Genomic DNA, 57,671 nt, shown 5'->3' with positions numbered 1-57,671 from the left:
AGCAAGTTGTAGGGAATTTACTCTCAAATGCAGTCAAGTTTACTCCCTCTCGTGGTTCAGTGGAAATCAGTTTATCATTGAGTCGTGAATTAACTTTCCACTCTGCACTAATTCAAGTTAAAGATACAGGTCAAGGTATTTCCCCTGAGTTTCTACCCCACGTATTTGAATATTTTCGTCAAGCCGATAGCAGCACAACCAGGACATTCGGCGGACTGGGACTGGGATTAGCAATAGTTCGTCACTTAGTAGAGTTGCATGGTGGGACTGTAAAAGCAGCTAGCCCAGGAATTGGACAGGGAGCAGTTTTTACTGTCAGACTGCCCGTGATGAAGGAGAGTGACGGTGCAGAGAAAGCAGGAGGAGCAGGGGAGAAATTTAACTCTTCAGTTCTGCGTGGACTACGGGTATTAATTGTCGATGATGATGTTGACACACGGGAGTTTCTGCACTTCTTGCTACAACAGAATGGGGCGTTGATAACTGCCGCAGCATCGGTAAAAGAGGCGCTTAAATTTATTGCACAGGCTGTACCTAATTTATTAATCAGTGATTTAGGAATGCCAGAAATAGATGGCTATAGCTTGATTAAGATGCTTAGAGCTATGCCCAAAGAGGAGGGCGGGGAAATTCCGGCGATCGCTCTTACCGCCTATGCTGGAGAAAGCGATCGCGATCGAGTTTTAGCGGCTGGTTTTCAGAAACACATTGCCAAACCAGTACAACCAACTGAATTACTCACCTCAATTGCAGATTTACTAGGGCAAAATCATGGCTAAAACTTAACCAGCAAAATCAACAAAATTTAATCTAACTCTCGGCGTCCTTCCAACGCCCTCGCCAAAGTCACTTCATCTGCGTACTCCAAATCGCCACCTACAGGTAAACCAAAAGCAATCCGCGTCACCTTGGTAAATGGTTTCAATAGCTGACCGATATACAGGGTTGTTGTCTCCCCTTCTACACTCGGACTAATTGCGAGAATTACTTCTTGAGGTTTTTGCTGACTCACTCGGCGCTGTAAAGCTAGTATATTCAACTGATCTGGGCCAATTCCATCAATTGGCGAAATCACCCCGCCCAAAACGTGATACTTACCTTTGTATTCGCGGGTTTTTTCTAATGCAATCACATCACGAGGATCTGCAACAACACAGATAGTGTTATTGTCACGGTTGGCATTGCGGCAAATTTCACAAACAGGTTCAGCAGATAAGTGAAAGCAAACAGAACACAAGCCTATCTGTTTTTTTGCCTCAACTAAAGCTTGCGCCAAAGCTTCTACTTCTGCTTCTGGTCGCTTCAAAATATGCAAAGCCAGTCGTTGGGCACTTTTGGGGCCAACTCCCGGTAGGCGTTGCAATTGTTCAATTAACCGTGCTAAAGGGCGTGCGTAAACCGTTGTCTTGTCTCCAGAATGTTTTCACTTTAACTATGATGACATTTTTTGAGTACTTCCATCAGGCGCAACACTTCCAACTTGCGATCGCTCAATTCTGGACTTTGCAGCAACTCTACCAGTTTTGTGCCCTTTACTATGAACTGCCCAAATCGCTTTCATCCTTAGTTTTCAAACACGCCCTAGCTAAAACTTATCCTAACCACTCAGGATTTTTAGCTGTACTATCAAATTGGTTAGTAGTTTTAAACAACTCATACTGACCTTTGAGAGCAGCTTGGCGAGTCCGATTCAGTAAGGCTTTAACTTGTTCCTGGCTCATGGGTGTAAAAGTACGTATTGCCTCGAAAGCCTGGTTTAAGATGGGCATACTTTCAATGCCTGTAATCACCGTTGAAGTTGGCAGATTCATCGCGTAATGCAGACATTCGATCGGTTTGACCACATTGCTTTTGAGAATGTTTTGGTCGCCCATTGATTTCATCCCCAGTACAGCAATTCCGTCTTGAACCAGTCTGGGTAAAACTTGCCTCTCAAAACTGCGGAAATGGGCATCCATAACATTTAACGGCATCTGCACCGCATCAAAACGGAAGTTGTTTTGATTGGCAACTTCCAACATTCTCAGGTGTACTAATGGGTCTTTGTGTCCAGTAAAGCCTATGTAGCGAATCTTGCCAGCTTTTTGTGCTTCCACAACTGCTTCCATCGCACCACCAGGGGCAAAAATCCGGTCTGGGTCTTCCATGCGAATGACTTCATGATGCTGCAACAAATCAATGTGGTCTGTTTGCAAACGTTTTAAAGATTCATCAATTTGTTGAACCGCCGCTGCCTTTGTACGACCGTCGATTTTAGTCATCAGAAAAGCTTTTTGACGATAACCATTTTGCAAAGCTTTACCCATGCGAATTTCGCTACCGCCATTATGGTAATCCCAACAATTGTCCATAAAATTGATCCCGCGATCGAGAGCAGTACGGATCAGATTAATACCCTCTTGTTCATCTTTTGGTCTACCAATATGATGACCACCTAGACCAATTACAGATATTTGTTCTTTGGTGCGTCCTAGTTGCCTGTAGAGCATTTCACCTTTTTTAATCTGGAGTGGGGTAGACTGATTTTGCGCTAAAACTTGTTTGGTCAAACCTTGTAAAGCAAATACCCCGGCTCCACCTAAACCAGAAGCAGAAACTACCTTCAGTAAATTTCGTCTGCTAATATCCACAAATTTATCCTTTTGCCACAGCCTTCATAGCTTTGCATGGAGCAAAATTCGTTGCTTCTAACTGTTGAAGGATAAAAGCAGTGAGATAGAGATAGATTTTTGGAGTTGCATATTTGCGGGATGATTTTACTATTTTTGTGGGATGGGCAACATGAGCGTCCCTTGTATTTCCGGGCGGGCAGGATGCCCACCCCACAAGAATCATCCCTTAATTCAGCAACGCCAGATTTTTGATAGAGGAAGGTAATAGAAAAATATTCCATCGCTGCGTAAGCAGAGGAAGCATTGGAGACATCGGCCGCAGAGGAAGAATCCCGGATTTCTCACCACACCTCTTAAAGCCTGCGCAAGTGCCGGGGAGAAGTAATGAGTAAGAAGTTTTTACTCATTACTCATTACTTGTCCTTTGCTCCATCAAACGCCTTGAACTTGTGAGAAATGCGGGGAATCTGATAGTCGCATTCCTAATATTGTTTCAGTGCTTCAAATGTCAACTCAAATACAATACCTGAGTCCGAAAGTTTTCTTTGAGAATTGTTTCTAAATCGTGGCAAATACTATTTGTATTGCTAAATATTAGTTGCAAGATTTATAAATATTTTGTGCGTGGTTCAAGAGTTGATAAAATCCAGAAAATTCCTTTAGAAAAATCGTAATTTTAAACTTGATTGCGATAATACGTTTAGGTAAATCAAACCTGTTTATCCTAAACTATTAAAGTTCCCCGTACTAAACATGAGTAGAGTCAATGACTGCTTCATCACCAGAAAATTCAATTAGCTCATCAAGTACTCATACTTTAGATATAGCTAGGCAAGAGTATCAATATAACTACATCCATATTCCATCTATTGCGATGCTAGATCGGCTTTCTATTGCCGAAGAGTTCGCTACTAACTGGTATTTTTTATTAGCCCAGCAGTTACGAGTTGTGTTTATCAATACCTTGATTGTCAACAGAGGTAATCAAGGTTCTAAATCGATTCGTGACGATGTTGAAAGGTTTATTTTAGAAGCCTTGCTCAAGGGAGCAGTACCAGTAAAAATCACTATTCTGGCAAGAATCCTGCAAATTATCCCTCAGTTTTTGCTCAATGGCATCTCTAAGGATGTTAGAGAACTCGACGATCTTTTTTATTCTATTTTGAAAGAAAACGGACTTGTGATTCTCAGAGATGCTCTAAATAGGATAATTAACCTTTTATACGAAGGACAGCCGACAGGACATGCAACTAGTATCAAGGACTACGAAAATTTGTTTCAAGTGATTGGTGTGCCACCAATCGCAACAACTTACCAAGAAGATGAAGTATTTGCCTACATGCGAGTGGCTGGCTACAATCCCGTCACGATCGCGCGAGTAACGACTCCAGGCGATCGCTTCCCAGTCACAGACGAACATTACCAAGGAGTAATGGGAACTGACGATTCATTAGCAGCAGCCGGACTTGAAGGCAGACTCTACTTAGCTGACTATAAAATTTTAGATGGTGCGGTCAACGGTACATTCCCACACGAGCAAAAATATCTCTATGCTCCCCTAGCACTGTTTGCCTTACCCAAAGGCTCAGACCCCACCCGTTTATTGCGTCCGATAGCCATTCAATGCGGTCAAACCCCAGGCCCAGATTATCCAATTGTTACCCCTAACTCCGGTAAATACTCTTGGCTTTTTGCCAAAACAATAGTCCAAATAGCAGATGCCAACTACCACGAAGCTGTTACTCATCTAGCAAGAACTCACTTGTTAATTGGTGTTTTTGCGATCGCCACCGCTCGACAACTACCACTCACCCATCCTCTAAGAATTCTCCTACACCCGCATTTTGACAGCACTTTAGCAATTAACGATGCCGCCCAACGTATTCTCATTGCTCCAGGCGGTGGTGTCGATAGATTACTCTCATCATCAATCGATAACTCTCGCGTTTTAGCAGTGCTAGGCTTGCAAAGCTATGGTTTTAACAGCGCTATCTTACCTAAGCAATTTCAACAGCGCGGTGTAGACGATCCCAACCTCTTGCCCGTTTATCCTTACCGAGATGATGCACTATTAGTCTGGGATGCCATTCATCAATGGGTTTCAGACTACCTGAGCCTTTACTACACCACCGATGAAGACATTCAAAAAGACAGAGCATTGCAAGCGTGGGCAGCCGAAATCCCAGCTTACGATGGTGGTCGCATCCCCGATTTTGGCGAAGATGGGGGCATCAAAACGCGCAATTACTTAATTGATGCCACTACGCTGATTATTTTCACTGCCAGCGCCCAACACGCTGCGGTTAACTTTCCGCAAAAAGATTTTATGGGCTACGCCGCAGCCATACCATTGGCAGGTTATTTACCAGCCTCAACTCTCAAAAGAGAAGTTACTGAGCAAGACTACCTTAATTTGCTCCCTCCCTTAGATCAGGCGCAACGGCAATACAACCTACTCAGCTTATTGGGATCTGTGTACTACAACAAGCTGGGCGATTATCAGCAAGGATACTTTACAGACCAAAAAGTAAAACCATTGTTACAAGCATTCCAAAGTAATCTTCAGCAGGTAGAAGATACCATCAAGCAACGTAATTTGCACCGTCCACCCTATGAATATCTACTTCCTTCTAAAATTCCTCAGAGCATCAATATCTGAATTAGAAACCAATGACAAATGACCAATGACTCAAAATAAATACTATGACACTTAAAGATAAAGTCCTCAAAGGTCACGATCGCCAGGTTTGGCTTGCACCTATACTAGCTAAAGTAGGTTACGACACTGCGCTCGGCAAGTTTCTCCGCTTGATTTTTTATTACATGGATGCATCAATCATGCTCAACGCATGGCGAGACTTTCTCTACATCCGTAAAGATAATATTGGAGATAAGTATTTTGCAGTAGACCAAGCAATTATGCATTCCTCTCACTCGCAGGTGAGAGAATTAATGCAAACCCAACCACAACTCCGAGGAAATGATTTAGGCATTATCAGAATATTAGCTCCTAGCTACCTGTTAGATAATCCTCTGAGCTTAGGAACAAACGGTAACGAACATACAGGACTACGTACTGTAATCTTACAAGCCTTACCAGAACCGTCTGAAAAAATAGATTTTTTGGGGAATCTAGTTGAGCAAAGCTTGTTAGAAGCTGCTAAACAAGGCAAATTACACATTGGCAACGATTTGCCAAAGATCATGCTGTCGAGTTTGCATCAACTGGTTTTTCAAATATCTTTATCTGAGGAAGAAATCACAGCATCCGATAGTTACATTAAAGGTTTGGCTCTTGCATCCTTGCCTAATTTTATCAGCAAGTATCTGCTGGCAATATTAACAGCGCCAAAAATTCGGCATCGTCAATATTTAATTAAGCGATATAAACAATCAGCTAAATGGGCATCTTACTTTGAAACAGGCGCTCAGTATCAGTTGAACGAACACCAAATCGCTAATACCCTTTTCGATATGATTCATATCGCCGGTACTGCCGGCACAAGTGCGCTTTTAGGATCAGTTATTGGGGTTCTTTGCTTAGATAATACTCTCAGAAATAATGTAGTGTCAGAGGTTAATGCAGTCTGGAATGGCAAGAAAACTTTAGACTCAGACGCTCTAGAAAAGTTAACACTTCTCAATCAAGTGATTTTAGAAACGGCTCGTCTCTATCCACCTGTGCGATTTGTTAGCCAACTCACTACTGAAGCGGGTGAAGTTGAGATTGGAGAACAAAAATGTCCATTTCAAAAAGGTACTCGCTTGCTTGGCTCTATTCTTACAGCTAATCGGGATGCCAATAGATACCAAAATCCAGATGATTTTGACCTCACACGAAATTTTTCAGATATCTTATCTTGGAACGGCGAAGGGCATGAGCGAGCCTGTCCTGGTACATCCTTATCAATTGGCTTTATCAAAATTTTCTGTTTACATCTGTTCCACAACTATCAATGGGAATCAATTACAGAAGTCAAGTGGGATTTTGAAAAAGTGACTGCCGTTACTCCTAATAATTTAGTACTACAAGGTTTTGCTCAAAGACTGTGAGTCAGGAAATTCCAGTAGGGGCGCACAGATGCGCCCCTACTTATCGTGCTGAATTAGGAGTTGGTAATTATTCTGGTTTTTTGAGTTGATTCTACTCTTTTTCTAGTGCAATATTACTCATCTTTTCTCTGATTCGATTCGTTACAAATTTAGGTATTCTTTTAGCTGAAAGGAAGTAATTACAAATTATATGGCTGAATTAGTTGAAAAAAAGCAACTTAATAATATTGCAATCTGGATGATTCCAATCAAAGAAACAAACTTGCCATCTGTCCTTAAAGGTGTATTTTTTATGGATGGCAATCCACTGCCAGATACTTGTATTACTATGTACAATTTAGAATGGGATATAGAGAATAGAACTTTGCTTTTACCGATCTTTGCCCCATTACAGTGGACTTTTCATGACTCGATTGCTGGCTGGATATTACTACGTTCAATTCAATGGTTAAAAGTAAGTTACAAAATTCAGTTTGAAGATGAAACTTTGCAACAAGCTCAAATCACACCTATTCTGCTAGGAATACCAATTTCAAAATCGATTGTTAGTTTCACAATGTCCCAAGACAAAAATTCTCTCAATGGAGATATTTGGCACAGAAAGAACGTTTGGTTGGGCGGACTTTCTCGTGCTGGTGAATATACTCTCCGTAGAGTTGTTGATAAAGATGGTTGTTATACTCCTGCTTTTAACGATATGCTTACCAGGGTACAAAATGAATGTTTAGTAATTGCAGATTACAGATGTTCTTCTCAACATTGTTAATACTAATTGACCATCTTTACGGGCTACAACGCTTGGCATTTGAGAGATAGTCATCATCACAGCCTCTGGCTCAAGATGACCTAACAACATACCACCATGTTCTGCGTCATTGGCTTGGGCCAACTTAACGATTCCAGTAACATCATTGAGGCTGGCACGGTCAATCACTACATCATTGAGACACATACCTAGTTAATATAAATAGGAGAAAGACTTGGAGCAAAAGAATTTTCGGCGTTGCTGAATTAAGGGATGATTCTTGTGGGGTGGGCATCCTGCCCGCCCGGAAATATAAGGGACGCTCATGTTGCCCATCCCACAAAAATCGTTGTCTTTTCTACTAGTAAGAATGCCCTTCTCATGGGAATACTTTATATATAGTAATTGCAATATAGTATGAGCTACTGTACCAATATTGATTGCCTACGTCCACAAAATTCTGACAGTTCTCGTTTTTGCAATAGTTGTGGTCAGGAATTATTACTCAAACAGCGATATCGTCCACTCGCCATCATTGGACGCGGTGGCTTTGGGAGAACGTTTTTAGCTATTGATGAACATCTTCCAGATCAACCCAAATGTGCAATTAAACAACTATGTTTTCAAAAGGAAAATACTGAGATTTGGCATAAGGCAGTCAATTTATTTCATCAAGAAGCCCTTCGTCTCAATGAACTAGAACACTCTCAAATACCCAAATTACTAGCGCACTTTGAACAAAATCAAAAGTTTTATATTGTTGAGGAATTAGTAGATGGACAAACACTCGCCCAGGAATTACAAAAACAAGGCGTTTTTCAAGAACCACAAATTTGGGAGATATTAAAAAGTTTATTGATCATATTGCAATTTATCCATTCCCGACAAGTAATCCACCGAGATATTAAACCGGAAAATATTATGCGCCGTTCGGGTCGAGGAGACCTGGTTTTAATCGATTTTGGAGTTGCTAAATTCGCCAATAATATGAAGCAACTTCGTACAGGCACTATAGTAGGTAGCCCAGAATATATCGCTCCCGAACAAATGCGAGGAAAGGCATTACCAGCCAGCGATCTTTACAGCTTGGGTGTAACATGTATTTACTTACTTACCGATGTTTCTCCCTTTGATTTGTTCGATATTGCTAGCGATCGCTGGGTATGGCAAGAACATTTACCAGCAAAGAATACTGTTAGCGTTCACCTTTGTGAAATCTTAGATAAACTTTTACAAAATGCCGTTTCACAACGCTTCCAATCTGCAACAGAAGTTTTACAGATACTGGAGCAACAACCAAAGAAATTGCTAAATATGTCTAATTATCGTACAGTAAATACTATTGATTATACGCATTTGCGTGATTTATTAGCAAAAGGAAAATGGGAATTAGCAGATAAAGAAACTTGGGAACTAATATGTCAAGCACTAGCAAAGCCTAGAGGTAGCTATATATTTAGTAGCGATTTTGAGAAACTTCCCTGTCAAGATTTGCAAACCATTGACCTTTTATGGGTGAATTACAGTCATAAACGCTTTGGTTTTAGCATACAGACACTTATTTACAAAAACGTGAATGGCGACTATGTAATTTTTTGTCATCAAGTTGGTTGGCATATATACAATTCTAGTTATGCAAATTCAAAATTCAATTTTAGTCTCAAAGCACCAATCGGTCATTTACCCTCACGTATTTGGATTGGTGGTTCTCAACCGTGGCGCTACCCCGATGCTTTAGCTGTAAAATTAGCAGCTTGTGGTATTAATTAGTTTTGATAATAAGATTACTAATAAACTCCTAGTTTGTAGTGAGTGATTCATCGCTCAAAGCAACGATAATTAGGACTAAAGTCCTCTCTATGAGACGCTATGCGTAGCTTGCTTCCCCGAAGGGGTACACTACAAACTTTAATTGATTTACGTCTAGCTATTTATAACTTAACAGTGAGCTTTGTCGATCGCTCTTCGTCTTTATGCCCCAGGTATCGCTCCCCCAATCGTTCTATCCACACCTACCTCTCACCGCTCTTGCGCCCATGCAGGATGTGACAAACCTCTGGTTTATGAAGGTGATTGCTCACTATGGCAGCCCTGACTACTTTTTCACCGAATATTTCCGCGTCAATGATACCTCACGGCTCAATCGTGGCATTCTAGCAGCCATCACCGAAAACGACACAGGTCGTCCCGTTTTTGCGCAAATGATTGGCGAAAGTATTCCAGATTTAGTCAGAACAGCAAAGGAACTTTGCAACTATAATATCGCTGGAGTTGACTTGAACATGGGCTGTCCAGCACCTAGAATCTATCGCAAAAATGTTGGGGGTGGATTGCTGCTCTTACCAGAAAAAGTGGATCGGATTTTGGGAGAATTACGGCAAGCAGTTAGCGATCGCCCTTTAACCGTCAAGATGCGCGTAGGCTTTGAAAATACAGATAATTTTGACAAAATTCTAGATATAATCAATCGCCACAGCATTGATTTGCTTTCTTTGCATGGTCGCACCGTCAAAGATATGTACCACGGGGCAGTGAAATATGATTTAATTGCTGAAGCAGTTAGACGAGTCGATTGTCCAGTGCTGGCCAATGGCAATATCAACTCGGCGACAACTGCTGTTGAAGTGCTTTCTCAAACGGGCGCGGCTGGTGTGATGGTGGGACGCTGGGCGATCGGGAATCCTTGGATTTTTAATCAAATTCGGCAAGCTTTGCGAAAAGAACCGATCGCGCCCGTTCCTTTAGCGGAGGTACGCAACTATATCGATCGTTTATGGCAAACCCCCACAGCAGCAACTATGCCAGAGCGATCGCGCATAGGCTACCTAAAAATGTTCCTCAACTACATTGCCCTGAGTGTTGATACTGAAGGTCATTTTTTACGGTTGATGCGACATACTTCTACTGAGGCAGAATTGTTTAACCTCTGCGATCGCGTTCTCCTGACTGATTTGACAAAAACTTTAGCTCTAGCACCCTCTTTGAGTGTGTAATATCAGTATAGGTTTTTACATCAATTTCGCCAGTAATATCATGTCCGGCTGATTAGGGACTTCCAAATAAAAAATATCCAACTATTTCTTGGAAATCCCTTAGTTGTCATTGTGAGCGAAGCGAAGCAATCCCCGAACCCTTGCGATTGCTTCACTTCACTTCGTTGCGTTCGCAATGACATATCGTAAGCGATTAGGCAAAGATGATATAATTACCAAAATAAAAAGATCCCCGACTTTTTAAAGAAGTCGGGGATCTCAAGCTCTCAATTAGAATTACCAAAGCTATTTAATCGCACATAATATCACTCAAATTGCACAAGCGATCGCCCCGATACCACAATAAAACCCACAGAGTCAAGCCTTAGAAGCGGCTGGCGAATTCCCTCTAGAATGGCTGCATTTAAAGCAGTTTCTATCTTCAATTCTTCAGCTAATGCATTATCCCAACTTTGCTGGTTTAAACGTAGTCGTAATTGTTCTACTCTATTGGCTAATTTCTTTTCGGCGACCTTAGCACAACTTTGACATAAGTCAATAAAATCGGGACGATTTGAAAGTAATTCCGCAGAAGCGTTACGCACTTCATAGCAAAAATTTTGCCATTTACTAGGGTCAACAAAATCGTCAATAATTCCTAAGCGCTCTTTTGCTAGATTGTAATCTCGTCCTTGATTATTGTTTTTATCTTTATATGGACGTTGTAAAATACTTAAGAGCGCTTTATCCTCAACAGCACAGATTGGCTGCTTGCGACCATCAACATAGATAGTTTCTATAATTGGTGGAAATAGAGCATCAACACGTCGCTGCAAGTTTTTGAATTGAGAATTATCTAGTTTGTTATCTAGTAAAACTTGTTTGGCAGTTCTTAAATTTGCCTCGACTACATAATTGCATTGAAAACCGAACCACTCCTTCCCTTCTTTCGCGTCCCAAGATGTATCAGTGCGCCAGAGAGCAAAGGCTTCACCTCGGTCATCCCAATTGATATAGTTGGAGAGTGCTTCGACAAATCCTTCGCCAACTCGAAAGAGTTTAACACCAGGATTTTGGTTTGCTACTCTGCGATTATAAGTACCAAATTGGTCTAGGGAACTCTCAGCAAAACGGTTTTGTAAATCATTTATCGGCACCAATGTCCGCGTTGTTGGTTGATAACGTCGCATCTCTGATGAATCGGGGTTATTCAGTCCTCTGAATCCCAGCGCGTCGCAAATCCAGCCTTCAATTGCTCGTTTCATTTCTAGATGACGAGCATCGTAATTATCTAGCTCTTGAAAATACTCGGTAGCAATTTCATCGTTGGCATCAATTTCATCTAGAGCATTTTGTTCGCTAATTTTCGCTATTTCCGCTTCAATTTGCTCTTGAATTGGTGCAACCATCTCTAACAATCCAGCCGCACCTGATTGAAACAAAATTGTTTCTAATTCTGCAAGTTTCTCATCAACATAAAACTGGAGACTGGCAATTGATTGTTGGAAAATACCAAACCCATCTTTTAAGACTTTATACCAAGCATTGTGAGGGCTATCTTCCAAGTAGGGGCCAATCAAGGCACTAGATTGGATGCCAATTTTGCTGCCAATGCGGTCAAGTCTACCAATTCTCTGCTCTAATTGATTAGGCGACCAAGGAAGGTCAAAATGAATTAACCAATCGGCAAACTGGAGGTTACGTCCTTCTTCTCCAGAGCGATCGCATACTAAAATAAAGCAGTTTGGGTTGTTCTTGAACCGATTTAAGCCTTCCTCAACTTTGTCTGGTGATTCTCCAAATTGATGGCTGGCTATTGTTTCTGCACCAAAGGTATCAGATAAATACCGGACAATTTCACCACAAGTTTGCACAAAACTGGTAAATACAACAAATTTGGGCAGAATATCGCCAGCAATTGGTCTTTTAATTCTCTGCTGTATCCTGGTGATGAATTCCTTTTGATTTTTCCGAACGTTTGCGGGAATTTTGAAATAAGTACCTAGCTGATTTAGCAGCACTGTTTTCAAATTTTCCGTCCGTTGTCCGTCCTCTTGAGGTTGACGAATAATTTTTAGTAAGGATTGGAGAATCTCTTCTTCCCCTGAGAATTTGGGGGTTGTAGTTAATAGGCGAACATCATTTTCTTTAAATTCTTGGATGAGTTTAGCATGAGGTTTCGCAGTTAAACGCGCCGTAATTACCTGCTCTAAAATGCCTAACCAAGTCCCAGCAGCGAGAAATAACAGCAGAAAAACTCGCTGATATTGCTTTTCAGCAGGAGCAACACTCCGCCATTGATTGAGCAGTTCGTGGATATCAAGCGATCGCTCGTCTAAATCATACTCTTCTTTCGGCGTAAAGTTGCGGTCAAATATCACATCTTCTACCGCAGCGCGACGGTTGCGAAGCATTCGCCGATGTAGTCGATAAATATCGCTGATGTGGACGCGAATCGCTTGGACGATTTGCTCTTGCTCGGTAGAATTTGCTTGTAAACAATTTTCTAAATCATCCGCCAACTTCAGTAAATACTTATCTTCAGCCAAAAGGTTTCGCAATTGCTGCAAGTTGCTTTTGAGAACCTCTGGTTCTGCACCTTCTTTAAAAGAAAGCAGAAGTTTACCAATTTGCTGACGGCTTTCAACTTTGGTGCGGAAACCTGCTAGATCGCCAATTTTATAGGTTGTTGGGTCGAGTAAGTGCAACATGGCCAGAAAATCCTGCTCGTGATTGAGAACCGGAGTGGCAGATAATAAAAGTAAGCGATCGCTTTTATGAGCAAGTTCTTTGCAAGTCTGAAAACGCTGACGCACTGTTGCATCCTTAGAGGTTGCCATTGCGGCGATGTGATGAGCTTCATCTAAAATTAAGCAGCCTATTCTTGCTTTCAGGTTGATTTTATGAATATCTTCAACCGCCAGCACCGCTACCCGTTTGCCAAAATGGGAGATGTAAAACTTGTTTTCTAACTCAGTCCGCCATTGTTTGAGCAAGTATTGCGGAACTATCACCACTGCACCTTTTTTCGGCTCATCGAGAAGGAATTGACGCAGAATCGCACCCGCTTCGATGGTTTTTCCGAGTCCCACCTCATCTGCTAACAAGTAGCGTTGAATTGGGTCTTCCAGTACCCGCCTGACTACTTCAACTTGGTGAGGATAAAGATTAATATTTGCCGAAATCAGTCCCGTCATCCCGCGACTCACAGCGCGTTGCTGAATCAAGGATTTCACGAAAGCCAGTCTTTTGTCGTGGAAATAAGGCGTTTCGTGACCCTTCATCGCTAGAGTTTGGATGGGGTCTGTATTTGGTAGATTACAACGAACGTAAATATCTTCAACAGATGCGATCGCAGTTTTCTTATCTGGCAAATCAATTTGATACATTTCTGTATCATCATCCCAGATAAAAACTCTGCCAACTATCCATTTATCCTGAGTTGGGAACTTGATATAGCATCTAGCTTGGGGTTCCAGCTTGACTTCAGAGAGCGAACTTAAAGGTAAAGTTTTTTGGAGACGTTGGCCTATAGAGCAGAAATACTCAACAATCGCATTGGTATCAGATATTTCCGTAACTTTTCCGATACCCAAAGAGTTATTCTGGGACTGTACCAATAAACCAAGCTTAATCATAGATCCAGTCCCCTGAACACACTAAAAGAACCTTCCAGACTAGTTTTTAGCCCACATCTGGCAGTTTTGTCGATCAACATTATAGATAATAACTGGTATTACAGTTTTTGTTAGAGCGATATCTAAGACGGGCTATGACGCTTTCTACGAGACGCACTCACGTTCGCGGACTCGCTAACGCTTTTCTACGAGACGCACTCGTGTTCATTATCGGCGTCACTCCATCACAGCCAGTTAATAAAATTAGCAATTTTCAGGTAAATGCATCACACAGTAGAGGTACAGCATTGCTGTCCTTGTACAACATATACAGTTCAATTAAATGAAAACTGCTGTAAATTCACATTTCTCAGTAAAGTTTTGCGTAAAAGCGTGACTTTGTTAAATGTTTGCCAACACAATGCTATTGCAGGATATTGCCAAATTAAATTTGCTACGAATTAATGAAATACTGTACTTAGCTGATTTTGTGGTGTAACAGATTTACGCTTTAGCTTGAGAAGGTCACGATACAATTAGAATTATGTACATTTATTGACTATGAAGAAAATTAGAGACAACACAATTAAGCTAAATCAATTTTTAAAGTTGATGGGTATAGTGCCAACTGGAGGCCAAGCCAAGCTGATGATTCAAGGTGGTGATGTCCAAGTAAACGGGATGCTAGAAACTCGACGAGGACGGCGACTAGTACCGGGCGATAAAGTGACAATTCAAGGACAAACTTTAGAGGTGAATTTGAACAACAACGAAGACCCAGATGTAATGATAGATTTAACCGAGCAAACCGAGTAAAGAAACTTTATCCCAAAGTTACAAGTTTCTTTTTTTCTTTGTGAGTAATGCTGCAAATTTCCAATAATGTTATTATTCCACAGACTGAAATTGAAATTACTGCGATTCGCTCCCAAGGAGCAGGAGGTCAAAATGTAAATAAGGTTTCTACCGCGATCCACTTGCGCTTCGATATTGCGGCTTCATCATTACCCGATTATTATAAACAACAGCTTTTAAAGCTCAACGATCGACGCATTAACCAAGAAGGAGTAGTTGTAATTAAAGCCCAGGAACACCGAAGCCAAGAGAACAATCGCGAGTCAGCCTTGAAACGACTTCAAGAACTCATTCAAAGCGCAGTTGTCGTGACAATCAAACGCAAACCCACTAAACCAACTCGCAGTTCTCAAAGAAAACGCCTTGACCACAAAAGTAAGCGCGCACAGATAAAATCTAACAGAAGACAGGTGACAGATTGTTAATTCATCGATTATTTGTAGAGAATACACATATTATTCAATAGGAAAAAAGATGAATAAGACATTACTAAAGATTTTAATATTTGCGCTTTTAATCTTGTTTATCATCTCTCCCTTTGCGGCCCTTGCGGGTTTAATGCTTGTAGTGTTAGTTGCAGCATTTTTCTTTTTACTAGGGGACGTGTTTCAAGCAATTATTGGTCGCAACACCAACCCGAAAAAGTCATAAAAGCAAAATTCCAAATGAAGATAGGGATTTCCCATCGTTAAGCAACCAACTAGCGCTGTATTAGATTCAACACAGAAACGCTATAAACAGCATTCGTTTTTTAACGAAATGACGTACACAGGTAGGGGCACAATAATCTGTACCTCACCTTGGCATAGCCTCTGTCTGCGACACGCTGCGCGTTCGCGTAAGCGTCCCGCAGGGAACGCAGACAAGTTGCAATCTGCTGTAAATGTATCTATTTTAATGAAAAATATCTCTTATGTTTGGCATAATAATATTTGAACAACTCGCTATTTTATAAATAAAAATACCTAAAATTTATTTATCTGAGGAGTAATAATTATATTTGTTGAAGATAAACACACTGAAGCCTAGTAGAGGTAAACTAAAGAAAAAGAAAAATTAAAAATTAGTAGTCACAATATAATAAGTGTTATGAAAATGAATTTTTGATAATTTTTATCAAAGCATAAACACTTTCTTATAGTCAACATCAAGCAGAATACATAGATGCGGATAATTGGACATATCAACAACAAAAGGTACCACCCATGAGTTCCCGCGCACTGCTGTTAGTAAATCGTCATGCTCGTCAAGGGCAAAAGGGTCTATCGGAAGCGATTCAAAGTCTGAAAACATTTGGCTTTGATTTAATTGAGGAGTCTACAGAAGATCCCAAACATCTTGCTGAAGTTATACTTCGCCATAAGCATCAAGTTGACTTGGTAATTATTGGTGGAGGAGATGGTACTCTCAATGCTGGTGTAGATGCTTTAATTGAGACTCAGTTACCTTTGGGAATCTTGCCTCTGGGAACTGCCAACGATCTAGCGAGAACTTTGGGAATCCCTAATTCCCTCAACGAAGCTTGCAAAATTATTGCAGATGGACATTTACACCGCATCGACTTGGGTTGTGTGAATGGCAAGCACTTTTTTAACGTTGCCAGTATGGGATTGAGTGTAAAAATTACCCAACGACTTACCAAAGAAGTTAAGCGCCGCTGGGGAGTATTTGCCTATGCTGCCACTGCATTGCAAGTGATTTTGGAAGCCAGACCTTTTACAGCAGAGATTGCAATCAACGGTGAATTAGTTCGCGTCAAAACAGTGCAAATTGCTGTCGGTAATGGCCGTTATTACGGTGGTGGTATGGCAGTGGCTGACGATGCCACAATAGACGATCAAAGGCTAGACCTTTATAGCTTGGAGATTGAACACTGGTGGCAGGTTATATTATTACTACCCGCAATGCGACGAGGGCGACATATACATTGGCAGAGTGTACGCTCCCTTCAAGGTCAAGAAATAGAGGTACATACTCGCAAACCTCGCCCTATCAATACAGATGGTGAAATTACTACCTACACACCTGCTCATTTTCGGGTTATACCTAAAGCTATAGCTGTTTTTGTACCCCCAGAAAGCAGGAGTTAGGGGTTATTCAATTTTAGATTTTAGATTTTCCTTCAATTCAAAATCTAAAATTGGCAGAGTTTAGAAGTTATTCTCCCTCATCTACCCTCTACTACAAAGTGGGAACTCGCATCAACTCACGCCAAATGCATCTGAGATTTTCTCAAGATATAAAATCCCTGTTGCAACGCCTAGCTGAACAACCGCTGACTCTAGGCGATATTCTGACAGAAACCTCAGAACGGGGCTTCAGTCTGGTAATTACATTATTAGTTTTGCCTTTTTTACTTCCTATGCCACCGGGATTAACTGGTCCATTTGGTGGTGCTTGTTTACTGTTGTCAGTGCAAATGCTTTTAGGAAGGCGATCGCCTTGGCTACCAAAAAGAATCGCTAACTACAAATTTCCTCGTTCCTTCGCCCAGTTACTTTTGCAAAATTTGGGACGGCTTACCAAAGTTTTTCAGAAAATCGCCCGTCCCCGATTAGCAAAAATAGCTCATAATCCTTTAATTTGGCGAATTAATGGGTTTTGTATCTCTTTATTAACAGTATTACTAATATTACCAATCCCGTTTACAAATCCTATCCCGACTATCGGTATTTTACTTTTGACTGTTGCCACCATAGAATCTGATGGTTTGCTAATTTGCATCAGCTACGGCATTACTGCCCTAATTACCTTGTTGTTTGGATTTATTGGTTATGCAGTGTGGTTAGCTCCCAGTTTGCTGCCATCGATATTGAAATAATAAAAGCCTCCAGCTTTTGGCTGAAGGCTGTAAATTCTTAGGGTGCATCTACCATTTATTAATCCATTTTATTTATTGCTATATCCGGGAAAATTAGACTTCTTAGCAAATTTATTTTCTTTCATAAAAAAATCAACAATAAAAAAGCCTTCAACTAAAAGCTGAAGGCTGTAATTTAATTAAGGTGCATCTACCATTTATTAATCCGTTTTATTTATTGCCATATCCGGGCAAATTAGATTTTTAAGCAAATTTATTTTCTTGCAGAATAAAAAAGTATCAACAATAAAAAAGCCCTCAACTAAAAGCTGAAGGCTGTGATTTAATTAAGGTGCATCTACTATTTATATATCCGCTTTAGTTGTTGCTATATCAGGAAGAATTGAAAAAAAATGTATGGCTGTGGAATTGATTTTGTTAGCTACAACGGTAGTACTAGTCTCAACGAGGATCGCCTACGGTATTTGACTAGGTAATCATTGACCAACTTCACATTAATTTTACAATTAGCCCTATTTTACTCTGAATACACAAAGTTTCTGTTAATATCTCAGATTCGATATCCGCAATAGTACGAATTTAGTTTATTAGTTGGGTATATGACTATGAAAGTTAGGCACACCCAACTTGATGAAGCGATCGCAATTTCTATTAGCCCTTGCTAGTCTTAGTATTGTCGGGGGAAGCTTTTTTCTGAGAACAACTTTTAGCAGTACTAGTGAGCCTAAAATTATAACTGATACATCACGCTACAAAGAAATTCGTAATCAACTATGGTCTGAAAATGATCAAGTAAAACATTTTCCTAATGAGATTCCCCCTGATGCTAAAGACGTTCGTATTGCTTACTCTCCCAAAGTTTTGCAAGGAAGTAGTTTTTTTCAAATTAGGTTAAAAGAACCACCAAAGAAGATAGAAAAATTACTTTCACAATATAGAAATAGTGCCAAGCACAAATATATAGGTGGTGACACAAACGACCACATAAACCAACCTAACGGTGTGCCGACGACTTTCTTCTATACTAGTGATTCTCCAACAGAATCTTTTCCGGCTACTTATGAAATATTGGTCTTAAATACAGATGACAAAGGTAGACCTGGCTTTAAGTGGAATCATGGAGATAGCTATGGCGTTGCTATTAATAGTTCTACCTCAGAAATTATCTATTGGTCTGAAAAATGGTAATTAGCAATTCAAAATGAATTTGAATTGCCATGAGAAAAATCATTATTTTTGACATAGGACTTCAAAAAAAAATATCTGGATAAGCGGCAATTATACTTTCAGAGAAAACCGCAAGAAGAATCAGTCAATTGGAAGGCTGAATTTAGCAAAAATTTCCACAAACTATTTTTTGAGATTGAGATAGTGGTAAATCTGTGTTTCAATTTTTGCAATAGGTTCCATTGTGAAATTCTGAGTACAAAAAACTAACCTTCACTTCAGTACTAAGTAATGCTTTTACCCTTTTTGGTATATCACTTTGGGTAGTTAAAACTTATAGCCAACATCGCTAAAATTTATAAGTGCTTAAAAACTATCTAAATATGTATAATGCCAACTGCTTTAATTACTGGTGCTTCTAGTGGTATTGGTAAAGCCTTTGCTCAAGAACTAGCTGCACGCAAGACAAATCTTGTACTCGTTGCTCGTTCTGAAGAAAAACTGAGCCAATTAGCTAAACAACTACAAGAACAACACAACATTCAAGTAGACGTTATAGTTAAAGACCTCACAGAACCTAATGCAGCAGCTAGTGTATTTGATGCCACAAAATCAAAAGAATTAAATATTGACTTATTAATCAACAATGCTGGTTTTGGTTACTATGGCGACTTTGCTGAAGGGGATGGAGAAAAACAAGTCAAAATCGTACAATTAAATATTTTAGCATTGGTAGATTTAACTCATAAGTTTTTACCCTTGATGCGGCAACGTCGTTTTGGAAGTATTATTAACGTATCCTCGATTACCGCATTTCAACCAATACCATATCTTTCGGTTTATGCTGCAAGTAAAGCTTTTATTCTCAGCTTTAGTGAAGCATTATGGGCAGAAAATTATCAGTATGGTGTCCGTATTTTAGTCACTTGTCCAGGACCAATAGAAACAAACTTTTTTGCAGAAGCTAATTTTCCTCCAGCGCTGGCAGGTAGTACAGATAAAGTTTATTCTTCCGAAAAAGTGGTTTGGGAATCTTTAGAGGCTTTAGAAAAAGGCTATCCAACTGTTATTAGCTCTGATACTACCACTCAAATTAGAAGCAAATTATCTCGGCTTGTACCGCGCAAACTTCTACTGAATATGTTAGCGAAACGCTTTAAAGCCTAAGTATTAAGTATATATTTAGGAGTTAGGAGTTAGGAGTTTGAAGTTAAATAAACTGATGTATTTAAAACTCCTCACTCCTAACTTATTACATATACCTTGTTAATTGAACTCGGTAACGCTCTTTTTTTGTAACGGCGATTTCGCCAACTTCTAAACGCCCTTTAGAACGAATGGCGATTAAGTCGCCTGATTTGACTTGAGAACTAGCTTGGGTAACTTCCTTCCAATTGACGCGGACATCACCAGCATCGATGAAATCAACCATTTTGCTGCGGGACATACCAAAACCAGCAGATGCGATCGCATCTAATCTTAAAGAAGCCTCTACAGTAGTTAATTCTTTTTTCTTCGGTTCCCGAACCTTTAATTCAGTTAGCTCAATCTGCTGAGTTTTCACAGGAACCGATCGCACTTGTTTCAGGCTCATTGACAAAAATTCCACCAACTCTGGGGCAACAATCGCCTGCGCCCCCCGTTCTCCCAAGACAATCACATCTCCCGTCTTTTCACGAACAATTCCTGTCCCTAACATTGCGCCTAAAAAGTCGCGGTGAGAGGCGGTATCAAACAGGAAATTACCAGCAATTTCTACAGCTACCAGGCTGACTTGAGATTGATCTAACGGAAGTTCCGAACGAGCGATCGCTATTCTTTGGCGTTCAGCTTGCGGATATCCACCCCACGCGACTAATTGCACTTCTGTTAATCGGTTAAACACCCGTTGAATTTCTGCCAATTCTGGGGGAGACAGAAAATCTGTCAAAACTACTTCCCAAGTTTTGATGGCTTGCTCTGCTTGATCGATTGCACGAGCGACACTATCTCGATTTTCAACACCTTTTAAAAGTTCTTCTCGTGGCAACATTCTTAAAAATTATGAGTTATGAATTGAGAATTAATCTGCTATAACTATCCTGATTCTAGCTTTAATTCCCATTTCTACAGTTTCTGTCCAGATTGGGTTAGCCTTTCTACTTGAGATTCTTTGGCGATCGCAGCGGCTTACGCCATCTCCCAAGAACAGGAAAGTAACTCAAGCCGCTGTGTCGTGATGTGTAAACTATGATTTATTCAATACACAGTATTTGTGTCGGCATAACCTTGGATATTTTCTGGATCGAACTGACGTAATATTTTGGTTGCTTGGCGAGTCAGAGTTTCAGAACCTTCAACGGCAACTAAATATTTACCTGCATCTAAGCGGTTGCGATAAGGTAAAGCATCACCACCACCGATGAGTAAACCGACTCCGCCACCGACAACCACACCACCCATCGCACCACTAGCAGCACCCAGCAGTCCGCCAACAATGTGATTGCCAACTTCACCCGCCCAGGCAAAAGTATCTAAACCAGTAATCAGGCTGAATGTAAAACCTGCAAAAAAGCCAAATGGTATCAGCCAGGTTGCCATCTGTTTTGCTTGCTTTTTAGCTTGATCTTGGGGGTCAATTAAGCCAAACTCGTCAGCCGTTTTATACCCCCTCCCCAAAATAGTGCTGTTAATGCCTTCTTTTTCTAAAGCTAAGTAAGCAGCTTCGGCTTGAATGCGGTCTGATAATACGGCAACAAGGTAATTCATTGATTTTACAATTTGTCTAATAGAAGTTTTGCCTTAATTAACAGCGTATCAGTCCTGGTTGAATCATCTTGCATTGGGTAGGAGTTAAAAGTTAGGAGTTAGGAGTTAGGAGTTAGGAGTTAAGAGTCTTACTCCCCAACGCTAGCAGGGAAGAGGGGCTGGGGGTTAGGTCTGTAACTCAACTGCAAACTGCGTAGGCGTAGCCCGCCGCAGGCATCGCACAAGTTAAATGTACATGGGCTGATCATTTTAGCAAATCTAATGGCTCACAAAAATTGTTTACGCCTTGCTTGAGGACATATAGCAAAACTGGCGTTGCCAAAATTTTAGGAAATGTTGGCGTTGTTTTTAGATGTTCCATCATCTTCTGAAGAGAAGTATTAAGCAAATCTTCTCGATATTCTTGTTCGCAAATCACCACACGCCATTTTCTAGCTAAGGCATCTAACCACTCAGAATTTGCTCTTTCTGGTTGTTGTCCTGCTCGGATAGCTAGCGTCATTGCTGCATCTTCCAAATCTCCATCACAGTCTTCAATTAAATCCAGCGCTTCCATATCGCTAGGATCGTCTGCCAATTGAGAGCGAAACTGTGCAATTTCTTGAGATGTTACTTTAGTCATTAGTCTTTGACAAGGCAAGCGATGCCTACGGCGGTAAACTACGAACACTCAGTTATGTTAGTCCAAATTTGACTATATCGCTTCTCTGTTAAGTCCAATACAGACCTCACAAAAACAACTCCTTACTGCCTTTGAGACTAAAAAGCCTCATCTTTCCAGTAAATACACTGAATAAATGAGGCTTTTCGATAGCTTTTTATCAGAAACTCTACTAGATTGTGTAATGCTCTGATAAACACAGCAGCAGTCAAAAGTAGTGATTCCGTTGAGTTTCAGCTAATTAGCGGAATGCTCTGAGAGTAACAGACCGTTGTAACTGAGCTAAAGCGCGGTTGTAATCCAAAATTGCTGTGACTCGATTACCTTCAGCTTGGGTGAGGTCATTTTCAGAGTTAATGACATCAGTTTGAGTACCTACACCAGCTTGGAATCGCAAACGCGCTAAACGTAGAGCTTCCCTGGCTTGTTCTAAAGCGGTATTAGCGGTTTGAACATTCTCCAAACTAGATTGCTGGGTAGAATAGGCTTGTTCTACCTGAAAGCGAATTTGGTTGCGCTGTTCGGCAAATTGAGTTTCGGCGATCGCAATATTGGTTTTGGACTGAGCTGCTCTTGCTCTTGCGGCTCCCCCATCAAACAAATTTAGGGTTGCCCTAACTCCGAATGAATAACCATCAGTAACGCTGACATTATCATCGAACTGGTCTAGCAGGTCATAGCTAGCGACCAAACTAACTTGAGGGCCCAGTTCTGCAAGAGCTTGTTTGCGCTGTTGCTCGTTAATATTACGTTGTGCTAACTGCTGTTGCAATTCTGGACGATTTTGATAAGCCAACACAATACTTTGTTCTAGGGTTGGGTTCCAAAGACCAGCTAATTGTACAGGGTCAGCGGCACTGATATTTATTCCTTGCGGCAGACTTATCCGAGTTGCTAATTGACGACGGGAAATTGACTGCTGGGATCTAGCATTAGTTAAATTTTGTTGGGCATTTGCTAAATTCACCTGCGATCGCAACACATCGAACCGCGTACCAACCCCAGCTCGCTCTAAAGCTTCTGCATCACGTAAACTAGCTTCCGAGTTCTGCACAGCCGATTGGGCAATCCGTACTTGTTCATCTGCTTGTTGCAAATTGTAGTAGTCTGTGGCAACATTTAGACGGATTGTCTCAGACTGAGTTTCTACAGCCAACTCGTTGAAACGTACTTGTTCTTCAGCCGCTTTGATGCTAGATTGCACTCTCCCAGAAGTGTAGATATTATACGACAGTTGTGCTTGACCAGAAAAAGATGTACTGGGTTGATCTTGGTTAGACAGTAAGCCATTTCGCCCGTTTACTTCATCCTGAAGCTGACTGCTAGCAGACTGACTACGAGTCAGATCCGTGCTAACTCCCAGAGTGGGCAATAAAGCAGCTTGCGCCTCGCGTAGAGCCGCTTTATTGCGTTCTAGCTCCAATAAGGACACCTGTAGATCGTGATTGTTACGCCGTGCTAACTCCAGAGCTTGTGCCAAAGTAATTGGTTGATTTTCCTGAAGTCTCACTTCCTCCGCTTTGGTGGGAAATTGCAGCGGATTTGAGTTAGGAATCAGGTTCTCTGGAATTTGCACTGGCCCTGACGTTACTGGAGTTACCGTTGTTGGCACAGTGGCAGGTTGCACCGAACCCCCTGGTGCAGGAGTTACAGTTTCTGGCGTAGTGATTGGCGTCGAATCTGCTGGAATCGTGGTATTACTCTGAGCCAAGCGGCCACCAATAGCGTTTTGTCGTAAGCAGGTGCTTGAGGTTAGTAGCAGAGCCAAGGAGTCGGTTTTACTTTTGCTCAACTCCTGCGGACACCTCTGCGCTGACAACAGTTTTGCTGCTCCTGCACCTGTAGCTGAAGTTTGTAAAAATGTTTGCAACGGAGTAACAGTATTTATCTTTTGAACCACTGGCTGCTGTGCAGAAGACAGGGACAAAATTTCTTTTTGGACAGAAAGGGGTTTTGAAGTGTAGTTGGGAACTAATATCTTCTTTAATTTCTGCCCATAAGCGCTTGAATTACTCTGTTTTTGGTTCTTTTGAGCTTGGGAAGGATTAGAGGTAGCTGTCAAACTGAAAAATCTACCTTTATCTTTCTTAAGTAGTTGTTTTATTGGTACAACAGTATTTTCAGTCGTAAATACTGGAATACTGTTATTACTTAAAGGTTTCACACTAAGTTTAGTAAAACCCAAAGCAGGTACTAGGGTTGGAACACTAACATTTGCACTGTTAGGCAGTTGCCTATTTATGGTGTCTACAACCAAGTCTTGACCATAAGTAGAAGTCAAAACACTAGGAGAAGACGCCAGTTGTACCCCAGTTAGTTTCGCAGTACCAGCCCAAGCAGGCTGAGTTGTTAAAACTGCTGCCGTTACACCAGGTAAGAAGCTATAAAATAATTGCTGTCCTTTCACCGCATCCCTCACACGAAAATCAATCTAGCGGCAGAAAACCTTTCTTCACCACAGAATATAGCACGATACTAAACTTAGGAAAGAATATACTACGATACTAAATTTAGGGTTCGGAACTCTGTTTGTCTTCAAAACGTCTAACAATGCGAGAAAGTTCCGCCTTTTCATCGATACTAACGCGAGTAGGAGCACCGCTGATAATCCGTTCGTAGTTTCGGAAAGAATCTTTGATATCGGGCCCGTCAGCAGTAATATTATACTCACGAATTCCTTTATCATGCCAAGACCCGCGCATTTTGAATACGTTAATTGCCCGCGACATTTCTCCGCGAATTTCTACGTATTGTAACATCAGAATTGTATCGGTAATCGTGGAAATGTGAGAGTCAGTAATCGAATGCGCTCCTAAAAATTGGTCGGTTGTGTTAGTAAAGAAACCAGTAATTTCTTCTTGTTTAGCATAACCTGTCACACCAATTACAAACTGCCGAAATGCATTATTTGTAACTCCTCTAGCTAGTGCTGATAGGGAATCAATAGCAATCCGAGAGGGTTTGAAAATAGCAATTTCTGATTTAATAATTTGTAAGTGGTCTTCTAAACCAGTTGATTCAGGATAGGTACAGATGATTTTGAGTAAACCTTGATCTTCTAATTTTTCAAAATCAATTCCCCAAGAGGAAGCATTACGAGATAGTTGAGCGCGTGATTCTTCATAAGCAAATAATATTGCCTGCTCTCCATTCAGGCAGCCATCTTGAATAAATTTGCTTACTAACAGGGTTTTACCAGTACCTGTAGCTCCTGTTGCCAAAATAATTGAATCTTTAAAGAAACCACCACCGCACATTTCATCTAAGGTTTTGACACCAGAAGATACCCTGACATTAGAAGAACGTTGAGTCAAGCGCATTGCTCCCAGTGGGAATATGTTAACTCCTTCATTAGTAATCGTGAAGGGATACTCGCCTTTCATGTGAGTTGTGCCGCGCAATTTGAGAATTTCAATGGTGCGGCGGCGGCGTTCTCCTTCTAAAACGTTGCGAACAATTACTACGTTATCGGAAACAAATTCTTCCACTCCGAAAGAGGCAACAGGCCCATATTCTTCACTACGTTCAGTGGTAATTACAGTGGTGACACTCAGTAGTTTGAGACGTGCTACCAAGCGAAAAATTTCGCGCCGCACTACTCCCATCGCTTCATACTGCTGAAATACTGCTGTTATTGAGTCGATGGAAACTCGTTTAGCTTTGTATTTGCGGATGGCATATTGCAAACGCTCAATGAGTGCAGAAAGGTCAAAATTTCCCACGATATCTTGACCTTCTGGATCGGGAGATGCATCAAGAATAAACAACTTGCCTTCTTCGATTAAGCGGGGCAAGTTCCAACCAAAAATATTAGCATTTTTAATAATATCACTCGGTGATTCCTCAAAAGTTACAAATACTCCTGGTTCATCAAAGTAGGTGATACCGTTATAGAGAAACTGAAGAGAAAATAAGGTTTTACCTGTGCCGGATGTACCACTAATCAAGGTCGTTCTACCAATTGGTAAACCACCATGACTAATATCGTCAAACCCCTCGATCATCGTCCGAATTTTTTCTACACCCCTAATTATCGGTGGTTGTTTTGGTTCTACTTGCTCGTTTTGACTCATTGCTTGATAACAAAAGGATATTAAAACCTGTTTTTTTTATTACTAAACTTTGGACTTAATTTTTTCTGATGAAAAATTTACTCTTCAAAGTCTTCTTCACTCAGTTCTTCATAGAGCAAATCCAATCCAATCAACACTCTTTCTCTATCTGAAAGATCCCCAATAATTTTGCGAACGGGGGGAGGCAAAATTTTAGACAATGTTGGCGTTGCCAATATTTTATCTTCTTCCGCCAGTTGCGGACTTTTCAATACATCGATCACTTTTAAAGCATAGACACCTTCAAACTCCTGTTCTAAAATCTCTTTAAGTGTTTTTAATGCCCGGACTGAATTCGGGGTATTTCCTGCTACGTAAAGCTTGAGAACGTAGGTTTTTCTGGCTTTAATCATATAGTTAATAACTAGTCATGAGCATAAAAATAACAAATGCGTTTGCGCATTGGAGTAACTAACAGTAATAGTGTGTTCAAAGTGAAATATACAGCGATAAACTTAATTTATTTAGAAATTGAACTCCTATAAACTTCGCACAAGTGAGCCAAGATATCGATTAACGTTAAGCGATAATCAAGTAAGGTTTCATTGCTCCTGCCTTCTAATTTTAGCTGTTTAGAAAATTCTTCAATTACCTCCATATGAATTTCGATTATTTGGGGCACAGGAATATTAGCATAAAATATAGTATTGATAAATTTATCAATTTTATCTTTGAGTGTTTTGTCTGTGGTAAAATAATCTATAAGAATCAAGCTATAATCTATTTTAAGCTGTCTTAATAATCCTTCTCTTTCAGCCGGGGTCATCTCCTGAAAATGTTGCTGGCTTTTTTGCATCTGACTGGCAAATACATAAACGTACTTGCTAGTGTATGCCTTACTTGGATTTCGTGGCGGCTGATTTGGTAAATAGTTAATTTTTCCAGAAGTTGTTGCAGCAACAGGTAAGTAGCAAAATTGGGCAATAATTGCGTCCATCAATTGCCCCACCCACGTACTCAAACCTTTGAGGTTGGCTAAGTCAACTGGATTATTTAAGCATTTGTTAACATTAGATTGCAGAATTAATATCGGTAATAACATCTATTCTTGAATATATCTCCTTGATCGCCCTGACCAATAAATGCGGGCTGATAAGTTTGGCTAACGCTTGTAGGGGATACTGGGTGTGCAGTCAACTGGTGATTTAACCCCAAAATAACGCTCTATAGGAGCAGATAGTGCTACGCACTTAACAATCTAGTGCAGCAACTAACTGGTAGAACTTAGTAGGTCTTTGATGATGAGGTATCCGTCGGCATAGCAAGACACAGTAGTTAAACTCATGATTTACATATCTATGTATATAAATAGATAGATTTTTTTATTTTGCTCCTTGATAAGATACTTAAACGAACTTAAAGGATCGTCGCATTCCAAATCATTATAATTCCTCAAGGTTCTAAAGCGAATCTTTGGGGCCATAATTGTTTTAGCCGTCGCTATCGATGAGGAGTTTAAATACCAGTAAGACACTGGAGAGGCTAGTTGCTAGAAATGAGAAACGTCCCCTCTTGGAAAAATACACTCGTTTGCAATTCCCGTGTCCGTTAGGGAAAATCCCGTTGTTTTAATGGCGTTGAAATAACTAGAGTTGCTTATATGAGTCTTCTTAAAGGATATGACTTCAGGCGAAAAGACCATCAACTGGCAGATGGAAATGCCGGAGGGTTCCACAGGAAGAATGACCCCCAAATCCCTATGTTAATGCTAGATTACCCGCTTTATGACTTTCAGGCAACCGTACCTAGCTGCCTCCAAACAAGTTCTCTGGCAGTAGTGTTGGAGATTTTTGAGCAAGAGCAGTGCGATCGCTTGGTAGTAGTAAATCAACAGCAATGCCCCATCGGATTGCTGTATTCTGCCCGTTTAATCCCCAAATTATTAGTACAAAGTGACGATAAAAATCTAAATTTACAACAATCGCTCTCTACCTGGGGTCAAGGTCTAATTGAGCCAATACAGACAATATCAGCTTCGGAGCGTGTAGAGCGATTGAGCTTGCGCTGGTGCGATTCACAAGTCGAAAAACCCCAAAACTTAGATTGGGTGCTGATTGACTCTGATGGTCGATATTTAGGGCTGCTGGATAGTTCGCGCCTGTTGCGATCGCTGGCTCAAGAACGTATGGCTGGCTTACAAAGGTCTAGTGAGCATCGTCATGAGTATGATGGTAGGCCAAATGAACCCAAGTCCTTAGGACATCAGCCATTAGTACACTTACTAGAAAGACTGCCTTGGCCTTTGATGTTGCAAACGGGTACTGGCGAAGTGGTAGCGCGAAATCCCGCTTGGTGGCAGCAACTAGGAACCTTAAAAGATCCAGAAGGGGTTAGGCAACAGGTGGAGGCAATACTTGTCCCTAACCGCTCCGAAATAGCAGAATATGTCACCCAACCAGCAATCAACGTTCATCCCAATGGTAGGGAGAATGAGCATGGTGGTGAAGAAGAATTGATTCAGCAAGAAGCATCAGGTGATGCTGCATACAGCCGATGCTATTTAGATAGTCAAGTGGGTACTTGTACCTGCGTGGTCGAAGTGCAAAATGGTCAAGAGCGAATCTGGCAGTTTGCCAAAATTCCCTTAGATAGTCCTGAGTTGAAAGTTATGAGTGCTGAAGAGGAAATTGCACTCAGCACTAATTTGTGGTTGGTTTTAGCTACTGATGTCACTGAACAGCAGCAGCTTTGTAAAGAACTAGCAGCGAAGAATGCCGATTTAATTCAACTAAATCGGTTAAAAGACGAATTTTTAGCTTGTATTAGCCATGAACTCAAAACTCCCCTAACTGCCGTTTTGGGATTATCGCGCTTGCTAGTGGATCAGCAGTTGGGAGAACTTAACGAGCGTCAAGCCCGTTATGCGGGACTGATTCATCAAAGCGGACGCCACCTGATGAGTGTTGTCAATGACATTTTAGATTTGACCCGAATGGAGACGGGACAAATGGATTTGACGCTGACTCCGGTGAAAATTCAGGCTGTGTGCGATCGCGCCCTATCGGAAGCCAAAGCTATCCACACTCAAACCACCAAAGCGACATCTGCCCCGCCACCTGCAAATGCGCGTTCATCTGCTCCCCAATTCTGTCTTTCCATTGAACTAGGTTTAGATCAGATGGTGGCAGACGAATTGCGCTTACGCCAGATGCTAGTACACCTACTTTCCAACGCCTTTAAATTCACCGAAATATCTGGCGAAATTGGGCTGCGGGTAAGCCGTTGGGAAGGATGGATTGCCTTTACAGTTTGGGATACAGGAATTGGCATTCCCGAACACCAGCAACACTTAATCTTTCAAAAATTCCAACAACTCGAAAATCCCCTCACCCGCCAATTTGAAGGCACTGGTTTGGGGCTAGTATTAACTCGCGCCTTGGCTCGCCTCCACGGAGGAGATGTCAGCTTCTTATCGCGTGAAGGTAAAGGTAGCCAGTTTACCCTACTTCTGCCGCCCAGCCCCCCGAAAACAGGCTTTTCGGAACCAGATATGGGCATCAGAGAAGAGGAGGAGAAACGATACCAACCGACACGGGAAAACTCCGCCGCACGTCAGCAAGTTAGTACGCCCATACAGCATCATCTTGCGAGTTCGCAACGGTTGGTCTTGGTAGTCGAGGCAGTAGCTCGATATATTGAAGACTTGACCGAACAACTCAAAGGTTTAGGATATCGGGTAGTGATTGCGCGATCGGGGACAGAAGCAGTTGAAAAAGCTCGGCGCTTGCAACCAATAGCGATATTTTTAAATCCGTTGCTACCCCTGCTATCAGGCTGGGATGTACTGACTTTACTAAAATCTGACACCGCAACCCGTCATATATCTGTAATTGTGACAGCGACAGGAGCCGAAAAAGACCAAGCATTTGCTAACCGAGCCGATGGTTTCTTAAGTTTGCCAGTAGAGCATCAGGTCTTAGCACCAGTTCTAGACAAATTATGTACTGCACAAGTAATACCGCAGATAGGGTTAAATAATAGTGCAATTACCCCAACTAAAACTCCACTGCGAATTCTCAGGCTAGTGAATCCCCAGTTAGAATCGGTCAATCCCCACCCCTCACTTCGAGAACACCGAGTCATTGAAGTAGATGACCTAGATCAGGCAGAACTTTTGGCGCGGGTATGGCAGTTTGATGTCATTTTGCTAGATGTCGAAAGTACCACCGCCCAAATTTATTTGCAACAATTAATTGGACATCCACGTTTAGCAGCTATACCACTGGTTACTTGCGATGTTGGAACTACTTTAATCGCTTCTAAAATACCAGGGCTATCTGTATTTCCTTACTTAACACCATTTGCGAAAGGTAATAGCAGTCGCACCGAAAAAACAGATGCCTTACTATCAGTACTAGAAATTGCTTCTGGTATTTGCTGCCCTCCCAACATCTTAGTAGTGGATTTAACAATGCTGCGGGATTTCCCCCAGGTAAGACGTAAGCCAGCTAAGGGTTATCGGACAGAAAAAAATTGCTCAATTAGTAGTGAAACTGCTGAACGTGGTTCTGAGTGGTTCCAAGCTTTAATTCAATACCTCCAAACAGCAGGCTTCAAAGCGGCGATGAGTCCTTGTTGGGCAGAAGTATTGCAACAGATTCGCCACGAAAGCGTTGACTTACTGCTAATTTGCTTAGGAGAAACCTCTATTCACAAAGATGTACTCAAAGCACTGAAAACATTAGGAGATTCGCCTTTAAAGTTGCCACCAATTTTGGTACTAAATCAGCGATTAAATCGCTCAGAAACCAGTTTCCAGGATGGGGTAGCTTATAAGCAAATTGAGAAGCAGAAGAAGAATGGTTTGGAATCGATAGAAACTGTTGTTGGTGCGATCGCTACCCAAATATTACCGCGATCGATATCAATGGAAGACCTATTAAACCAGATCAATCAAGCTTTAGCTGTCAATGGTTACAACGGCAAATGTTAATGGAGCCATTAGTCATTGGTCATTAGTTATTCTCAAAGGACTAATGACTAATGACAATTTATGATATGTCTATTTTTTCATTTTTCATTTTCTTAAAAGGAACTCGAACCAAGTTATAAGCACCCTTGGTTGATAAATTCTTGTAATCATCTGGCTGTAAGTCCATTTTCAAAAACTTTTTTTGTTCGGCCAACAACAGCACTGAAGAAGGTTTTAGTCCTTTAGCAGCCTTGTTTTTAATATGCTCTACAGCCTCTTGGGGAAATTTTAAATAATTTACGTGGATGTGGCTGTAAAATACCACACTAGGCTTTTTGAAGCCAAGCATGATCAATTCTTCGTTTGGTTGTTTTGCTTCTAAAATGACCGCAGACAATTCCCTTAAAGGTAATTGACGCTCTCGATCGATAAAGAACGAAGCAGGCGTTAAGACAAAAATTACAAACGCCACAAACCCGATTAAATTAATACTCATAATGTAGTTCCAGCGGCGGCTCAATAATAAACCCGCAACCAAAACAGCAGAAACTAGCCAAATTATACCCGCGATTACTGGTAAACCAGATTTGTCAATTAGTTCGTGGAAGTTACTGATAGCTGGATCAGTACCTAATATATGGGTTATGTTGAGCAGTGCTGTTGCCAGAATTGATAAAAATACTACATTCACCCAACCACTTATTCGCAGCAAAGACGTGGAGATGGGGGGAGTGGGAGAGGGGGAAACAGGAATTGTTTGCCGTGTCTCTGTATCCGAAAAAAGGTCGCTCCACAACAAGGCTACTAGGATTGCTGCTGCTGGCATTAAAGGCAATACATAGCTGGGGAGTTTAGTAACGGCAATGCTAAAAAAGGCAAAGATGCTAGCAAACCAGAACCAGGCAAATAAACCAAATTGCTGAAAACGTTCAAGGGATCGCCAATGCGATCGCTGCCAAAATTTTAGTCTGATTATAGAAGCTGGTAAATACACTGAGTATGGTGCAAAACCCAACAGCACGACTAAAAAGTAAAAATACCAAGGTGCTGAGTGACCATTAACTACTTCTGTAAAGCGTTCCAGGTTGTGATAACCAAAAAAGGAGTTAATGTAATTCCAGCCATTGCGCCAAATTACTAAAGCATACCAGGGCACTGACAAAGCAAGAATTATCAGTGTACCTACAAGAAGGTGCATTTCTCGCAACACCTCTCGCATTTTACCCACGTAAAGCAAAAAGGCGGCAACAATTAGCCCCGGCAAAACAATTCCCACTGGCCCTTTAGTCAAAATTGCGCCAGCAATCAGCACATAAAAAGCTAAATACCACTTATTAGGGAATAGGGCACGGGGCATCCCTTCTCTACGAGAGGCTACGCCAACGGCTTCTCCTAACGGAGACGCTGCGCGAACGCTCTGGGCAAGTGGAGATTGGGCATTGGTGATTAATTCTGCTCCCCTGCTCCCCTGCTCCCCTGCTCCTCGTTCACTGAGCGTAGCCGAAGTGCTGCTCCCGTCCTTCCCTGCATACCCTAGAAAGAAACAGAACAAAGCTGATGCTATACATCCGGTGAGCAGCATATCAGAGACACCCGTTCTCGCCCAAATGATAGTTTCGGGATTGAGTGCCATGAGCGCTGCTGCTATAAAAGATGTTAAGTAGCGACGAGTAGGACGTGAAACTTGCTCTAATTCCTCTTGTTTAACCAGATACCACTGGATGGTGTAAAAACCTAAACAAACTAAGCCGAATGCTGCGATCGCAGAAGGAAGGCGTACTGCCCATTCATTTACGCCAATCAAATGATATGCGATCGCCTGACACCAGTAAATTAAAGCAGGTTTATCGAAACGAGTGTCACCATTGAAAAATGGAGTAATCCAATCACCTGTGACGAACATCTGGCGGGAAGCTTCGGCAAAGAGCGGCTCTGTCTCATCAATTAAGCCAATGTTGCCCAAATTCCACCCAAAAGCCACCCAGCCAACCACTATCAACCACAAAATCGACACAGTTACACTCAGGGCTGGATTTTTTGCTATTTTGTTGAACCACCGATCAACAGTGTGCTTAACACTCAATTTCATTCTCATTTAGTCAATAGTCAACAATCACTAATCAATAGTCGTTGGTTATCTATCTTTTGTTCTTCGGAGTTTTTAATTCAACAATTTTCTTTTATCCATTACTTAACACTTTACCAACTGTAGGGTAAAGATGTAAAAATAAAGGTTTGAGCAAAGGGTAAACAATGCCCACTCTACAACAATTGCTTCCGTACTCAATATTTATTAGATATCCTGCAAAAGTAACTTTTGCTTTCCGGTTGGGGAAAGGTTACTGGGTTTGGAAAAATTCCATACCTTTCCCCTTATCCCCAGAAGATACCCCACCTTCCCCCTTTTCTCTACTTCTGCAATAAGTCTATTGACTCAGCACAAGTTGCCATTCTCTGTTTTGGGAATTCCACTTAGGTAATTGAGTTTCGCCAATAATATAAGGGCCCCAGTAACGACGGGAACCATCTTGTGCAAAAGCAATTAAAACATCTCCCTTCTCCAGCTTTAAATTATTCTGAGGTAAGGATAGAACCAGTCCCTTCTCGCTACCTTCTTCGGGAGCAAAATCCCAATGTGCCGGTACATCGTAGTGAGTTTGTTTTTTACTAGCTCCTTTTGCTACTGACTGTCGTGCCAGCAGAACCAGCCGTACAGGCTGATTTGTTTGATTGCTCATTCGCAAAGTCCCTTGATCCTTGCCAATGCTTGCTGATTTATCACGATCTGCCAAGACAGGATAAGTATTCTCTTTACTGCTATGTTCTACTCGATTGGTTGGGGTAGGTGCTGGAGTAGATAGACTAGCGGGAATCCCTTTTTCAGGCAAAACCGAAGTTGTCTGCCACTCTTGAGTTTCTGTTGGCAGTTGTGAAGATGTATCTGGGTTTGTATCTGGGTTGGTGGACTCAAAGGATACGCTCAGTCCAAAGCATCCCACCAGAGCAACAAGCAGTCCCAAGCACAAAGTTGTAATACCGACGTTACGATACACTGAAGATTTCATATTGATAGTTATTTAGAAATAAATATTTTGTTTAGGCTTGACCAAATAGTAGCCTATTATCCCAAAAGATAATCACACAAAATAGCCGAATATAAACTTTCATAATTTTAGGAAAGCGAATGTATGATAAATATCATTTTGATTAGAAAATATTTGAAGGATATAATCTCTTTGATGTTGGAAAAACGAGAGGTACAGACATCCATTACTTTGGCTTTTGACCGTAAGTATGGATCAAAAAAGATAATTTGATACTTATTCAGTCAACTCATTTGTATAAAAAAATAAAAGTTTCCTGAAACCGCTAGCAGCCTCAAGAAGGCGTCCTTCGCTAAACGTCAGATAAATCTAAGTAGTGTATTTTATCTTCTGCTATTAAAAGCACCCTAAGAGGATTTTTGGAAAGTATCTGGCGATCTAGCCAGTGCTTAAAGATCCTCCTTTCTAAATTTACACAAGTTTATTCTCCTGTTGGGAGACGCTACGAGTAGCTTACTTCCATACATGAATACAAGTCAGTAAACCCGTTTAACGAACCAGCTTCGTTAAAAAAGGGGAATTTTGAATCATTTTCCCATTTTTTAAGGCTTGCTCGTGGGGATCAAACTAAATATTTATTGTTTCCAAACATCTTCTAAGAAACTGTACTTCTGTGAAGATGATAGAATGGTCAAATTTAAATAAATACTGCAATTCCAGTAGATATCTACAATAGTAACAAACAAGCTGATGCTAAAACCAATATCCTTCTTACATTAATATAGATATATTTCAAGATATCTTGACTTTTCCCAGAAGTCCCTTTGATGCAAAACACTCGTCTCAACAACTTGTTCGATGCCATTGCTACACGCTTTGGGCAATGGTTTTTAAATCCTTGGCGACGGCTATCGTTGCTGATAATTAGTTGTTTGTTCGGTTTTTTTCTGGGAAACGCAGTTTCCACAACCGCTGGACAAGAAGGTTTCTTGGATATTGTGGTAGCGGCTTTTTTAGTACTGTTAACCGAAATTACCAGCCGGATATTTTATAGTCGCAGCTTTTTGGAAAGGCGATCGCTCTTGGTAGACTCACTAAATCTTCTCAAAGTTGGTTTCATCTACAGCCTGTTTCTCGAAGCTTTTAAGCTGGGATCGTAGTGAGATGGAGAATTTATGAATTTGTGGCTGAGTGTTTTGGCAAACAATGGGGTGGGGGAAACTTGGAAGCCAGAAGCAAGAGAAGCAGCGCTGGCAGATCGGTTAAGGGCAAAAGCTTTTGGGATCGTACCGGAAAATGTTGATGAAATGATCGAAAGGCGATCGCATTTACTAAAATCTGTCTTCCCAGCTTTTAGCGAATTCTGCCAAGCGACTCTCCAAGTACAACCCCAGGAAATGTTACAGGTATTGTGGGACTTGTGGCTGCCTTTGGGGATCAAACTAGCATCGCAGCGCCAACAGTTGAGACGCCCACTGATTCAAGGAATATTGGGAGGACAAGGTACTGGTAAAACCACAATGTCCAAAATTCTCATTTTGATTCTCGATCATTTGGGATACAGGACTGTGAGTTTATCTTTGGATGACTTATATAAAACTTACAGCGATCGCTTGCTTTTGACACAGCAAGATCCTCGCTTAATTTGGCGCGGCCCACCGGGAACTCACGATATAGACTTAGGCTTAAATATACTAGATCAAATCCGTGAGTTGCAAAGCCCAGTGATGCTTCCCCGCTTTGATAAATCTGCTTATGGAGGTGCTGGCGATCGCACTAATCCAGAAATGGTCACGGGTGTAGATATTGTACTATTTGAAGGTTGGTTTGTGGGTGTGCGACCAATCGAGTCAGATGTATTTGATACTGCGCCGCCGCCAATTGTCACAGATGAAGATAGAGCATTTGCTCGTGATATGAATCTTCGCCTCCACGATTATTTACCACTGTGGGAGCGATTAGACAGTTTAATTGTGCTTTATCCCACCGATTACCGCTGTTCTTTGGAGTGGCGCAAACAGGCGGAACAGCAGATGATTGCTGCGGGGAAGTCGGGAATGAGTAATGCAGAGATAGAGCAATTTGTCAATTACTTTTGGCGATCGCTGCACCCGGAATTATTCATCACGCCGTTGGTAAGAGATGCGACAGCGGTTGATTTAGTGATTGAGATTTATCCCGATCGTAGCTTTGGTCAAGTGTATTGCGATCGGAGTAATTCATAATTCGTAATTAGACAAGTTGTAAAAAAGCTCTCTCGATAATTTTAACTACTTGGCAAACCTCCAGCTTGAAAAATCTGTTCGGCGGTTAAATTCAATTCTGGGAAAGTAGGCGAGATGATGCGTTCCTTACCTCTAAATTGAGTAACTTGGTATTCACCATCGATTAATTGATAAATAGACATAGTAGGCTGCTTAGGATTGCCAGTAAACTTTTTAGCACCTAAACCGAGATAATCTACAACCCAATATTCAGGAATTCCAATACCCTCATACTTACCTTGTTTTGTGTAATAGTCATCATCCCAATTAGTACTAACTACTTCAACGACTAAGGGAATTGATGCCGGATAAGATACAGTTGATTCTTTTTTCCATAACGGCTCATTCACTAAATTAAGACGATTTAATATCAATACATCTGGAGAATAGGCAGATAACGAATTAGAAGGCTTTATCAGCGCAGTTTTAGGAATTGTATAAGGTAAATTTAATCGGTCAAATTCTACTGTTAGTTTTCTAGCGATAAAACCAACAACATCTTCATGTTCACCAGTTGGTTGGGGCATTTCAACAATCACACCATCATGTAATTCGTATCTTCCGCCTTGAGGACGCCAAGCTGCAAAATCTTCAAAGCTTACTAGTTTGGGTATGGCTTGAGTCATAAATTTTTACCTTGGCTTGTATATTGTCTTAATCATCAATGCTTTTAATAAGTCACTGTACTGTTCTTGAAAGCCAAACAGACGTTGAATTTCTTCTAAGGATAAATTACGAGCGTTGAGAATTGTCATATTTTTTTGGTTGATTCGGCCACAACTCAATCCAAATTCCCTATATAAAACCTATCTTAACCCCTGGCTGATTACATAAAATACGAATCGGTAGCACAGTTGTGCTACCTTACCGTGAGAAAAAATCTAGCTTCAGTGTTACAGAGTAAATGGGTTGCGATTACGATCTATCAGACGATCCCATTGCATAGTTAAGGTGCTTCCCATTTGTTGCTGTTGTTTTGCCCACACCGAAAGTAAGTCTAGACAAGAGTGATCTATATAAGCCAAGTCTTGCATATAAACATGTAATTCACTTCCTGGAGGCACCAGTTCTAAAATGTTCGCTAATTTTGGTAGCCTCACAAATGTTGCCGCGCCTTGTAAATAAATGTCTATTCGCTGATTATTTTCGTGCTTAATCATTTGGATATTCAGCACAGACATTTTGTGAATTAGTAAAACTCCTGTCAACAGAATACCAATTAAAACACCTGTGATGAGGTCAGTAACAACAATCCCGATTAAAGTAGCAGCAAATATTACCAGAGGAAAACGTCCATACTTCTTTAACTGGCGAATATGTTCTACTTCGATTAGTTTGTAACCAGTAACAACTAGAATTGCTGCCAGACTAGAAATGGGAATTATTTTGAGTAAGGTTGGGGCTGCAATTACTAAAATTAACAGCCATAAACCGTGAAGCATCGTTGATAATCTAGTTTTAGCACCAGCTTCTACGTTTACAGAACTGCGGGCTATCACTCCTGTCATCGGCAAAGCACCCAAGAACCCACATATAACGTTGCCAATTCCTTGGGCTGTTAATTCGCGATCGAAATCGGTTCTTGTCCCGGTATGCAATCGATCTACTGCTACGGCTGAAAGTAAACTTTCTGTACTAGCAATAAATGCGATCGCGATCGCATCTAGCAAAACTGGTGCCTGAATTAAGCGTGGTAAGCTGGCAAATGTTGGTAATTGAATTGCTTGTGCCAGATTTGCAGGTACATCAACATACTGAATTGGTAATCTACACACTGTAGCGATGAAGGTGGCAATGACAACGCCGACAAGCGCGCCAGGTATCAACTTTAAACTATTGGGTTTAAATTTTTCCCACAGCAGAAGAATGATAATAGTTATTACACCTATGAGTGCTGCAAGGTGATGAACGCTACCATCAATAGGGAAGAAAGCTTTGTAAATGGTGTTGGGAATAGAAATTAAATTCTCAATGCCGTGTATCCGCGGTTGGTCGTCTAGCATGACATGAAATTGGGAAGCGAAGATTAATATCCCAATACCTGCAAGCATTCCATAGATGACAGCTGGTGACATAGCGCGAAACAACTGGCCAAGTTTAAATATACCTGCGAGTAATTGGATTAAACCCGCTAGTAGTAGAATTGGCCCAACCATTTCAATGCCATATTCTTTAACTATTTCTGCAACAATCACAGCCAGCCCAGCAGCAGGGCCACTGACAAGCATTGGTGAACCGGAAACAGCACCAACAAGAATTCCGCCTACTATTCCTGTAACTAAGCCGCGAGATGGCGGAAGTCCCGAAGCGATCGCAATACCCATACAAAGAGGAAGGGCGACAAGAAACACCACAAATGATGCCGGTACTTCACTAGTCAATGAGGATTTGTCTATGATTGCTTTCAAATTTCTCATTTGCTTCTCCTCTAATGAAAAGTTTTTAATTTTTGGCTGGCAAGGTGAACTGTTACAATGCAGCCGAAACTAGACTTGCATTGAATAGTTCAAACCTATTTATTGAGTTCTAATTACAACGTTGCCGTACTGACATAATCAGCCCTCAAATAGAAAGCACGAAATCATTAAGTTAAATTGACTTACGGTTATAGTTACTATTCACATTTCTTAATGATTACAAGTCCATGATAACAATAGTGTTATCTGATTGATATTACATAACTTTTTTATTGGATTCGCTACGAAATATTAATTAAAATTAAACAATAACTTATAATTGCTAGAATAAAGGTATAATACAATCCTTGTAATTTTATTAAATATATTTATTATCATTCTCTAAATTTTGAGAAATTATTTTTGAAAGTCTCTTAGGGCTTGATGGGATTCATCCAAGCTTCTAATCGGCTAAATGCTTGGGAAGAAAGTAGTGTCAAACACAAATAAACCACTGCTACACCTGCGTAAATTTCAAAAGCGCGATAGTTATCAGCAACAATTAGCTGTCCTTTACGTAGTAATTCTTCAAACCCAATCACAGAAACTAAGCTAGTATCTTTCAACAAACTGATAAACTCATTCCCCAAAGGTGGAATCATTCGCCGGAAAGCTTGGGGAAAAATTACATAACTCATAGTTTGCACAGAACTTAAACCTAATGATTTTGCTGCTTCTGCTTGTCCTGGTTCAATTGATTGAATTCCAGCACGAACAACTTCGGCAATGTATGCAGCACTATTCAAACTCAAGGCAATTACCCCAGCAGTTAGACGATCAAAAGAAAATGTCAAACCAAGTTCTTGTAAAATTGCTGGGAAACCAAAGTAAATCATAAAAATTTGTACCAACAAAGGCGTTCCTCGAAAAAAATCTACATACGCCCTCGCCAAGCAACGCACAGGTGCAATATGAGAAAGGCGAACAATACCAATTAAGGAACCGCCAATTAAACCAAATACTACCGAAAGTATCGTCAATTGCAACGTGATCAATGCACCCTGCAATAGACTTGGAAAAGCCTGTAAAACCACGCTAATTGAAGTTAATATTTTAGGTGCGCCAGTGTTAGTTTGATTCTCAAATAGTGATTTAGCTGGTAGTGATGGTGGTTCAACTTTAAACCATTTCTGGTAAATTTGGGTATAAGTGCCATTTTTCAGCACCCTATCCAAGCCATCATTTATTAATGTCAAATTCGGCGAGTTTTTAGCTGTAGCAATTCCATAAAACTCCTCCGTCAGCAATTGTTGTACAACTTTAATTCCCTGAAGATTGCCTGTATTAATTGCATATAAAGTCACAGGTGCATCATTAATCACTGCATCCACATTACCGTTGAGTAATTCTTGCAGGGCTATGGGTGCAGAATCAAAACTGCGAATTTGTACCCCAGGAATACTCTTAGCCTTTGCAGCCCCAGTTGTGCCAATTTGTACAGCAACTTTTTTATTTTTGAGACTGTCAAAACCAGTAATATCTTGATTGTCTGCGCGAATTGCGATCGCTAACCCAGCCTTAAAATAAGGACGGGAAAAAGAAATCGTTTTCGCCCTCTCTTCAGTAATCGTAATCGAACTAATGGCCGCATCTACCGTTTTGGCTTGCAAAGCTGGGATAATGCCATCAAAAGGCAGACTTTGAAAATCAACTTTAAAGTTAGCAGAAGAAGCGATCGCATTCATCAAATCAATGGAAAACCCCTGCAACTCGCCACCTTTTCCTTGAAATTCAAAAGGTGGAAATGCCGGTTCTGTAGCAACCCGCAAAGTTTTCCCCGTGCTAGGGTTCACAGCACAGCCAACCAGTAACAAACAGATTAAACCTACAACCACACACCAACGCCTAAAACCAAATTTAACCATATTATTTTCTCTTCCCCTCTGCGCTCTCTGCGCCTCTGCGGTTCGTTAAAAACTTTACAATCAACTGTAGAGCAGCTTGATACAAGTAATGAACAATACCATCCCTGCGATTATTTTTGACAATATCGAAAAAAACTTTGGTTCCCTCAAAGTCCTCAAAGGAATCACCGGCGAAATCAATCGGGGAGAAGTCGTTGCAGTTATCGGTTCCTCCGGCTGCGGTAAAAGTACCCTACTACGCTGCTTTAATCGGTTAGAAACCATTGACAAAGGGCGTTTAATCATCAACGGAATTAACTTATCCCGACCCACTGTCAACTATAGCCAACTGCGGCAACTACGAACACAAGTAGGCATGGTTTTTCAACAGTTCAACTTGTTTCCCCATCTCAGCGTCTTAGAAAATATGACACTTGCACCGCGTAAAGTCTTAGGTAAAACACCGAAAGAAAGCGCCCAAATAGCGAGATTATATTTAGAAAAAGTTGGCTTATCTGACAAAGCCTCTGCTTATCCCGAACAACTTTCTGGCGGACAAAAGCAACGAGTAGCGATCGCTCGTAGTTTATGTATGAATCCCCAAATCATGCTATTTGACGAACCCACCAGCGCCCTAGATCCCGAACTCGTTGGCGAAGTTCTGCAAGTGATGCAACAATTAGCCACAGAAGGGATGACAATGGTGGTTGTCACCCATGAAATGCAGTTTGCCAAAGAAGTAGCCCATCAGGTGATATTTTTAGATAAAGGTATTGTGACAGAACAAGGCCCAGCCTATGAAGTGTTGACCAATCCCCAAAGCGATCGCCTACGTATTTTCCTAAGTCGCCTCAACGTTAGATAGTTAGGAGTTAGGAGTTAGGAGTTAGGAGTTAGGAGTTAGGAGTTAGGAGTTACAAATTAAAGGCTTCTTTTGAACTCATTACTCATTACTCATTACTCATTACTCAGCACTCTTTAAAGGTACTCGCGCAAAAAATCAAAGGGATCGTCTTCCCAACAAGGTTCAGGTATTAGCCAAAATAAACTACCGCTGATGTCGGCTTCAATTTCATCACCGTCGTCTCTATCAAATAGTTCTATCAAAGCTGTCCAATCACGTTCTCTGAGAGATGTTATCGATGGGGCATATACCTGGAGATTATTTGAGTAATTCACGCGCAAAGTTGTGCTTGACAGCCGTAAAAAGTTAGTATAAAAATTTAGAAATAATCAGATTATAGCTTTGAAAACCGCAGTTATACCAATTCCAAATTCAAAAAGTCTGATTTAATCTGGCTTCTCAGGTTTGTATCTATCACATTCTTTTTTCAAATGGGTATTAAATAGTTATTTTGATACTATTAAATATGGACTACTCTCATAAGTGTCTCACAATTTAAATAGGACTGCTATAGTATTTATTACATATTACAAGCTGAATTTACTCAGACCGGAAAAATCCTTGAGGCTGAGATTCTACTAATTCCACGCCAAAGACTTCCGCAAAAGATTCTGCTATGTAAAAACGGACTTCTTGGCAGGTGATACCTGGAATCCATTCGGCTAAACTGCCTACAGGTTTGTCAGAAATACCGCAGGGTACAATACGCTCAAAGCCTGTCATATCTGGACAAACATTTAATGCAAAGCCGTGCATAGTAATCCAACGGCTGACTTTAATACCAATTGCTGCAACTTTTCGCCCTTGCAACCAAACGCCAGTAAAAGCCGGAATTCTTTCTCCTTGCAACCCATAAACTGCCAATACACGAATTATTACTTCTTCGAGTTGCCGTAAGTACCAATGGAGGTCTTTACGATAACGTTGCAGATTTAAAATTGGATAGCCTACCAGTTGACCGGGACAATGGTAAGTAACCTCGCCGCCTCGTTCAACTCGATGTACATCATACTGACTGTTTACCCTGCGGGGAAGCAAGCTACGCGTAGCGTCTCCAAGAGTTGCCAAAGGGTCAATATCAAATTTGAGAAAGTCTAAGTTGCTTCCTTGTCCCAAAGTGTAGACAGGTGGATGTTCTAGCAAAATTAATATGTCATCGAGACTTGGGTCATGAATGCGCTCAGTCAGAAGCGATCGCTGCCATCCATGAGCTTCCAAGTAAGGCATTAACCCTTGATTATACAGCAAACAAATGTTTTTTTGTGGTTCGTTACTATGGATCATGCCAAAATTCAACCGTATAAAGAACGAAATATATTTCGAGTTACAGGATTAGAATCAACAATTGTCAAGCTTTGCAAAGGATTTTAAAGGAAAGTCAAGGGAACATGCATTAGAAAATACAAAGTGCTAGCTTGAATATATAACCTCAATAGGTTTTAGGAGGAATTCTCTGCAATAAGCATTATGCCAAGACAATAAGGGAAGAATGTACTGGCTGATGACTTTAATATCATTGTTTGCATTTCAAACAAAATCAAACTTCCACAAAGCATGTATTCTTGAGCAACAGCAAGCAAACCTCAATCGAACACAGAAGGAGCAACTATCAACAGTTCTGCAAGCATTCCTTTAAAGGAAAAGGTAGTCATAGGAGCTACAATTAGATTTCCTCAACTCTTGAGTGCTAATTGGATATACAATTAGACATCAGCGCAGATATGAGGAGGTAAATCAAGGGTATACTTGACTATTCCTCAGATGCAGCAAGCTGAGAGACAGCTTAACAGCAGTAGATACAATATAGTTCACAATTTGTTTTGGCGGGAGTAATAAACCTTACCGCAATTTCTTTTCATACAAAGCAAATTCACACATCCAAAATATTCAGCGGGAGAGTATTACATGAAGCTTGTCATCCACGGCAAAAATATTGAAATCACCGATGCGATTCGTGAGTATGTACATCAAAAGATTGAAAAAGCAGTTAGTCACTTTCAAAGCATTACAAATGAAGTGGATGTGCATCTTAGCGTCGCTCGGAATCCCCGAATTAATCCAAGACAAGCAGCTGAAGTAACTATTTATGCTAACGGTAGCGTTATTCGTGCCGAGGAAAGCAGCGAAAGTCTATATGCCAGCATTGACTTAGTTGCAGATAAAATTGCTCGTCAACTGCGGAAATATAAAGAACGGCGTCAAGACCAGAAAACTCATGCTCTACCAACAGAAGTAGTTGTTGCAGAGTCGATAGTAACAGATTTAATTGGCGATCGCACCGCCGAATTGCCCAACGAAGTCGTCCGCACTAAATATTTTTCCATGCCGCCGATGACTGTTGCAGAAGCCCTAGAACAACTGCAACTCGTAGGACACGACTTTTATATGTTCCATAATTCTGAAACTGGAGAGATTAATGTAATTTACGAACGTAACCACGGCGGTTATGGTGTCATCCATCCCCGCAATGGTAACGGAAATACTAACGGCAAAAATGGCAAGGCAAGCCATACTAATATAGTCATGCCAGAAAAGTCCCATTCTAGTAAATAGGCACTGGGAATAGGGAGATGAGGGGAGCAGCACTTCGGCTCCCTTCCCTACGGGACACTATGCGTAGCTTGCTTCCCCGGAGGGGTACGACTTCGGCGAGGAGAAGTTGCACCTGCATCTTCCACTGAGAAAGTATAAAGATGAAGGACGAAAAGGCTTACTTGAAGTCAAATATGCGCTAGGTAAAGTTCCGCTCATTAGTGGACTTATTTAGCGCAGTTTCATAAAGAATTAGTATTAGCGATTGCTAATCCTAATCCAGAACCACCAGTTTTACGAGAGCGTAGGCCCAGCCCGCCGTAGGCATCGCTATTTACTCAGTAAAAGCGATCGAAAATCCGAGTCAGTTCTTTATGTGGAATACCAATACCTGTATCTTGAACCTGAATTACAGCATAATTTTCACTATGGTCTTAGAGGGTGTTTATAAATAAAAAATAAAGAGCACCATAGTCATTCCCCAGGACAGGTATTTTAAAAGAGACAGTCATAATATTTGAATCAGGTAAAATGGCTCGAAAAGCTTATCCTACAGACGTTTCTGATGTCGAATGGGATTTGATAAAATCAATGATTCCAGCAGAACATCGGCCTTCATCTAATCATAGTCGCTCAACTGCTTAAGATTTATTTTATAAACACCCTCTAAGATTCTTGCCATTCTTAACTTCATTGCTGAAAGGTCTGGTCATTCTTATGCGGAAGAGTAAATATGCAAGATACGAATTAGACCAGTCGCCTTTTTACTGTTTGAAATCTAAGGCAAAACTTGCAAAGCTTTTGTATGTTAGTCAAATTAAGCTTAAATTGCTGACTAACACAGAGCATTTGTATGCAGAGTCGGACATATTCGATCCAGAGAGAGGAAAAAGCCGTCGTTTTGAAAAGCCAAGACAAGACCTCAAACGTGTCCAAACGCGGATTGAAGACCTTCTGAAGCGAATTAAGGTTCCAAACTACATACATGCTCCTGCAAAAGGGCGTTCCTACATCAGTAATGCTAAAGCTCATGTAAATTCCAGAGAAGTAAGGAGTCTTGACATTGAAAAATACTTTCCTTCTACACCAGCCAAGCGTATTGATTGGTTCTTCCGTAAACAGATGAAATGCTCTTCAGATGTCGTTGACATTTTAACCAAGCTCTCAACTTTCAAAGATCATCTGCCAACTGGAAGCCCATCGAGTCCTATACTTTCCTACTTTGCACATATAGATATGTGGGAAGCAATCAACGAAATTGTTGATTTGGCAAATTGCACTTTGACTGTCTACATAGATGATGTCACAATCTCAGGTGATCGTGTTCCAGGTGAGTTGATTGGGCAGGTCAAAAAGCAGTTTCATCGTTACGGATTACGTAGTAACAAGAAAAAGGAAAAGCATTATATTGGCAAAAAATCATACGAAATTACTGGAATTATTGCTACAAATGAAGGTGAGTTAAAAATTCCTAACCGACAGCATTTAAAGATGCATCGATGTCGTCAATTGCTTAAATTAGGTATTAGATATGAAAAAGGAAAAGATATCTTTAAAAGGTTAAAAGGTTTAAAAGCACAAATGCAACAAATCATAAAAGCAAATAACAGTAGTATAGAAATATGACTAAATATTTTTAATCAGAAGGAAATTGTTGCCATAAGCCACACTATTTAACTATTCACAAGCAATAAGGTTAAAAATGCTGAATAATATTGAAGGCATCTATCGTAATGGTCGAGTGGAACTCACCGAACAACCCACTGATATAGATGAAGGAACGCGAGTGATTGTGACTTTTGTGAGGTCGAATGAGATTGACCTAGCTTCTCAGGGAATTAACAAAGCGCAAGCTGAGATTTTGCGATCGCATTTAGCAACCTTTGCAGATGATTGGGATAGTCCAGAAATGAGTATCTATGACAACTATGACGCAGCCAAAACAAACCTTTAAGCGAGGTGATGTTGTTCTGGTACTATTTCCAAATTCTAACCTGACTACTGCCAAAACACGACCTGCTCTGATTGTGCAAGCAGATAATTTGCAGACAGGTTTGCCCCAAGTTATCGTTGCTATGATTACCAGCCAGATGTTTCGAGCAGGATATCCTAGCCGTGTAACTATACTGCTAAGTTCATCAGAAGGAAAACAATCCGGGCTTTTAGCAGATTCAGTAGTAATGGCTGATAACTTGGCAACAATTACACTTTCCGCAATTTATCAAGTAATTGGCTCACTACCAACAGCAAATATTGACCAAGCATTGAGAGATACACTTGGATTGTAGTGAGAACTAATGCAGCATAACATAAAACGCCCGTCTACTTTTTTGCCATCAATGTCTACAAGCATTTTCACTTGATATTGACCTGAAAACTTTATTACGAATTACAAATTACTTGTTGTACCAAGCTTTTCGCCACTGTTGCATTTGTTTAATCTCTATATCTTGGGCTTTGATAATTTCTTGGGCTAATTTCTTGATTTCAGGGCGTTTAGACTTGCTTAAGGCATCTTTTCCCATTGTTACAGCCCCTTCGTGGTGAGGAATCATCGCATTGATAAAGCGCAAATCAAATTCAGCATCGGCTGCACCTAAGTCTTGACTCATCATCATAGTTTGCATCTGGTCAGGCGACATCTCCATCATGTGACCCATTTGGCTGTTGTAAGCCATTGGTTTATCTCCCGCTTTGGGATACCAAGCTTGTCGCCACTGCTTCATCTGAGTGATTTCTTGGTTTTGTGATTTGATAATATTGTCTGCTAATTTTTTGATTTCAGGACGTTTTGATTTCTGCTGCGCAACATTCGCCATTTCCACAGCCCCTTGATGGTGCGGTATCATAGCGTCAATAAATCGTAAATCAAAATTAGCATCGGCTGGGCCTAAATCCATGCCCATACTGTGATTCATCATGCCACCACCGTGGTTCATCATCTGCTTGTCTTTAGCATTGGCGGCGGTTGCCTTTGCTGCTTCACTTTGGTTTTGGGAAGCAGTACCAGCACAGCCTGTAATTAACCCACCTGCTGAAGCGATCGCAGTAAAAGTTAGCGCTAAAAAGCCATTCCTTAAAAATAGCAGTTGCATAAATCTTACCTGATATGTTTCTAATTCTAATGATCTAATAATCTAATGAAATTTAGATGAAATTTAAAGTACCTCGATGGTTAGGGTATGCGATCGCCCGATGAGCAAGGCTTTCTGAGTAGCGAACAAAAAATGTTAAAGAATGATAAGTTCTGATTGGATTAAATAAAATTAATTCATACGTATCTATCTTAGGTTATAGTTTATCTAGCTTATAAAGATTGATAGTTGATGGTTTTGAACAGCATAATAACTACACTCATACTGGCCATGTTTTACAAAAAAATAAATATATATGCATAGACGAGCGCAATTATATTATTTCTTTTTAGGAGTATTAACGACTTCTAGCTGTTTGATCTTCAGTGTAGCAGCCCAAGTCCCATCTAATTCGCAGCAGTCCTCGATTCGGAGTGAAACTGAAACTGCTAGTTGGTTTGAAGCCCATCGCACACAGCCAGGCGCTTTACGAGCATTTGTACAGCGAATGCCGAAGGGAGGAGATATCCACAGTCATCTAAGCGGGGCTGTGTACGCAGAACACTATCTGGAGTGGGCTGCCACCGATGGGTATTGTGTGAATCCAAAAGCGGAGGCTTTAGTTGAACCTAAAGCTTGCGGTCAGGACAGTAGCTATTTTCCAGCCTCAGAATTGTTCAACCGAACATCTGTTTATGATTCCCTAATAAATCGTTGGTCTACTCGTAACCTCCAATTTACTGGAAAATCAGGACACGACCAATTTTTTGAGGCTTTTAGTGGTTTTGGGCCAATATCAGACTCTATGAGCCGTCGGGATGATATGGTCGCGTCAGTAGCAAATCGGGCAGCTTCGCAGCATATTACCTATCTAGAGTTAATGCTTACCGTTCAGGGCAGTGAGGTTCGACAGCTAGGGCGTGAAGTTGGTTGGAATAAAGATTTGCAAGAGATGCATAGTCAATTGCTCAAACGAGGATTAACCAAGCTAGTGACACTCGGCAACCAGCAATTTGCACAGTTGGAGCGCGAAGTCTCGAAAACGCTCGGTTGCGGCACTCCATCGGCACAGCCTGGATGTGCAGTGACGGTGCGCTATTTGCAGCAAACGACAAGAACAAAGTCGCCCGTTGAAGTGTTTGCTCAGTTAGCTTATGCCTTTGCACTAGATTCATCAGATTCGCGGGTAGTTGGCATCAATCTTGTTGCCCCAGAAGACAACCCGATTGCACTGCGCGACTACACCCTGCAAATGCAAATGCTGCAATTTTTGAAACGCCAATATCCCAATGTCAAGGTCGCGCTCCATGCCGGAGAGTTAACACTGGGGTTGGTTCCGACAGAGGATTTACGTTTTCATATTCGGCAAGCTGTAGAAGTGGCACAGGCATCTCGCATCGGACATGGCGTAGGTATTTTTTTTGAGGAGCGTCCCTTCGAGTTGATGGAGCAAATGCGGCGACGCGGCGTATTGGTCGAAATCTGCCTGACCAGTAATGAGGTCATTTTGAATGTTCAGGGAGATCAGCATCCTTTTAGGGAGTATTGGAAGGCTGGAGTACCAATGACCCTTGCTTCCGATGATGAAGGCATTTCCCGCATCGATTTGAGTCATGAGTATTTGTTAGCAGCAACGAGATATGGGCTGGGATATAAAGACCTCAAGCGACTGGCTCGCAATGGCTTAGAATATAGTTTCGCTCCGGGAAATAGTCTCTGGAAGTCGCCTGAGTTTAAGGCAATGGTTTCAGCTTGTGCAAGCGATACCCCTGGTGAAACCTCTGTTTCTCAAGGGTGCAGTGCCTTTTTGAACAAAAGCGATCGCGCGCGGATTCAATGGCAGCTAGAGTCGGAATTTGCTCGGTTTGAGTCATTGCAGAACTGGCTTTGATGGACTTTCACGAAAAATGTAGAGCAACAAATTAGTAGTGAAGTTTTTCATACCTGCAAGCTTTACTGCAAACAATACCTTTGCCAAAATTTTCTAGACTCTTATTTTGGCAAAGGTATTGTTCATGAGAAAGGCATTGTCATTTTCCAAGTAAGTGGGCTTTGATTATTGTGAAAAATTATACTTACAAAGTCAAGATTGTTTAGGAATAAACTTATGTATCATTATTCTCATTTTCACAATTTCCTCAAATTCTTTTGGTAAGTTTAAGGTAAAGCCAAAGCATGAATTGTTCTGGTTTTGCAGAACTTAAATAGCTGGGAGAAAAGTTATGGATACTGCTGTCAAATATGACATAGAAGTTATTAAAGAAGAAGCGCGCCAACTTATTCACAAAGGACTTGTAAGACGTAACCAGCCAATTTATGCTTTGTGTCAGTACATTCCTGGTCGAGATTGGATTTGTGTTGAGCTTGAGCTAGAAGAAAATGACTTTTTACTCAGAGATAAGATTATCGATCTATTGGGTCGTGAAGACTGGATTGAAGATTAAAACAAAAGTGTAAAGCTAAAAATGTAACAGTGTTGCTTGAGTAATAATTAAGTGAGAGCCAATTTCGGCGTTACAGAAAAGTGGGATGAATTGGGGCAAGCAGGGGAGAATTTTGGAAGTTGCTAAATCATTCCGCAAATATGCAACGCCAATTTTATTTAATGCTATTTCAACAGTGTCGCAACTAAATCTTCTGCGATCAGATGTTTAGGTGCTTGTGGTATTTTCGGGATGAGTATTGGTGCATTGCTAGCGATCGCATTCTTGCGGTTAGAATTCCTAAAGCTGCCGAAAAACTGCGCCGCTTGTTCTAAATAAAATTTGGCGAGAGTAATTTATTTAGAATTCAGAATTCAGAATTCTTATTTCAAAACAAAACATCCATAAAAGTTCTCTAATAACATTTAACATTCATTCTTCTGTAATTTGCATTCCAAAATGTAAATCTACCAACGGCGATAATGCCTAATGGTACAATAACAGAAGCATGAAAGCGTGAAGACGAAACTCCTCATTTCTCCTCAACAACTCACATCAATGCTAGGAGAAAAATCATCACAGACTGTCATTATCGATACGCGAAGTCAAGAAGATTATGCTATTTGTCATATTTCTCAAGCCATAAATATTAGAGATTTTTTCACCTATCTTTTAGAGAATTCGTCCCCAGCAGGATTAAAGGAATTGCAAGAGCATTTTGCAGAAATCATGAGCAGGGTAGGAATATCTGGTGCAGAACAGTTAATTGTTTATGAAGATGCTTTAAATAAAGGTTATGGTCAATCTTGTAGAGCAGCTTTCTTGCTGAAATATTTGGGCTGCACTCAGGTATCTATTTTACACGGAGGATATAGAGCATGGCTTAAGGCAGGATTACCTACTACCGATGAAGTACCGAAGCGTGAAAGCAGCATATTTAGATTGCATCCCAATGCTGACATAATGGTGACTACCACCGAGATGTTGCAAGCAATTGAGAATCCAGCAATTATTAAATTAGATGTGCGCGATCGCAACGAATGGCTTGGGTTGAGTTCTTCTCCTTACCATCCTGATTTTTGTCCCCGCAAAGGTAGAATCCCTAACTCTGTATGGTTAGAATGGCATCATCTGATGAATTCTGAATCGGAAATCCCTACGTTCCGATCGCCAGATGAAATCCGAGAAATTTGTCAGTCAGTGGGTATTACTTCCGAGTCCATTGTGTACATTTACTGCTTTAAAGGTTCAAGGGCTGCGAATACATTAATAGCCCTTGAAGAGGCGGGAATTTCTGCTAGAAATTATTTCGGCTCTTGGAATGAATGGTCTCGTGATTTTTCACTACCAATTGATAGTAGAGTCATACAATGAGCGTATAAAGCAATACACTTGGCTTAAGAATGTGAGTAGAATTATTGCGTCGCTACAGTGCAAATACACTTTAACTTAAGCGCGATCGCTAAACAGTAAGTATGTAGGCATAAATAAATTTATTGTTTGTAGTAAGGACTTTAGTTCTGATAATCCTTGCTCTGAGGGATAAATCGCTCACTACAAACTAGGAGTTTATTTTATATTTAATTATGTCTACCTACTTATTACCAAACTAGTATTATTTAATGCCCAAGTATCCATTTGAGCATACTGTTTTGCAAATAGGTAGCCATCTGCATCACTCAAAAAGCTCATAATAACTCATTGACAATACGTGACGGCTCTGAATTATTTACCCATTGATTCTGACTGCTAAATTCTGAATTATTCTTCAATCAAACATCAACATTTATCTGTTCTATCTGTCTAGCGGCTTTATCCCAAAGCTTTGCTGAAGTCTCATCTTGCCAATGAGTTCTCAGATGTTCCGCTTTTTTGTGACATATTCGCTCTAACATTTCTAATATTGCAGATAATGTCAATTTATTAATTAATGATTCTAAAATCTCCATATATTCTTTGTGCATGATATTTGCCTCCTTAACGTCATCTAATATATGCTGACAAAACCCACTTGTTCTTAACCTGTATATTAAGATTTATTGCGGAGTGGTACTAATATTCTGCCAGCTTCTATATGCAGTTTAACCTATTTTGAATACTCAATTTTGAGAATTTATTTTTAATAGATGAAAAAATTGTTTAATTCAAATATTTCCTCACAAGTTCCTCAAGTTTTTTATCTAAATTAAAAATAGGGTTGGATAACTAAAAAGTATGAATTGTAATGCGATGGCTTCTCTACGAGACGCTACGCGAACGCCCGCCGTAGGCATCGCAATTGGTTACGGTGATGCAAGTTTTAGCGTCCGAAAATTCCCATGTGCAAGTACAATCGCTCTTACCTAACTCTTCCAATGTTATCGCTGGACATACCGCGTCAAGCCCTGTAGGTCATTGACGGTACCAGGAGTGAACTTTGAATTGGGTGAAAATCTATCACCTCTTGCTGAACAAGGAATAGAGATAGCAATTGATCAAATAAACCACTTAATCAAAACTGCGAGGAAAGAATTATGCATGAAGTTGGCATGATGCAAAATATTCTTGATGCTGCTGTTAAACGAGCTAAAGACGAAGGCGCTCAACATATTCGTTTAGTACAAATGCGAGTGGGTGAGGCATCTGATGTAGTGCCAGATTCTTTGGAGGTTGCCTTTGATGTTGCCAAAAAAGGAACAATAGCGGAAGATGCCAAACTGCAAGTAGAGAATGTCCCTGTTGTTTGTTATTGCTCGAATTGCAACATGGAATTTCACCCGACTAGCGAACTGAATGAATGTCCAGAGTGTCACCAAGCTTATTGTGAAGTGCGTCAAGGCAACGAGTTTGAACTAGCTTTTCTAGAAGTGTCTTGATTCATCGCCTGAATCTTACCAAACTTTACTCATATTCAAAATAAACCCAGGCAACACCAACTCGCCATTCACACTAGTAGGATTATCTAAACATTCTTCTGGCAATCCAGGACGATAAATATAAACTTTACGCTGCTTACGGTCAATCAACCAGCCTAACTGTATTCCTGGCTCATTCATATATTCCTCCATTTTTTCTTTCAAAGTCTGGAGGTTGTCGCTAGGAGATTTTAGTTCAACTACAAAATCTGGACAAATGGGTGCAAACTTTTCCTGTTGTTTTGGAGACAGAGAATTCCACGGATTTAAAGTAATGAGTAAGGAGTAATGAGTAATGAGTGGATGAAAAATGGGTATTTACTTATTACTTATTACTTATTACTCCAGAATCACCGCGCCTTTAGGTCGGTGAAGATGTCAACTTCTCGGTTTCCTGTCTCTGAACCAGTAGGAGGCATAATTACCAATTCTCCAAATTTATTTCGCTCAATGCGTAAGTCACGATTCATTTGACAGAATTCAAAAAATTGTTCGTCTGTCATTTGCATTGATGACGGAATTTGCAAAACCAAAGGGGATGAGAACATAGGGATTTCCTCCAGGTTCGGATGTTAGCCCACTGACTATATTCTCACGCAAAAAAAACAAAGACGCCAAGATATAACTTTGCGTCTTTGTTTTTTATCAGAAATCATTCTCAGATTTACTTGTTAGGCTGAGGAGTCATCCGCAGATAAGGTTTGATTTCCTCGTAACCTTTGGGGAATTTCTGTTTGAGTACTTCTGGATCTTTCAGTGAGGGGACAATTACAACATCCTCTCCATCTTTCCAGTCAGCTGGTGTCGCCACGCTGTAATTATCAGTCAATTGCAGAGAATCAATCACCCGCAAAAGTTCATCAAAGTTGCGTCCCGTGCTGGGAGGATAGGTGAAAGAGAGACGGAGTTTCTTGTTGGGGTCTATTACAAAAACCGATCGCACTGTCACAGCCGCATTAGCATTAGGGTGAATCATGTCGTACAGATCGGCAACCTTGCGATCTGCATCTGCCAAAATTGGGTAGTTAAGGGTGGTGCTTTGAGTTTCTTCAATGTCTCCCACCCAGCCTTTGTGTGATTCTACGTCATCAACGCTGAGTGCGATCGCTTTGACATTGCGTTTGTCAAATTCTGGTTTGAGCTTGGCAACTGTGCCAAGTTCTGTTGTACAAACAGGTGTAAAATCAGCAGGGTGAGAGAACAGCACAACCCAGCTGTCACCTGCCCATTGGTAAAAATCGATGTCGCCGTGTGTTGAGGCTTGCGTAAAGTTGGGTACTGTGTCACCTAGACGGAGAGCCATGAGAGATTCCCTGTAGTTAGAAAGGCATATATATTCTAGTATGCCATCATGACATAAAACCCCTATTTCCCAATCGGACTTTAGCAGTTTGAAACAAAATTTTAGGTTGTCAGCGCTCTCGGATAAAGGACGAAAGAGAGGTAAAGCTATTGACTAAAGTACATATATATGCATTTAATTAATATGTTTTTCCTACAGGTTTTTCTTTACATAAAGAATTGCAAGTATCAGGGTGATATCTGACTACAAGCCATTGCACCTCTTGGCTTGTTGAGTTGCAACATTTCCACATTATTGCAGAATTACAGGAACCTTTATTGGCATAGATACAATATTTTGATAAGTTTGCAACCTGTTAAAATTTTAATTTTTGTAACGTAATAATTGCGAATAAAAACTACAAATATACTTATTATTTTTGAATTATGAATTACTTATGATGATAGTAATCTTTTTGGTGATTGGTGTTATCCTTAGCACAACTGCAAGTTTTGTTTTTAGAGTTCCCTGGTTGATGCCGATTTTAGGTGCTGCTGTCCCCTATCCAATTTTCTTTTCACAAGTACGTCGTCAACAATATAAAAGTGCTTTTTGGTGGATGTTACTGTGGGGAGTTTTGCAGAGTATTACTGTAATGATAGGAACAACAATCGCACCAGAAACAGCAGCAAAAGTTATCCTGCGTGGACAATCATACACTACAGAGATGTTGCACTGGATTCGCACGGGAGAAGGTATGGAAGGTTCACTCAATTTATTTTTACCAAACCATTTATTGCACTACGGGATTTTTTGTATTCTCTGCGTTGTCACCTTAAGTAGCATGGCATTGATATTCGGCACTTGGATGCTGAACTACATGAATTTTTATGTTGCAGAATTAGTAAAATTTAGTGCTAAACCCTGGCTAGCAGCTATTTTAGGGTGGTATCCTTGGTCACTTATGCGGATAATCGGGTTTATCGCCACTGGAGTAGCTTTAGCTGCATTGGGATTGAATTTAATAACTCGCATCAGAGGCGAAGTTCCAAAGTCTCCCTTTCCGAAAACTTATATGTTGATTGGAATTGGTTTTGTGATTGCGGATATCGTTGTCAAAGCGGTTCTAGCACCTATTTGGCAAAAACTGCTGTTATCTGCATTGGGTTAAACTTATTTGTTCGTCAGAATTTTTTGGTAGGCTTGGATTGTTTGCTTTGCGATCGCATCCCAGCTAAAATTTCCCAAGGCATATTTTTGGGCATTTAATCCTCGTCGTTGGCGTTCTGCGGGATTTTGCAAAGCCTCTTGCAGTAACTCTACCAATGCTTGCACATTTGTTGCACCTACCCAACCCGACTCGCTATCACGTATCTGTTGACAAATATGCACTTGGTCAGAAATGACTACAGGTACACCTGCAACCATCGCTTCAGCGACAGCAATCCCAAAATTTTCGTAGTAGGAAGGTAAGACAAATAAATCGGCCGCTTGTAGTAAACTAACTTTGAGTTCACCAGTGACAAAGCCCGTAATTGTAGTGTGCGATCGCAATGGTGAATTTTGAATTTGGGATATTATCTTTTGTTCGTAATCTGGATCTTGAGGATTTGTCCCAGCTAAGACAAAATGAAACTTATAACCAACCGCTAACAGCTTCTCTAGCGCCGGAATCAACAAATTCAACCCTTTTTTTGGGTCAATTCGTGACATAAACAGCACCATTGGTACATCTTTTGGTAGTTCTAACTGACTACATACATTTTTAATAGAAGATTGACGGGGAATCACACCCAAGGGAATCACCAAATCTGGTGTAGATACTCCAAATCGTTCTGATATTTTAGCTTCTTGGTCGCTGGTAAAATGAATTGCTGCGGCACTAGCTAAATTTTGACGTTCTATAATTGCAACATAAAGCTGTTTCAATTGCTTTTTCTTCTGTAAATCAGCCGGATCGAGAGTACCCAAAGGACGGAAAATATAAGGTAGCTTTTGCTGACGACAAACAAGAGCAGCAGCACTAATTATTGGCGAGAATAAAGCGTGAATGTGTGCTATGTCAAACTCGTGAGCATGACGTTTTAACCAGTTTAATAAATCGAGGGAAAATTTGTAGCGACGAAATGGGGCGCAACGAAAGTAAATGATTTCATAGCCATCTTGTTTAATTGGGCGATTTAAAGGGACATCCAGAGGTGTTTGACCATTATCACCATTACTATCAGTTGTGAGAATTGTAACTTCTACTCCTTCTTTTACTAACGCTGGAGCTAATCCAAGTACCATTTGACTCGGCCCACCGTAAATTAGAGAAATTGAGGGAACAATTTGTAATATTTTCATTTTTTATTTGCTCATGACCAACTCTTGATAAAACTCTAATTGCTGTTTAGCCAAAGCTTTATTTGTATATTGAATCATTGCTTTTTGATAACCCATTTCACCGAGAGTATGAGCAAAATCTGGTTTATCCATTAATTGAACTAAGCAATTAGCAAGAGCTTGAACATCACCTTCAGGAAAAACTAAGCCAGCATCACCAATTACATAGGGAATTTCACCAGAATCAGAACCAATCACAGGAACTTGGCAAGCCATCGCTTCAATTAGCACATGACCAAATTGCTCTTTCCAGCCAGCAGAAGTTAAGGTTTTAAACTTATAAGTTGTTTCTGAAGGTAATACTAAAGTATTCATTAAATTGATATAACTTGCAACCTCGTCATGGGGAACACTTTCTATCAAAATTAATCGTTCTTTAATATTGTTTTCTGCGGCCATTTTCATTAATTCACTTTGCAACTCTCCCCGTCCCAATAATAGTAATTTCCAAGGTCTATTTTTCAAAGTAGCTAAAGCTTGCAAAAGCGTTAGCAAACCCTTTTCTTGGACAAATCTCCCTACAAAACCTACTACAAAATCCTCTTTTTCAATGCCCAACTTAGCTGCTAACTCTGGTTGAGCTTTGGGAGTAAATAAACTTTCATCTACACCCAGTTGTGGCATTACTTTAATTGCACCTGTATATCCCCGTTGCCGTAAAACCTCTGCTCCATCCTGATTGCCAGAAATAATACCGTGGCTGTGGTTGAGGTTATATTTTTCTAATAAAGAAATTGGTGGTTTCAGTTCATAAGGAAGATTCCACCAGGTAAAAAATACATTTTTTGCCTTGAGTCCTAATAGCTGATTTAAGGCAATCATTTGAGTATAAGCCAAGGCTCTAGAACCTTGTTCAACTTGGATGATTTCGGGGCGAAATTGTTTGAACAAAGATATCAAATCAGCGCCAAATGTAAGAAGCCCCTGATGATTTTGACTAAAATTAGAAACTGGAACTATTCTAAATCTGCCTTCATCACGGTATTCAGTTTCAATAATTCTGTTTTGTACACCGCCTGGTTTCCAGCGCTTTGGGACTACAACTGTCACTTCAATGTCAGGTTCTAGTTGAGATAAAGCGCGTAATTTCTCACAGTTGAGGTCTACGATATAAGTGTGACTAGCAACTAAGATTTTCATTGTCATTTGTCATTTGTCATTTGTCATTTGTCCTTCACTAATTCCTAACTATTAACTCTTAACTCCTAACTCTTAACTCTTAACTCTTAACTAAACTTGTGGGAGCATCCAGTTTTGGAAGATTTATCATTTATGGGAAAATGTAAAGGGAAAT

51 protein-coding genes and 3 pseudogenes (1 of these 54 running past the window's edge) are annotated in these 57,671 nt (G+C 40.6%); 26 read left to right on the top strand and 28 right to left on the bottom strand.

The window, feature by feature from the left end:
- A protein-coding gene (locus RMX69_RS21980) for a PAS domain-containing protein (RefSeq protein WP_322638706.1) crosses the window boundary here: on the top strand, nt 1-779 show its 3' end. Its footprint begins 2,464 nt before the window's first position; 779 of the gene's 3,243 nt are visible here — the last part of the coding sequence; its start codon lies off the left edge, out of view; it ends in the stop codon at nt 777-779.
- 26 nt (nt 780-805) lie between these two features.
- Here RMX69_RS21980 and recR read toward each other — a convergent pair whose 3' ends face one another.
- The 3 genes from recR to RMX69_RS21965 form a co-directional block, all read right to left on the bottom strand.
- Nucleotides 806-1,363 carry a recombination mediator RecR gene (gene recR / locus RMX69_RS21975; protein WP_322638705.1) on the bottom strand — a complete coding sequence of 186 codons (558 nt, stop codon included), beginning with the start codon at nt 1,361-1,363 and terminating at the stop codon, nt 806-808.
- Nucleotides 1,364-1,432: 69 nt separating this feature from the next.
- On the bottom strand, nt 1,433-1,561 hold the full coding sequence (locus RMX69_RS21970; RefSeq protein WP_322638704.1) for a hypothetical protein: 129 nt from the start codon (nt 1,559-1,561) through the stop codon (nt 1,433-1,435).
- 31 nt (nt 1,562-1,592) lie between these two features.
- A complete protein-coding gene (locus tag RMX69_RS21965) occupies nt 1,593-2,630 on the bottom strand; it encodes an aldo/keto reductase (protein ID WP_322638703.1) in 1,038 nt (345 codons plus the stop codon).
- 748 nt (nt 2,631-3,378) lie between these two features.
- On the opposite strand from RMX69_RS21965, the gene RMX69_RS21960 reads away from it, so the two are divergent.
- From RMX69_RS21960 to RMX69_RS21950, 3 genes are all read left to right on the top strand, one after another.
- Nucleotides 3,379-5,271 (top strand): lipoxygenase family protein, encoded by a 1,893-nt coding sequence (locus RMX69_RS21960; RefSeq protein WP_322638702.1) that lies wholly within the window; start codon nt 3,379-3,381, stop codon nt 5,269-5,271.
- A gap of 44 nt (nt 5,272-5,315) precedes the next feature.
- The gene (locus RMX69_RS21955) at nt 5,316-6,665 is read left to right on the top strand and encodes a cytochrome P450 (RefSeq protein WP_322638701.1); all 1,350 of its coding nucleotides are present in this window, start codon (nt 5,316-5,318) and stop codon (nt 6,663-6,665) included.
- A 190-nt stretch (nt 6,666-6,855) separates the two neighbouring features.
- Entirely contained in the window at nt 6,856-7,431 is a 576-nt protein-coding gene (locus tag RMX69_RS21950; RefSeq protein WP_322638700.1) for a hypothetical protein, read from the top strand.
- On the opposite strand, the gene RMX69_RS21945 is transcribed toward RMX69_RS21950, so the two are convergent.
- Nucleotides 7,390-7,617 (bottom strand): hypothetical protein, encoded by a 228-nt coding sequence (locus RMX69_RS21945; protein ID WP_289797308.1) that lies wholly within the window; start codon nt 7,615-7,617, stop codon nt 7,390-7,392. The two genes, RMX69_RS21950 and RMX69_RS21945, sit on opposite strands and share 42 nt — an antisense overlap.
- A 210-nt stretch (nt 7,618-7,827) precedes the next feature.
- On the opposite strand from RMX69_RS21945, the gene RMX69_RS21940 reads away from it, so the two are divergent.
- Together RMX69_RS21940 and RMX69_RS21935 are read left to right on the top strand one after the other, a co-directional pair.
- Nucleotides 7,828-9,180 (top strand): serine/threonine-protein kinase, encoded by a 1,353-nt coding sequence (locus RMX69_RS21940; protein ID WP_322638699.1) that lies wholly within the window; start codon nt 7,828-7,830, stop codon nt 9,178-9,180.
- Between the two features lie 203 nt (nt 9,181-9,383).
- Nucleotides 9,384-10,403: a tRNA-dihydrouridine synthase family protein gene (locus RMX69_RS21935; RefSeq protein ID WP_322638698.1), complete on the top strand. Its 1,020-nt coding sequence runs from the start codon at nt 9,384-9,386 to the stop codon at nt 10,401-10,403.
- A gap of 305 nt (nt 10,404-10,708) precedes the next feature.
- Here the strand turns inward: RMX69_RS21935 and dpdE are convergent, their stop codons facing one another.
- Complete coding sequence (gene dpdE, locus RMX69_RS21930; protein WP_322638697.1) at nt 10,709-14,020, bottom strand: protein DpdE; 3,312 nt, start codon at nt 14,018-14,020, stop codon at nt 10,709-10,711.
- Between the two features lie 540 nt (nt 14,021-14,560).
- Here dpdE and RMX69_RS21925 point away from each other — a divergent pair.
- The 7 genes from RMX69_RS21925 to RMX69_RS21895 all read left to right on the top strand — a co-directional run bounded on the left by RMX69_RS21925 (nt 14,561) and on the right by RMX69_RS21895 (nt 20,009).
- Nucleotides 14,561-14,815, top strand: coding sequence for an RNA-binding S4 domain-containing protein (locus tag RMX69_RS21925; RefSeq protein ID WP_322638696.1), 255 nt, complete (start codon nt 14,561-14,563; stop codon nt 14,813-14,815).
- A 47-nt stretch (nt 14,816-14,862) separates the two neighbouring features.
- On the top strand, nt 14,863-15,279 hold the full coding sequence (arfB, locus tag RMX69_RS21920) for an alternative ribosome rescue aminoacyl-tRNA hydrolase ArfB (RefSeq protein WP_289797303.1): 417 nt from the start codon (nt 14,863-14,865) through the stop codon (nt 15,277-15,279).
- A 49-nt stretch (nt 15,280-15,328) separates the two neighbouring features.
- A complete protein-coding gene (locus tag RMX69_RS21915; protein ID WP_289797302.1) occupies nt 15,329-15,505 on the top strand; it encodes a hypothetical protein in 177 nt (58 codons plus the stop codon).
- A gap of 554 nt (nt 15,506-16,059) precedes the next feature.
- Complete coding sequence (locus RMX69_RS21910) at nt 16,060-16,944, top strand: lipid kinase (RefSeq protein ID WP_289797301.1); 885 nt, start codon at nt 16,060-16,062, stop codon at nt 16,942-16,944.
- Nucleotides 16,945-17,069: 125 nt separating this feature from the next.
- The gene (locus RMX69_RS21905) at nt 17,070-17,675 is read left to right on the top strand and encodes an exopolysaccharide biosynthesis protein (RefSeq protein ID WP_289800001.1); all 606 of its coding nucleotides are present in this window, start codon (nt 17,070-17,072) and stop codon (nt 17,673-17,675) included.
- 630 nt (nt 17,676-18,305) lie between these two features.
- A complete protein-coding gene (locus tag RMX69_RS21900; RefSeq protein ID WP_322638695.1) occupies nt 18,306-18,863 on the top strand; it encodes a hypothetical protein in 558 nt (185 codons plus the stop codon).
- 369 nt (nt 18,864-19,232) lie between these two features.
- A complete protein-coding gene (locus tag RMX69_RS21895; protein ID WP_322638694.1) occupies nt 19,233-20,009 on the top strand; it encodes an SDR family oxidoreductase in 777 nt (258 codons plus the stop codon).
- Nucleotides 20,010-20,094: 85 nt separating this feature from the next.
- Here RMX69_RS21895 and RMX69_RS21890 read toward each other — a convergent pair whose 3' ends face one another.
- The 7 genes from RMX69_RS21890 to RMX69_RS21860 all read right to left on the bottom strand — a co-directional run bounded on the left by RMX69_RS21890 (nt 20,095) and on the right by RMX69_RS21860 (nt 27,405).
- Nucleotides 20,095-20,874, bottom strand: a complete 780-nt coding sequence (locus RMX69_RS21890; RefSeq protein WP_104909074.1) for a photosystem II S4 domain protein — start codon at nt 20,872-20,874, stop codon at nt 20,095-20,097.
- Nucleotides 20,875-21,080: 206 nt separating this feature from the next.
- The gene (locus RMX69_RS21885) at nt 21,081-21,590 is read right to left on the bottom strand and encodes a hypothetical protein (RefSeq protein ID WP_322638693.1); all 510 of its coding nucleotides are present in this window, start codon (nt 21,588-21,590) and stop codon (nt 21,081-21,083) included.
- Between the two features lie 244 nt (nt 21,591-21,834).
- On the bottom strand, nt 21,835-22,212 hold the full coding sequence (locus RMX69_RS21880) for a hypothetical protein (RefSeq protein WP_099099288.1): 378 nt from the start codon (nt 22,210-22,212) through the stop codon (nt 21,835-21,837).
- A gap of 280 nt (nt 22,213-22,492) precedes the next feature.
- Nucleotides 22,493-24,658 carry a TolC family protein gene (locus RMX69_RS21875; RefSeq protein ID WP_289797296.1) on the bottom strand — a complete coding sequence of 722 codons (2,166 nt, stop codon included), beginning with the start codon at nt 24,656-24,658 and terminating at the stop codon, nt 22,493-22,495.
- Between the two features lie 103 nt (nt 24,659-24,761).
- Nucleotides 24,762-26,324 carry a circadian clock protein KaiC gene (kaiC, locus tag RMX69_RS21870; protein ID WP_322638692.1) on the bottom strand — a complete coding sequence of 521 codons (1,563 nt, stop codon included), beginning with the start codon at nt 26,322-26,324 and terminating at the stop codon, nt 24,762-24,764.
- 77 nt (nt 26,325-26,401) lie between these two features.
- The gene (gene kaiB, locus RMX69_RS21865) at nt 26,402-26,716 is read right to left on the bottom strand and encodes a circadian clock protein KaiB (RefSeq protein WP_289797294.1); all 315 of its coding nucleotides are present in this window, start codon (nt 26,714-26,716) and stop codon (nt 26,402-26,404) included.
- A gap of 107 nt (nt 26,717-26,823) precedes the next feature.
- Nucleotides 26,824-27,405 (bottom strand): KaiA family protein, encoded by a 582-nt coding sequence (locus tag RMX69_RS21860; RefSeq protein WP_322638691.1) that lies wholly within the window; start codon nt 27,403-27,405, stop codon nt 26,824-26,826.
- A gap of 558 nt (nt 27,406-27,963) precedes the next feature.
- Between RMX69_RS21860 and RMX69_RS21855 the strand changes: the two genes are divergently transcribed.
- A complete protein-coding gene (locus RMX69_RS21855) occupies nt 27,964-31,296 on the top strand; it encodes an ATP-binding protein (RefSeq protein WP_409877974.1) in 3,333 nt (1,110 codons plus the stop codon).
- 58 nt (nt 31,297-31,354) lie between these two features.
- Here the strand turns inward: RMX69_RS21855 and RMX69_RS21850 are convergent, their stop codons facing one another.
- The gene (locus RMX69_RS21850; RefSeq protein WP_322638690.1) at nt 31,355-33,370 is read right to left on the bottom strand and encodes a glycosyltransferase family 39 protein; all 2,016 of its coding nucleotides are present in this window, start codon (nt 33,368-33,370) and stop codon (nt 31,355-31,357) included.
- 331 nt (nt 33,371-33,701) lie between these two features.
- Nucleotides 33,702-34,340: a hypothetical protein gene (locus RMX69_RS21845; RefSeq protein WP_322638689.1), complete on the bottom strand. Its 639-nt coding sequence runs from the start codon at nt 34,338-34,340 to the stop codon at nt 33,702-33,704.
- A gap of 806 nt (nt 34,341-35,146) precedes the next feature.
- Between RMX69_RS21845 and RMX69_RS21840 the strand changes: the two genes are divergently transcribed.
- Nucleotides 35,147-35,479 (top strand): DUF565 domain-containing protein, encoded by a 333-nt coding sequence (locus RMX69_RS21840; RefSeq protein ID WP_289797290.1) that lies wholly within the window; start codon nt 35,147-35,149, stop codon nt 35,477-35,479.
- Nucleotides 35,480-35,494: 15 nt separating this feature from the next.
- Nucleotides 35,495-36,544 (top strand): glycerate kinase, encoded by a 1,050-nt coding sequence (locus RMX69_RS21835; RefSeq protein WP_289797289.1) that lies wholly within the window; start codon nt 35,495-35,497, stop codon nt 36,542-36,544.
- 41 nt (nt 36,545-36,585) lie between these two features.
- Here the strand turns inward: RMX69_RS21835 and RMX69_RS21830 are convergent, their stop codons facing one another.
- The 4 genes from RMX69_RS21830 to RMX69_RS21815 all read right to left on the bottom strand — a co-directional run bounded on the left by RMX69_RS21830 (nt 36,586) and on the right by RMX69_RS21815 (nt 40,904).
- Complete coding sequence (locus RMX69_RS21830; RefSeq protein WP_289797288.1) at nt 36,586-37,209, bottom strand: Uma2 family endonuclease; 624 nt, start codon at nt 37,207-37,209, stop codon at nt 36,586-36,588.
- 6 nt (nt 37,210-37,215) lie between these two features.
- Complete coding sequence (locus tag RMX69_RS29485; protein WP_409877976.1) at nt 37,216-37,338, bottom strand: hypothetical protein; 123 nt, start codon at nt 37,336-37,338, stop codon at nt 37,216-37,218.
- 138 nt (nt 37,339-37,476) lie between these two features.
- Nucleotides 37,477-39,000, bottom strand: coding sequence for a SulP family inorganic anion transporter (locus RMX69_RS21820; protein WP_322638688.1), 1,524 nt, complete (start codon nt 38,998-39,000; stop codon nt 37,477-37,479).
- A 413-nt stretch (nt 39,001-39,413) separates the two neighbouring features.
- The gene (locus RMX69_RS21815; protein ID WP_322638687.1) at nt 39,414-40,904 is read right to left on the bottom strand and encodes an ABC transporter permease subunit; all 1,491 of its coding nucleotides are present in this window, start codon (nt 40,902-40,904) and stop codon (nt 39,414-39,416) included.
- An 88-nt stretch (nt 40,905-40,992) separates the two neighbouring features.
- On the opposite strand from RMX69_RS21815, the gene RMX69_RS21810 reads away from it, so the two are divergent.
- A complete protein-coding gene (locus tag RMX69_RS21810) occupies nt 40,993-41,748 on the top strand; it encodes an amino acid ABC transporter ATP-binding protein (RefSeq protein ID WP_322638686.1) in 756 nt (251 codons plus the stop codon).
- Between the two features lie 113 nt (nt 41,749-41,861).
- Here RMX69_RS21810 and RMX69_RS21805 read toward each other — a convergent pair whose 3' ends face one another.
- Both RMX69_RS21805 and lipB read right to left on the bottom strand, forming a co-directional pair.
- On the bottom strand, nt 41,862-42,062 hold the full coding sequence (locus tag RMX69_RS21805; protein ID WP_094348136.1) for a hypothetical protein: 201 nt from the start codon (nt 42,060-42,062) through the stop codon (nt 41,862-41,864).
- A gap of 265 nt (nt 42,063-42,327) precedes the next feature.
- Nucleotides 42,328-43,071 carry a lipoyl(octanoyl) transferase LipB gene (gene lipB / locus RMX69_RS21800; RefSeq protein ID WP_322638685.1) on the bottom strand — a complete coding sequence of 248 codons (744 nt, stop codon included), beginning with the start codon at nt 43,069-43,071 and terminating at the stop codon, nt 42,328-42,330.
- Nucleotides 43,072-43,692: 621 nt separating this feature from the next.
- Here lipB and hpf point away from each other — a divergent pair.
- Nucleotides 43,693-44,340: a ribosome hibernation-promoting factor, HPF/YfiA family gene (gene hpf, locus RMX69_RS21795; RefSeq protein WP_289797283.1), complete on the top strand. Its 648-nt coding sequence runs from the start codon at nt 43,693-43,695 to the stop codon at nt 44,338-44,340.
- 239 nt (nt 44,341-44,579) lie between these two features.
- On the opposite strand, the pseudogene RMX69_RS21790 reads toward hpf, so the two are convergent.
- Nucleotides 44,580-44,753: pseudogene (locus RMX69_RS21790) on the bottom strand (ATP-binding protein); the annotation flags it as partial.
- Nucleotides 44,754-45,036: 283 nt separating this feature from the next.
- Between RMX69_RS21790 and RMX69_RS21785 the strand changes: the two are divergent.
- From RMX69_RS21785 to RMX69_RS21775, 3 genes are all read left to right on the top strand, one after another.
- Nucleotides 45,037-45,945 (top strand): reverse transcriptase family protein, encoded by a 909-nt coding sequence (locus RMX69_RS21785; RefSeq protein ID WP_322638684.1) that lies wholly within the window; start codon nt 45,037-45,039, stop codon nt 45,943-45,945.
- A gap of 76 nt (nt 45,946-46,021) precedes the next feature.
- Nucleotides 46,022-46,273, top strand: coding sequence for a hypothetical protein (locus RMX69_RS21780; RefSeq protein ID WP_322638683.1), 252 nt, complete (start codon nt 46,022-46,024; stop codon nt 46,271-46,273).
- On the top strand, nt 46,248-46,607 hold the full coding sequence (locus RMX69_RS21775) for a type II toxin-antitoxin system PemK/MazF family toxin (RefSeq protein ID WP_322638682.1): 360 nt from the start codon (nt 46,248-46,250) through the stop codon (nt 46,605-46,607). Before RMX69_RS21780 ends, RMX69_RS21775 begins: the two co-directional genes overlap by 26 nt.
- 108 nt (nt 46,608-46,715) lie before the next feature.
- Here the strand turns inward: RMX69_RS21775 and RMX69_RS21770 are convergent, their stop codons facing one another.
- Nucleotides 46,716-47,414, bottom strand: a complete 699-nt coding sequence (locus RMX69_RS21770; protein ID WP_289797274.1) for a DUF305 domain-containing protein — start codon at nt 47,412-47,414, stop codon at nt 46,716-46,718.
- Between the two features lie 295 nt (nt 47,415-47,709).
- On the opposite strand from RMX69_RS21770, the gene RMX69_RS21765 reads away from it, so the two are divergent.
- From RMX69_RS21765 to RMX69_RS21755, 3 genes are all read left to right on the top strand, one after another.
- A complete protein-coding gene (locus RMX69_RS21765) occupies nt 47,710-49,284 on the top strand; it encodes an adenosine deaminase (RefSeq protein WP_289797273.1) in 1,575 nt (524 codons plus the stop codon).
- A gap of 331 nt (nt 49,285-49,615) precedes the next feature.
- Nucleotides 49,616-49,837: a DUF4327 family protein gene (locus RMX69_RS21760; RefSeq protein ID WP_289797272.1), complete on the top strand. Its 222-nt coding sequence runs from the start codon at nt 49,616-49,618 to the stop codon at nt 49,835-49,837.
- Nucleotides 49,838-50,332: 495 nt separating this feature from the next.
- Nucleotides 50,333-51,190 (top strand): sulfurtransferase, encoded by an 858-nt coding sequence (locus RMX69_RS21755; RefSeq protein WP_322638681.1) that lies wholly within the window; start codon nt 50,333-50,335, stop codon nt 51,188-51,190.
- Between the two features lie 398 nt (nt 51,191-51,588).
- Here the strand turns inward: RMX69_RS21755 and RMX69_RS21750 are convergent, their stop codons facing one another.
- A complete protein-coding gene (locus tag RMX69_RS21750) occupies nt 51,589-51,780 on the bottom strand; it encodes a hypothetical protein (RefSeq protein ID WP_289797270.1) in 192 nt (63 codons plus the stop codon).
- A 549-nt stretch (nt 51,781-52,329) separates the two neighbouring features.
- On the opposite strand from RMX69_RS21750, the gene hypA reads away from it, so the two are divergent.
- The gene (gene hypA / locus RMX69_RS21745) at nt 52,330-52,671 is read left to right on the top strand and encodes a hydrogenase maturation nickel metallochaperone HypA (protein ID WP_289797269.1); all 342 of its coding nucleotides are present in this window, start codon (nt 52,330-52,332) and stop codon (nt 52,669-52,671) included.
- A gap of 15 nt (nt 52,672-52,686) precedes the next feature.
- On the opposite strand, the pseudogene RMX69_RS29480 reads toward hypA, so the two are convergent.
- The 3 genes and pseudogenes from RMX69_RS29480 to RMX69_RS21735 all read right to left on the bottom strand — a co-directional run.
- A pseudogene (locus RMX69_RS29480) lies at nt 52,687-52,980 on the bottom strand (Uma2 family endonuclease); the annotation flags it as partial.
- Nucleotides 52,981-53,092: 112 nt separating this feature from the next.
- Nucleotides 53,093-53,258, bottom strand: a pseudogene (locus tag RMX69_RS29475) (Uma2 family endonuclease); the annotation flags it as partial.
- A 116-nt stretch (nt 53,259-53,374) separates the two neighbouring features.
- Nucleotides 53,375-54,013, bottom strand: a complete 639-nt coding sequence (locus tag RMX69_RS21735; RefSeq protein WP_094348143.1) for a peroxiredoxin — start codon at nt 54,011-54,013, stop codon at nt 53,375-53,377.
- A 436-nt stretch (nt 54,014-54,449) separates the two neighbouring features.
- On the opposite strand from RMX69_RS21735, the gene RMX69_RS21730 reads away from it, so the two are divergent.
- On the top strand, nt 54,450-55,163 hold the full coding sequence (locus tag RMX69_RS21730) for a hypothetical protein (protein WP_322638680.1): 714 nt from the start codon (nt 54,450-54,452) through the stop codon (nt 55,161-55,163).
- A gap of 2 nt (nt 55,164-55,165) precedes the next feature.
- Here the strand turns inward: RMX69_RS21730 and hpsP are convergent, their stop codons facing one another.
- On the bottom strand, nt 55,166-56,338 hold the full coding sequence (hpsP, locus tag RMX69_RS21725) for a hormogonium polysaccharide biosynthesis glycosyltransferase HpsP (protein ID WP_322638679.1): 1,173 nt from the start codon (nt 56,336-56,338) through the stop codon (nt 55,166-55,168).
- A 3-nt stretch (nt 56,339-56,341) separates the two neighbouring features.
- Complete coding sequence (gene hpsO, locus RMX69_RS21720) at nt 56,342-57,517, bottom strand: hormogonium polysaccharide biosynthesis glycosyltransferase HpsO (protein WP_322638713.1); 1,176 nt, start codon at nt 57,515-57,517, stop codon at nt 56,342-56,344.
- Nucleotides 57,518-57,671 lie beyond the last annotated feature (154 nt).

The organism is Nostoc sp. EspVER01, from assembly GCF_034530635.1.
Lineage (GTDB): Bacteria > Cyanobacteriota > Cyanobacteriia > Cyanobacteriales > Nostocaceae > Nostoc.
This window is presented reverse-complemented; position numbering and strand designations above follow the sequence as displayed.

Coding starts and splice junctions, on each gene's coding strand:
- RMX69_RS21970 (WP_322638704.1), bottom strand. CDS start 1,561: ATGAAAGCGATTTGGGCAGTTCATAGTAAAGGGCACAAAACTGGTAGA.
- RMX69_RS21960 (WP_322638702.1), top strand. CDS start 3,379: ATGACTGCTTCATCACCAGAAAATTCAATTAGCTCATCAAGTACTCAT.
- RMX69_RS21955 (WP_322638701.1), top strand. CDS start 5,316: ATGACACTTAAAGATAAAGTCCTCAAAGGTCACGATCGCCAGGTTTGG.
- RMX69_RS21950 (WP_322638700.1), top strand. CDS start 6,856: ATGGCTGAATTAGTTGAAAAAAAGCAACTTAATAATATTGCAATCTGG.
- RMX69_RS21945 (WP_289797308.1), bottom strand. CDS start 7,617: ATGTGTCTCAATGATGTAGTGATTGACCGTGCCAGCCTCAATGATGTT.
- RMX69_RS21940 (WP_322638699.1), top strand. CDS start 7,828: ATGAGCTACTGTACCAATATTGATTGCCTACGTCCACAAAATTCTGAC.
- RMX69_RS21935 (WP_322638698.1), top strand. CDS start 9,384: ATGCCCCAGGTATCGCTCCCCCAATCGTTCTATCCACACCTACCTCTC.
- dpdE (WP_322638697.1), bottom strand. CDS start 14,020: ATGATTAAGCTTGGTTTATTGGTACAGTCCCAGAATAACTCTTTGGGT.
- RMX69_RS21925 (WP_322638696.1), top strand. CDS start 14,561: ATGAAGAAAATTAGAGACAACACAATTAAGCTAAATCAATTTTTAAAG.
- arfB (WP_289797303.1), top strand. CDS start 14,863: ATGCTGCAAATTTCCAATAATGTTATTATTCCACAGACTGAAATTGAA.
- RMX69_RS21915 (WP_289797302.1), top strand. CDS start 15,329: ATGAATAAGACATTACTAAAGATTTTAATATTTGCGCTTTTAATCTTG.
- RMX69_RS21910 (WP_289797301.1), top strand. CDS start 16,060: ATGAGTTCCCGCGCACTGCTGTTAGTAAATCGTCATGCTCGTCAAGGG.
- RMX69_RS21905 (WP_289800001.1), top strand. CDS start 17,070: ATGCATCTGAGATTTTCTCAAGATATAAAATCCCTGTTGCAACGCCTA.
- RMX69_RS21900 (WP_322638695.1), top strand. CDS start 18,306: ATGAAGCGATCGCAATTTCTATTAGCCCTTGCTAGTCTTAGTATTGTC.
- RMX69_RS21895 (WP_322638694.1), top strand. CDS start 19,233: ATGCCAACTGCTTTAATTACTGGTGCTTCTAGTGGTATTGGTAAAGCC.
- RMX69_RS21890 (WP_104909074.1), bottom strand. CDS start 20,874: ATGTTGCCACGAGAAGAACTTTTAAAAGGTGTTGAAAATCGAGATAGT.
- RMX69_RS21885 (WP_322638693.1), bottom strand. CDS start 21,590: ATGAATTACCTTGTTGCCGTATTATCAGACCGCATTCAAGCCGAAGCT.
- RMX69_RS21880 (WP_099099288.1), bottom strand. CDS start 22,212: ATGACTAAAGTAACATCTCAAGAAATTGCACAGTTTCGCTCTCAATTG.
- kaiC (WP_322638692.1), bottom strand. CDS start 26,324: ATGAGTCAAAACGAGCAAGTAGAACCAAAACAACCACCGATAATTAGG.
- kaiB (WP_289797294.1), bottom strand. CDS start 26,716: ATGATTAAAGCCAGAAAAACCTACGTTCTCAAGCTTTACGTAGCAGGA.
- RMX69_RS21860 (WP_322638691.1), bottom strand. CDS start 27,405: ATGTTATTACCGATATTAATTCTGCAATCTAATGTTAACAAATGCTTA.
- RMX69_RS21855 (WP_409877974.1), top strand. CDS start 27,964: ATGAGTCTTCTTAAAGGATATGACTTCAGGCGAAAAGACCATCAACTG.
- RMX69_RS21850 (WP_322638690.1), bottom strand. CDS start 33,370: ATGAGAATGAAATTGAGTGTTAAGCACACTGTTGATCGGTGGTTCAAC.
- RMX69_RS21845 (WP_322638689.1), bottom strand. CDS start 34,340: ATGAAATCTTCAGTGTATCGTAACGTCGGTATTACAACTTTGTGCTTG.
- RMX69_RS21840 (WP_289797290.1), top strand. CDS start 35,147: ATGCAAAACACTCGTCTCAACAACTTGTTCGATGCCATTGCTACACGC.
- RMX69_RS21835 (WP_289797289.1), top strand. CDS start 35,495: ATGAATTTGTGGCTGAGTGTTTTGGCAAACAATGGGGTGGGGGAAACT.
- RMX69_RS21830 (WP_289797288.1), bottom strand. CDS start 37,209: ATGACTCAAGCCATACCCAAACTAGTAAGCTTTGAAGATTTTGCAGCT.
- RMX69_RS29485 (WP_409877976.1), bottom strand. CDS start 37,338: ATGACAATTCTCAACGCTCGTAATTTATCCTTAGAAGAAATTCAACGT.
- RMX69_RS21820 (WP_322638688.1), bottom strand. CDS start 39,000: ATGAGAAATTTGAAAGCAATCATAGACAAATCCTCATTGACTAGTGAA.
- RMX69_RS21815 (WP_322638687.1), bottom strand. CDS start 40,904: ATGGTTAAATTTGGTTTTAGGCGTTGGTGTGTGGTTGTAGGTTTAATC.
- RMX69_RS21810 (WP_322638686.1), top strand. CDS start 40,993: ATGAACAATACCATCCCTGCGATTATTTTTGACAATATCGAAAAAAAC.
- lipB (WP_322638685.1), bottom strand. CDS start 43,071: ATGATCCATAGTAACGAACCACAAAAAAACATTTGTTTGCTGTATAAT.
- hpf (WP_289797283.1), top strand. CDS start 43,693: ATGAAGCTTGTCATCCACGGCAAAAATATTGAAATCACCGATGCGATT.
- RMX69_RS21785 (WP_322638684.1), top strand. CDS start 45,037: ATGCGGAAGAGTAAATATGCAAGATACGAATTAGACCAGTCGCCTTTT.
- RMX69_RS21780 (WP_322638683.1), top strand. CDS start 46,022: ATGCTGAATAATATTGAAGGCATCTATCGTAATGGTCGAGTGGAACTC.
- RMX69_RS21775 (WP_322638682.1), top strand. CDS start 46,248: ATGACGCAGCCAAAACAAACCTTTAAGCGAGGTGATGTTGTTCTGGTA.
- RMX69_RS21770 (WP_289797274.1), bottom strand. CDS start 47,414: ATGCAACTGCTATTTTTAAGGAATGGCTTTTTAGCGCTAACTTTTACT.
- RMX69_RS21765 (WP_289797273.1), top strand. CDS start 47,710: ATGCATAGACGAGCGCAATTATATTATTTCTTTTTAGGAGTATTAACG.
- RMX69_RS21760 (WP_289797272.1), top strand. CDS start 49,616: ATGGATACTGCTGTCAAATATGACATAGAAGTTATTAAAGAAGAAGCG.
- RMX69_RS21750 (WP_289797270.1), bottom strand. CDS start 51,780: ATGCACAAAGAATATATGGAGATTTTAGAATCATTAATTAATAAATTG.
- hypA (WP_289797269.1), top strand. CDS start 52,330: ATGCATGAAGTTGGCATGATGCAAAATATTCTTGATGCTGCTGTTAAA.
- RMX69_RS21735 (WP_094348143.1), bottom strand. CDS start 54,013: ATGGCTCTCCGTCTAGGTGACACAGTACCCAACTTTACGCAAGCCTCA.
- RMX69_RS21730 (WP_322638680.1), top strand. CDS start 54,450: ATGATGATAGTAATCTTTTTGGTGATTGGTGTTATCCTTAGCACAACT.
- hpsP (WP_322638679.1), bottom strand. CDS start 56,338: ATGAAAATATTACAAATTGTTCCCTCAATTTCTCTAATTTACGGTGGG.
- hpsO (WP_322638713.1), bottom strand. CDS start 57,517: ATGAAAATCTTAGTTGCTAGTCACACTTATATCGTAGACCTCAACTGT.